Origin of the sequence: Mesorhizobium sp. WSM4983 (genome assembly GCF_029625765.1) — a bacterium.
Taxonomy (GTDB): Bacteria; Pseudomonadota; Alphaproteobacteria; order Rhizobiales; family Rhizobiaceae; genus Mesorhizobium.
Window position 1 is genome coordinate 171,140 of record NZ_JARTVM010000003.1, and the last position, 57,262, is coordinate 228,401.

At 64.2% G+C, this 57,262-nt stretch carries 51 protein-coding genes (2 of these 51 cut by a window edge); 33 read left to right on the top strand and 18 right to left on the bottom strand.

Annotated features, from left to right (window positions below):
- From P9254_RS11735 to P9254_RS11755, 5 genes are all read left to right on the top strand, one after another.
- Positions 1–478, top strand: the 3' portion of a protein-coding gene (locus P9254_RS11735; protein ID WP_278054875.1) for a WD40 repeat domain-containing protein. It extends 497 nt beyond the left edge of the window; only the last 478 of its 975 coding nucleotides appear in the window; the start codon falls outside the window, past its left edge; the stop codon is at positions 476–478.
- Between the two features lie 190 nt (positions 479–668).
- Positions 669–2,045 carry an aspartate aminotransferase family protein gene (locus P9254_RS11740; RefSeq protein WP_278054877.1) on the top strand — a complete coding sequence of 459 codons (1,377 nt, stop codon included), beginning with the start codon at positions 669–671 and terminating at the stop codon, positions 2,043–2,045.
- Positions 2,042–3,463, top strand: a complete 1,422-nt coding sequence (locus tag P9254_RS11745) for a glutamine synthetase family protein (RefSeq protein WP_442920308.1) — start codon at positions 2,042–2,044, stop codon at positions 3,461–3,463. Before P9254_RS11740 ends, P9254_RS11745 begins: the two co-directional genes overlap by 4 nt.
- An 89-nt stretch (positions 3,464–3,552) precedes the next feature.
- Positions 3,553–4,788: a putative DNA modification/repair radical SAM protein gene (locus P9254_RS11750; RefSeq protein WP_278054878.1), complete on the top strand. Its 1,236-nt coding sequence runs from the start codon at positions 3,553–3,555 to the stop codon at positions 4,786–4,788.
- Positions 4,789–4,790: 2 nt separating this feature from the next.
- Entirely contained in the window at positions 4,791–6,257 is a 1,467-nt protein-coding gene (locus P9254_RS11755) for a UdgX family uracil-DNA binding protein (RefSeq protein WP_278054879.1), read from the top strand.
- A gap of 292 nt (positions 6,258–6,549) precedes the next feature.
- Here P9254_RS11755 and P9254_RS11760 read toward each other — a convergent pair whose 3' ends face one another.
- The 4 genes from P9254_RS11760 to P9254_RS11775 all read right to left on the bottom strand — a co-directional run bounded on the left by P9254_RS11760 (position 6,550) and on the right by P9254_RS11775 (position 10,927).
- On the bottom strand, positions 6,550–7,809 hold the full coding sequence (locus tag P9254_RS11760; protein ID WP_278054881.1) for a glycerate kinase type-2 family protein: 1,260 nt from the start codon (positions 7,807–7,809) through the stop codon (positions 6,550–6,552).
- Positions 7,806–8,309, bottom strand: a complete 504-nt coding sequence (locus tag P9254_RS11765) for a heme-degrading domain-containing protein (RefSeq protein WP_067324128.1) — start codon at positions 8,307–8,309, stop codon at positions 7,806–7,808. Before P9254_RS11765 ends, P9254_RS11760 begins: the two co-directional genes overlap by 4 nt.
- 75 nt (positions 8,310–8,384) lie before the next feature.
- Positions 8,385–9,698, bottom strand: a complete 1,314-nt coding sequence (gene guaD / locus P9254_RS11770; RefSeq protein ID WP_278054882.1) for a guanine deaminase — start codon at positions 9,696–9,698, stop codon at positions 8,385–8,387.
- Positions 9,699–9,700: 2 nt separating this feature from the next.
- A complete protein-coding gene (locus tag P9254_RS11775) occupies positions 9,701–10,927 on the bottom strand; it encodes a urate hydroxylase PuuD (protein ID WP_066995941.1) in 1,227 nt (408 codons plus the stop codon).
- Between the two features lie 151 nt (positions 10,928–11,078).
- Between P9254_RS11775 and P9254_RS11780 the strand changes: the two genes are divergently transcribed.
- Positions 11,079–11,999, top strand: a complete 921-nt coding sequence (locus tag P9254_RS11780; protein WP_066995946.1) for a LysR family transcriptional regulator — start codon at positions 11,079–11,081, stop codon at positions 11,997–11,999.
- 36 nt (positions 12,000–12,035) lie between these two features.
- Here P9254_RS11780 and P9254_RS11785 read toward each other — a convergent pair whose 3' ends face one another.
- The gene (locus tag P9254_RS11785; protein ID WP_278054884.1) at positions 12,036–12,872 is read right to left on the bottom strand and encodes a PhzF family phenazine biosynthesis protein; all 837 of its coding nucleotides are present in this window, start codon (positions 12,870–12,872) and stop codon (positions 12,036–12,038) included.
- Between the two features lie 249 nt (positions 12,873–13,121).
- Between P9254_RS11785 and dps the strand changes: the two genes are divergently transcribed.
- The gene (gene dps, locus P9254_RS11790; protein ID WP_066995949.1) at positions 13,122–13,610 is read left to right on the top strand and encodes a DNA starvation/stationary phase protection protein Dps; all 489 of its coding nucleotides are present in this window, start codon (positions 13,122–13,124) and stop codon (positions 13,608–13,610) included.
- A 32-nt stretch (positions 13,611–13,642) separates the two neighbouring features.
- Here the strand turns inward: dps and xdhC are convergent, their stop codons facing one another.
- From xdhC to uraH, 4 genes are all read right to left on the bottom strand, one after another.
- Positions 13,643–14,638 (bottom strand): xanthine dehydrogenase accessory protein XdhC, encoded by a 996-nt coding sequence (xdhC, locus tag P9254_RS11795; RefSeq protein ID WP_278054886.1) that lies wholly within the window; start codon positions 14,636–14,638, stop codon positions 13,643–13,645.
- Between the two features lie 62 nt (positions 14,639–14,700).
- Positions 14,701–17,064, bottom strand: a complete 2,364-nt coding sequence (xdhB, locus tag P9254_RS11800; RefSeq protein WP_278054887.1) for a xanthine dehydrogenase molybdopterin binding subunit — start codon at positions 17,062–17,064, stop codon at positions 14,701–14,703.
- Complete coding sequence (gene xdhA, locus P9254_RS11805) at positions 17,064–18,542, bottom strand: xanthine dehydrogenase small subunit (protein ID WP_278054888.1); 1,479 nt, start codon at positions 18,540–18,542, stop codon at positions 17,064–17,066. Before xdhA ends, xdhB begins: the two co-directional genes overlap by 1 nt.
- A 3-nt stretch (positions 18,543–18,545) precedes the next feature.
- Positions 18,546–18,920 (bottom strand): hydroxyisourate hydrolase, encoded by a 375-nt coding sequence (gene uraH, locus P9254_RS11810; protein WP_095799152.1) that lies wholly within the window; start codon positions 18,918–18,920, stop codon positions 18,546–18,548.
- A gap of 176 nt (positions 18,921–19,096) precedes the next feature.
- Here uraH and puuE point away from each other — a divergent pair, with 176 nt between their 5' ends.
- The 13 genes from puuE (at position 19,097) to P9254_RS11875 (ending at position 33,621) form a co-directional block, all read left to right on the top strand.
- A complete protein-coding gene (gene puuE / locus P9254_RS11815) occupies positions 19,097–20,521 on the top strand; it encodes an allantoinase PuuE (protein ID WP_278054890.1) in 1,425 nt (474 codons plus the stop codon).
- 10 nt (positions 20,522–20,531) lie between these two features.
- A complete protein-coding gene (locus tag P9254_RS11820; RefSeq protein ID WP_067324113.1) occupies positions 20,532–21,392 on the top strand; it encodes a bifunctional allantoicase/(S)-ureidoglycine aminohydrolase in 861 nt (286 codons plus the stop codon).
- Positions 21,389–21,880, top strand: a complete 492-nt coding sequence (locus tag P9254_RS11825) for an ureidoglycolate lyase (protein WP_128371001.1) — start codon at positions 21,389–21,391, stop codon at positions 21,878–21,880. The genes P9254_RS11820 and P9254_RS11825 overlap by 4 nt, the downstream gene beginning before the upstream one ends.
- A gap of 19 nt (positions 21,881–21,899) precedes the next feature.
- The gene (locus P9254_RS11830; RefSeq protein WP_278054893.1) at positions 21,900–22,493 is read left to right on the top strand and encodes a nucleoside deaminase; all 594 of its coding nucleotides are present in this window, start codon (positions 21,900–21,902) and stop codon (positions 22,491–22,493) included.
- 83 nt (positions 22,494–22,576) lie between these two features.
- Positions 22,577–24,562 (top strand): CocE/NonD family hydrolase, encoded by a 1,986-nt coding sequence (locus P9254_RS11835; protein ID WP_278054894.1) that lies wholly within the window; start codon positions 22,577–22,579, stop codon positions 24,560–24,562.
- A gap of 149 nt (positions 24,563–24,711) precedes the next feature.
- Entirely contained in the window at positions 24,712–26,298 is a 1,587-nt protein-coding gene (locus P9254_RS11840) for an ABC transporter substrate-binding protein (RefSeq protein ID WP_067324106.1), read from the top strand.
- A 17-nt stretch (positions 26,299–26,315) separates the two neighbouring features.
- On the top strand, positions 26,316–27,275 hold the full coding sequence (locus P9254_RS11845) for an ABC transporter permease (protein WP_067324105.1): 960 nt from the start codon (positions 26,316–26,318) through the stop codon (positions 27,273–27,275).
- Between the two features lie 11 nt (positions 27,276–27,286).
- Entirely contained in the window at positions 27,287–28,114 is an 828-nt protein-coding gene (locus tag P9254_RS11850; RefSeq protein ID WP_278054896.1) for an ABC transporter permease, read from the top strand.
- Positions 28,114–29,769, top strand: a complete 1,656-nt coding sequence (locus P9254_RS11855) for an ABC transporter ATP-binding protein (protein WP_067324103.1) — start codon at positions 28,114–28,116, stop codon at positions 29,767–29,769. The genes P9254_RS11850 and P9254_RS11855 overlap by 1 nt, the downstream gene beginning before the upstream one ends.
- 87 nt (positions 29,770–29,856) lie before the next feature.
- Entirely contained in the window at positions 29,857–30,696 is an 840-nt protein-coding gene (locus P9254_RS11860; protein WP_127247834.1) for an alkaline phosphatase family protein, read from the top strand.
- Between the two features lie 273 nt (positions 30,697–30,969).
- Positions 30,970–31,536, top strand: coding sequence for a sigma-70 family RNA polymerase sigma factor (locus P9254_RS11865; RefSeq protein WP_278054897.1), 567 nt, complete (start codon positions 30,970–30,972; stop codon positions 31,534–31,536).
- Positions 31,533–32,201 (top strand): anti-sigma factor, encoded by a 669-nt coding sequence (locus tag P9254_RS11870; protein WP_128203017.1) that lies wholly within the window; start codon positions 31,533–31,535, stop codon positions 32,199–32,201. The genes P9254_RS11865 and P9254_RS11870 overlap by 4 nt, the downstream gene beginning before the upstream one ends.
- A complete protein-coding gene (locus P9254_RS11875) occupies positions 32,191–33,621 on the top strand; it encodes a S8 family serine peptidase (protein WP_278054900.1) in 1,431 nt (476 codons plus the stop codon). Before P9254_RS11870 ends, P9254_RS11875 begins: the two co-directional genes overlap by 11 nt.
- An 81-nt stretch (positions 33,622–33,702) precedes the next feature.
- Here P9254_RS11875 and P9254_RS11880 read toward each other — a convergent pair whose 3' ends face one another.
- Entirely contained in the window at positions 33,703–34,725 is a 1,023-nt protein-coding gene (locus tag P9254_RS11880) for a substrate-binding domain-containing protein (RefSeq protein ID WP_278054902.1), read from the bottom strand.
- Between the two features lie 361 nt (positions 34,726–35,086).
- Here P9254_RS11880 and P9254_RS11885 point away from each other — a divergent pair, with 361 nt between their 5' ends.
- From P9254_RS11885 to P9254_RS11905, 5 genes are all read left to right on the top strand, one after another.
- The gene (locus P9254_RS11885) at positions 35,087–36,442 is read left to right on the top strand and encodes an ABC transporter substrate-binding protein (protein WP_278054904.1); all 1,356 of its coding nucleotides are present in this window, start codon (positions 35,087–35,089) and stop codon (positions 36,440–36,442) included.
- 175 nt (positions 36,443–36,617) lie between these two features.
- A complete protein-coding gene (locus P9254_RS11890) occupies positions 36,618–37,631 on the top strand; it encodes a carbohydrate ABC transporter permease (protein ID WP_066996012.1) in 1,014 nt (337 codons plus the stop codon).
- Between the two features lies 1 nt (position 37,632).
- Positions 37,633–38,787 carry a carbohydrate ABC transporter permease gene (locus P9254_RS11895; protein ID WP_066996015.1) on the top strand — a complete coding sequence of 385 codons (1,155 nt, stop codon included), beginning with the start codon at positions 37,633–37,635 and terminating at the stop codon, positions 38,785–38,787.
- Between the two features lie 4 nt (positions 38,788–38,791).
- A complete protein-coding gene (bglA, locus tag P9254_RS11900) occupies positions 38,792–40,456 on the top strand; it encodes a beta-galactosidase BglA (RefSeq protein ID WP_278054906.1) in 1,665 nt (554 codons plus the stop codon).
- A gap of 32 nt (positions 40,457–40,488) precedes the next feature.
- Positions 40,489–41,601 carry an ABC transporter ATP-binding protein gene (locus P9254_RS11905; protein WP_066996021.1) on the top strand — a complete coding sequence of 371 codons (1,113 nt, stop codon included), beginning with the start codon at positions 40,489–40,491 and terminating at the stop codon, positions 41,599–41,601.
- Positions 41,602–41,705: 104 nt separating this feature from the next.
- Here P9254_RS11905 and P9254_RS11910 read toward each other — a convergent pair whose 3' ends face one another.
- The 6 genes from P9254_RS11910 to P9254_RS11935 all read right to left on the bottom strand — a co-directional run bounded on the left by P9254_RS11910 (position 41,706) and on the right by P9254_RS11935 (position 47,456).
- On the bottom strand, positions 41,706–41,936 hold the full coding sequence (locus P9254_RS11910) for a DUF680 domain-containing protein (RefSeq protein WP_066996024.1): 231 nt from the start codon (positions 41,934–41,936) through the stop codon (positions 41,706–41,708).
- 147 nt (positions 41,937–42,083) lie between these two features.
- On the bottom strand, positions 42,084–42,290 hold the full coding sequence (locus tag P9254_RS11915) for a DUF680 domain-containing protein (RefSeq protein ID WP_066996029.1): 207 nt from the start codon (positions 42,288–42,290) through the stop codon (positions 42,084–42,086).
- Between the two features lie 627 nt (positions 42,291–42,917).
- The gene (locus P9254_RS11920) at positions 42,918–44,462 is read right to left on the bottom strand and encodes a DegQ family serine endoprotease (RefSeq protein WP_095824378.1); all 1,545 of its coding nucleotides are present in this window, start codon (positions 44,460–44,462) and stop codon (positions 42,918–42,920) included.
- 191 nt (positions 44,463–44,653) lie between these two features.
- On the bottom strand, positions 44,654–45,400 hold the full coding sequence (locus tag P9254_RS11925) for an MBL fold metallo-hydrolase (protein WP_278054909.1): 747 nt from the start codon (positions 45,398–45,400) through the stop codon (positions 44,654–44,656).
- Entirely contained in the window at positions 45,400–46,566 is a 1,167-nt protein-coding gene (locus tag P9254_RS11930) for a diphosphate--fructose-6-phosphate 1-phosphotransferase (protein ID WP_278054910.1), read from the bottom strand. Before P9254_RS11930 ends, P9254_RS11925 begins: the two co-directional genes overlap by 1 nt.
- A gap of 122 nt (positions 46,567–46,688) precedes the next feature.
- On the bottom strand, positions 46,689–47,456 hold the full coding sequence (locus tag P9254_RS11935; protein ID WP_095799144.1) for a L,D-transpeptidase: 768 nt from the start codon (positions 47,454–47,456) through the stop codon (positions 46,689–46,691).
- 230 nt (positions 47,457–47,686) lie between these two features.
- Here P9254_RS11935 and P9254_RS11940 point away from each other — a divergent pair, with 230 nt between their 5' ends.
- From P9254_RS11940 to xylB, 3 genes are all read left to right on the top strand, one after another.
- Complete coding sequence (locus P9254_RS11940) at positions 47,687–48,310, top strand: LysE family translocator (protein WP_066996047.1); 624 nt, start codon at positions 47,687–47,689, stop codon at positions 48,308–48,310.
- A 111-nt stretch (positions 48,311–48,421) separates the two neighbouring features.
- Positions 48,422–49,747 (top strand): tetratricopeptide repeat protein, encoded by a 1,326-nt coding sequence (locus tag P9254_RS11945; protein WP_278054912.1) that lies wholly within the window; start codon positions 48,422–48,424, stop codon positions 49,745–49,747.
- 82 nt (positions 49,748–49,829) lie between these two features.
- A complete protein-coding gene (xylB, locus tag P9254_RS11950) occupies positions 49,830–51,284 on the top strand; it encodes a xylulokinase (RefSeq protein ID WP_278054913.1) in 1,455 nt (484 codons plus the stop codon).
- A gap of 197 nt (positions 51,285–51,481) precedes the next feature.
- Here xylB and P9254_RS11955 read toward each other — a convergent pair whose 3' ends face one another.
- Positions 51,482–51,844, bottom strand: coding sequence for a nuclear transport factor 2 family protein (locus P9254_RS11955; protein ID WP_095824430.1), 363 nt, complete (start codon positions 51,842–51,844; stop codon positions 51,482–51,484).
- Positions 51,845–51,955: 111 nt separating this feature from the next.
- On the opposite strand from P9254_RS11955, the gene xylA reads away from it, so the two are divergent.
- The 3 genes from xylA to P9254_RS11970 all read left to right on the top strand — a co-directional run bounded on the left by xylA (position 51,956) and on the right by P9254_RS11970 (position 54,542).
- Positions 51,956–53,281, top strand: coding sequence for a xylose isomerase (gene xylA, locus P9254_RS11960; RefSeq protein WP_278054914.1), 1,326 nt, complete (start codon positions 51,956–51,958; stop codon positions 53,279–53,281).
- A gap of 185 nt (positions 53,282–53,466) precedes the next feature.
- On the top strand, positions 53,467–53,670 hold the full coding sequence (locus tag P9254_RS11965) for a hypothetical protein (protein WP_066996194.1): 204 nt from the start codon (positions 53,467–53,469) through the stop codon (positions 53,668–53,670).
- 86 nt (positions 53,671–53,756) lie between these two features.
- The gene (locus P9254_RS11970) at positions 53,757–54,542 is read left to right on the top strand and encodes a TIGR01458 family HAD-type hydrolase (RefSeq protein WP_336619647.1); all 786 of its coding nucleotides are present in this window, start codon (positions 53,757–53,759) and stop codon (positions 54,540–54,542) included.
- A 60-nt stretch (positions 54,543–54,602) separates the two neighbouring features.
- On the opposite strand, the gene P9254_RS11975 is transcribed toward P9254_RS11970, so the two are convergent.
- Positions 54,603–55,583, bottom strand: coding sequence for a GlxA family transcriptional regulator (locus tag P9254_RS11975; protein ID WP_127243120.1), 981 nt, complete (start codon positions 55,581–55,583; stop codon positions 54,603–54,605).
- A gap of 128 nt (positions 55,584–55,711) precedes the next feature.
- Between P9254_RS11975 and P9254_RS11980 the strand changes: the two genes are divergently transcribed.
- Together P9254_RS11980 and P9254_RS11985 are read left to right on the top strand one after the other, a co-directional pair.
- Positions 55,712–56,629 (top strand): 3-keto-5-aminohexanoate cleavage protein, encoded by a 918-nt coding sequence (locus tag P9254_RS11980; protein WP_066996067.1) that lies wholly within the window; start codon positions 55,712–55,714, stop codon positions 56,627–56,629.
- Positions 56,630–56,725: 96 nt separating this feature from the next.
- A protein-coding gene (locus tag P9254_RS11985) for an HD domain-containing protein (RefSeq protein WP_066996070.1) crosses the window boundary here: on the top strand, positions 56,726–57,262 show its 5' portion. Its footprint extends 87 nt past the window's final position; only the first 537 of its 624 coding nucleotides appear in the window; the start codon lies at positions 56,726–56,728; the stop codon falls past the right edge of the window.

Here is a 57,262-nt window from a genome sequence, read left to right on the forward strand (position 1 = left end):
TACCGGGATCAGCTTTTCGCCGGACGGCGCTTTCCTGATTACCACCATGCAGGAAAACGCGCTGCATGGCTGGAAGCTGGCCGACGGCAAGCACATGCGCATGAGCGGCTATCCGGGCAAGGTCAAAAGCCTGTCCTGGAGCGTGAAGGGCAAATGGCTGGCGAGCTCCGGCGCGCCGGCGGCGATCGTGTGGCCTTTCGCCAGCAAGGACGGGCCGATGGGCAAGGCGCCGCTGGAGCTCGGCACGCGCGGCAATACCATGGTGACGTGCGTTGCCTGCCATCCCAGCCAGGAGGTCACCGCGATCGGCTATGAGGACGGCATGGTGATCGCGGCCCGCTTCGCCGACGCCAAGGAAGTGCTGCTGCGTCGTCCCGGCAAAGGCGCCATCACCTCGATGATGTGGGACAAGGAAGAGCGCCGCATCGTCTTCGGCAGCGCGGCCGGCGATTGCGGCGTGATCGACATCACGGCGTAAGGGATTAGGGGAATAGGGCGGCAATGGAATAGGGAAAGGAAAGCCTTCCTCCGCTGTCTTCCCAATGCCCTACTCCCTTAATCTCTTCATCCCTTAATCCCTACTGCCTGAGCCAACGCCCGCCCCCTGCGCGGCCAATTGCAGTTTTGCCGACCGGTTGGCAGAGTGCCGCGCGAGAAAGAGGGGCTTCATGCATTCAATCGACCGGACTTCCATCGGCGGCATCGCCGCCGCCCGCATAGCCGAGCTGCGCGAGGCCGAGGCGGCCGCCTTCCGCAAGGCGCGGCCGAAGTCCGAGGCCAAGGTTGGCAACGGCATGGCCGGCTTCCTCGGCGGCGTGCCGATGCATTGGATGACCGACTGGCCGACCCCATTTGCGATCCTGGTCGACAGCGCCAAGGGTGCCACGATTACCGATGTCGACGGCAACAAGCTCGACGATTTCTGCCTGGGCGACACCGGCTCGATGCTCGGCCATTCGCCGCCGCCGGTCGCCCGCGCCATCCGCCGGCAGGCAGCACGCGGCCTGACCTATATGCTGCCCAGCGAGGATGCGCTGGCGATCGGTCCGCTCTTGCAGCAGCGCTTCGGCCTGCCCTATTGGCAGATCGCCACCACCGCCACCGATGCCAACCGCTTCGCCTTGCGGGTCGCCCGCGCGGTGACGGGGCGCGAAAAGATCCTGGTCTTCAACGGCTGCTATCACGGCTCGGTCGACGAGACGATGGTGCGACTGATCGACGGCAAGCCGGTCAACCGGCCTGGGCTGGCAGGCGAGTTCCGCGATCTCACACGGGCAACCAAGGTTATCGAATTCAACGATATTGCAGCATTCGAAACGGCACTTGGCGACCGCGATATCGCCTGCGTGATCACCGAACCGGTGCTGACCAATTCCTGCATGGTGCTGCCGGAACCCGGCTTCCACGACGCGCTGCGGCGCCTCACCCGCGCCGCCGGCACGCTGCTTTTGATCGACGAGACGCACACCATTTCAACCGGGCCCGGCGGTTACACGCGAAAGCACGGGCTGGAGCCGGACCTGTTCGTGCTCGGCAAGCCGGTGGCCGGAGGCGTGCCGGCCAGCATCTGGGGCATGAGCGAGGAGGTCGCGACGCGCTACGGCACCTACAATCGCAGCAAGGAACCCGGCTATTCCGGCATGGGCACCACGCTGTCGGCCAACCCGCTGCAATTCGCGGCGATGCGGGCGACGCTCGAAGAGGTAATGACCGAGGAGGCCTATGCGCATATGGACCGGCTGGCGCGCCGCCTCGACGCGGGGCTCTCCGCCGTCATCGAGCGAAACAAGCTGCCTTGGCATGTCGCGCGCGTCGGCGCCCGCGTCGAGTTCATCTGCACGCCCGGGCCGCTCAAGAACGGCGGCGAGGCGGAGAAGGCACATGCGCCGGAACTCGAAGCCGCCGTCCATGTCGCGCTGGTCAATCGCGGCGTGCTGATCGCGCCGTTCCACAATATGATGCTGATCTCGCCGGCGACGACCGCGGCGCAGGTAAGCCGCCTGATCGCGGCTTTCGCCGCGGTTGCCGCCAGGCTTACGGCATGAGACAAGCGGCTATGGACAATCCGAGCACAGTTGCGACCTCCCCTTCGGGCTCGACGCCGGCCGAGGCGAAAGCGTTTCTCGCCGCCCATCCCGACATCGAGGCCTTCGACATCGTGCTCACCGACGCCAACGGCATCGGCCGCGGCAAGATCGTGCGCCGGCACGAGCTGATGAGCATTTTCGAGGGCGGAAGGCATATGCCGATCTCGATCCTCGGCCTCGACATCACCGGTGAGGATGTTCACGAGACCGGGCTGATCTGGGACACCGGCGACGGCGACCTCAGGGCATGGCCGGTTCCAGGCACGCTGGTGCCGCTGCACGGCACCAAGCTGCCGCGCGGCCAGGTGCTGATGGCGATGTATCGTCTCGACGGTCAGCCGATGACCTCCGATCCGCGGCTGGTGCTGGCAAGGCAAGTCGGGATCCTGGCGGCGCGCGGCCTGCATCCGGCCGGCGCCTTCGAACTGGAATTTTTTCTGCTTGCCAATGAGCGCGATGCCGACGGCAAGGTGCAGGCGGCGCGCGCGGTGCTCGACGGGCGCCGCTCGGGCAAAACGGAAGTCTATTCAGTCGACCACCTGCACGGCATGGAGCCGCTGTTTTCCGACATCTACGCCGCCGCCAGGGCGCAAGGCATTCCGGCCGAGACGGTGATTTCCGAATATGCGCCCGGACAGTACGAGCTGACGCTCAACTACCGCAAGGACGTGATGCGGGCGGCCGACGACCTGGTCATGCTGAAGCGGCTGGTGAGGGCGCAGGCGCGCCGGCACGGCGTCACCGCCTGCTTCATGGCCAAGCCGATCGAGGCCTATGCCGGTTCGGGCATGCATTTCCACGTCTCGCTGCAGGACGATGCCGGCCGCAACGTCTTCACCGAAGCTGCCGGCGAGAAATGGTCGCCAAGCCTGCTCAACGCGCTTGGCGGCCTGATCCACACCATGGCGGAATCGATGCTGGTGTTTGCGCCGCATGCCAATTCATGGCGGCGTTTCGTGGCGCAATCCTATGCGCCGGTGGCGCCGACCTGGGGCGTCAACAACCGCTCCGTGGCGTTGCGCGTGCCGGCGGGCGATGCGATGAACCGGCGTATCGAGCACCGGCCGTCCGGCGTCGACGCCAACCCTTATCTTGTGGCGGCGACGGTGCTGGCGGGCATCGTCAAGGGCCTCGACGAGGCCCTTGACCCCGGACCGGAAACGACCGGCAACGGTTACGAGCAGACAACGGAAGCCTCCACCATGCCGACCGATTGGCGCGCCGCGATCGAGGCGGCACGTGGCTCCGAATTCCTGAAATCGGCGCTCGGTCCCGACCTGCACCGGACCTTCGTGGCGATCAAGCAGGCGGAATATCTGCGCGTCGCACGCACCGTCAGCGAACTCGACTACCACCTCTACCTCCACGAGGTCTGAGGACTTGGCCTCGCAGACGGAGTGATCACGTTTCGCCGCGACACTCAAAAGTTATAGCCAGGCGACTTTCTGGAACATATCATGAACGCATGGCTGTGCTTTCCGTCCGCGAGAAACTGGCGATCCTGTCCGACGCCGCTAAATACGACGCCTCCTGCGCATCGTCCGGTTCGGCGAAACGCGATTCGCTGAAATCGGGCGGCATCGGTTCGACCGAGGGCTCGGGCATCTGCCATTCCTACGCGCCGGACGGGCGCTGCATTTCGCTGCTGAAGATCCTGCTCACCAATTTCTGCATTTACGACTGCAGCTATTGCATCAACCGGTCCTCCTCGAATGTGCGGCGAACCCGCTTCAGCGTCGACGAGGTGGTGCGGCTCACCATGGATTTTTATCGCCGCAACTACATCGAGGGTCTGTTCCTGTCCTCCGGCGTCATCCGCTCGCCGGACGAGACGATGGGCGAGATGGTCGAGGTGGCGCGACGGCTCAGGATCGAGGAGAAATTCGGCGGCTATATTCACCTCAAGACCATTCCCGAAGCGTCAGCCGAACTGATCGAAAAAGCAGGCCGTTATGCCGATCGCCTGTCGATCAATGTCGAGCTGCCGACCGACGAAGGGGTGAAGAAGCTGGCCCCGGAAAAGAAGCCGGAAACGATCCGGCTTTCCATGGCCAAGCTGCGCTGCAAGATCGAAGAGAAGGCCGAACCAACGTTGCAGAGCCGCAAACGCGAGCGCTTTGCGCCGGGCGGCCAGTCGACGCAGATGATTGTCGGCGCCGACAAAACGTCCGACGACGGCATCCTGCGCGCCAGCGCCCGGCTTTATGGCAGCTATCATCTGCGCCGCGTCTATTATTCCGCCTTCAGTCCGATCCCGGATTCGTCTGCGGCGCTGCCGTTGCAGAAGCCGCCCTTGATGCGCGAGCACCGGCTTTACCAGGCGGACTGGCTGATGCGCTTCTACGGCTTCTCGCAGCCTGAAATCCTGGCCGGCAGCAATGACGGCATGCTCGACCTTGCCATCGATCCCAAACTTGCCTGGGCGCTGCGCAACCGCGGCCGGTTCCCGGTCGACGTCAATCGCGCCGATCGGGAGGCGCTGCTGCGTGTGCCGGGGTTGGGCACCAAGGTGGTCGACAGGATTCTGCAGACGCGCCGCCATCGCCGGCTGCGTCTCGAAGATGTCGGACGGCTCTGCCAATCGGTCGCCAAGGTACGCCCCTTCATCACTGCGGAAGGCTGGTCACCAGGCGCGCTCACCGACAAGTCGGGCTTGCGCCAGATCATCACCCGATCTTGCGAGCAGCTTTCGCTGTTTTGACCATGACACGGACCCAGCTCAGCCTGGCATCTCATCTCGCCCGTCTCGAGAGCGAGACCGATTTCGCCGGTTGGCGCGATGCGGCGCGCCGGCTGGCCACGAATGATATTCCGCCGGAAGAGGTGGCTTGGCAGGTTGGCCACGACGATGATGATCGCGGCAACGATTTGCCGGCTTGCCGACAGGATGCGCGGCTTGTCGTCCCGCGCGAGTTCATCGAACGTGCAGAGACGGTCATCTGCCATTCGGACCCCGAGCGTTTCAACTTCCTCTATCGGTTGCTCTGGCGGTTGCGCGTCGACCCGAAGCTGCTGTCGATCGCTTCCGACCCGGATATCCGCAGGCTCGAGTCCATGGAAAAGGCGGTTCGGCGCGACATCCACAAGATGCGCGCCTTCGTGCGCTTCCGGAAGATCGGCGACGGCGCGGAGGAACGTTATGTCGCCTGGTTCGAGCCCGATCATTTCATCGTCGAGCGCAATGCCGATTTCTTTGTGCGCCGCTTCGCCGGCATGCGCTGGACGATTCTCACGCCGCACGCCTCGGCCGAGTGGGACGGCGAGCGGCTGGCGATCGGCCCAGGCGCCGACAAGCGCGACGCGCCGGCGGAAGACGACGCCGAGACGCTGTGGCGGACCTATTTCGAGAATATCTTCAACCCGGCCCGCCTCAAGGTGAAGGCGATGCAGAAGGAGATGCCGAAGAAATATTGGCGGAACCTTCCCGAGGCCTCGCTCATTCCAGACCTGATAGCAGGAGCGGACAGAGCCGCGACAGCCATGATCGCCCGGATGCCAACCTCCCCAGCGCCGCACCACGCCAAAGTGAAGGCAAAAAACTGGCCTTCGCCGGAGCCGGCGGATGTGGTGGAGCCCGAAAGTACGGATATTCCGGCATTACGCGAAGAGGCGAGCGGTTGCCGGCGTTGCCCGCTCTGGCGCGATGCCACGCAAACCGTGTTCGGCGAGGGACCGGAGAATGCCGACGTGGTGTTTGTCGGAGAGCAGCCCGGCGACCAAGAGGACCTTGCCGGCAAGCCGTTCGTCGGGCCCGCGGGCAAGGTGTTCGACAGCATTTTGGACCAGGCCGAGATCGACCGCCGCAAAGTGTATGTGACCAATGCGGTGAAGCATTTCAAGTTCGAGCCGCGCGGCAAGAGGCGGATACATTCAAAGCCCAATGCCGGCGAAATTCGTGCCTGCCGCTGGTGGCTCGACAAGGAACTCGACCTCATCAAGCCAAATCTTGCGGTGGCGCTCGGCGCGACAGCGGCGCAGTCGCTGCTCGGCAAGGCGGTGCCGATCACCAGGATGCGCGGCGACGTGATCCAGCGCGAGGACGGCTTGCGGGTCTTTGTCACCATCCATCCCTCCTTCATCCTGCGCATCCGCGAGCACGAGGACAAGGAGGCCGAGAAGGAGCGGTTTCTCACCGATATGAGGAAGGTGAAGCAGCTGATGGCTGCTTGACCGATCTGCGCGCCTGAACGGGACCTTGCGCGGACGGATGCTGTTGTACGAGTCGTGCGACTGGGGAGAATTGGGCGAGATGCCCGTCGCCTCGTCATCCACGGGCGAAGCAAGGAGCGGAGCGACGCGCGCGCAGACCCGAGGATCATTCCGTTACCTGCAGGCGTCGCAACGATGCACAATTCTGCTCCGCTGCATTCCATGCCCGAGGTCACGTAATGGATTCCAGGGTCTCCGCGACGGAGCTTCGCTCCTGCTTCGCCCTGGAATGACGACTTCAGCGTTTATTGCGCTACCGGACGAGTATCGCCCTTAGATCATTGACGTTGGTCCCGGTTGGACCGGGCACGAACAGATCGCCGACCGCGTTGAAGGCGGTCCAGGCATTGTTGCCGGCAAGCATGGCCTTGGCATCGACGCCTGCGGCACGCATGCGCGCCACGGTCGTGCCGTCGGCGAAGGCGCCGGCATTGTCCTCGGAGCCGTCGATGCCGTCGGTGTCCGCGGCCAAAGCATGGATGCCGCTGACCCCATCGATGCCAATGGCGAAGGCAAGCAGGAATTCGGAATTGCGGCCGCCCTTGCCTTTTGCCCGCAGCGTCACCGTCGTCTCGCCGCCGGACAGGATCAGCATCGGCTTCTCGAAAGGCCGGTTACGGGTCGCCACCTCGCGGGCTATCGCGGCATGCACGCCGCCGACCTCGCGCGCCTCGCCCTCGATCGAATCCGACAGGATGACGGCCTCGATGCCTTGCCGCTTCGCTGCGGCGGCCGCGGCTTCCAGCGAGACGCCGGCCGAGGCGATGAGATGGACTTCATTGCCGGCAAAGCGCGGATCGTCGGAGGGTGGCGCATCGGCTGCGGGAGACTGAACATGCGCCATGACCGCATCCGGCAGGCACATGCCGTAGGCGGCGATGGACGCCAGCGCATCCGCGCGGCTGCCGGTGTCGGGGACGGTCGGCCCCGAGGCCACCAGCGCCGGGTTGTCGCCGGGAATGTCGGAGATGACCAGCGATACGACCCGGGCCGGATGAGCGGCGCCGGCCAGCCGCCCGCCCTTTATGGTCGAGACGTGCTTGCGGATGGTGTTCATCGCCGCGATCGGCGCGCCGGAAGCGAGCAGCGCCTCGTTGACGGCGATCTCGTCGGCAAGAGTCAGGCCGGGAGCGGGCGACGGCAGCAGCGCCGAGCCGCCGCCCGAAATCAGCGCCACGACCAGATCGTCCGCGCTCAGTCCCCGCACCTTCTCCAACAGCCGACGCGAGGCTTCGAGGCCGGCGGCGTCCGGCACCGGGTGCGCCGCCTCGATGATCTCGATGCGCTCGCATCTGGCGCCATAGCCGTAGCGGGTCACGATCAGCCCATCGATCGGACCATCCCAGACCTTCTCGAAGGCCGCCGCCATCTGCGCCGAGCCCTTGCCGGCGCCGATAACGATGGTGCGGCCCTTCGGCTTTGCCGGCAAATGATTGCGGATCGTCTTTTCCGGATCGGCAGCGGCGACGGCGGCGTTGAAGATCGACGTAAGGAAAGTTTTTGGATCGGTCATTGCTCTTCCGGCGGCAACTTGAGCTTGCTCGCATCGACTCCGAGATGGGCGCAGAGCGCATCCACAACGACACCGTGGTCTTCTCGTTCGGGCAGACCGGAGACGGCGATGACGCCGATCACGCCTGCGCCCTTCACCGCGACGGGAAAGCCGCCGCCGGCCAGCACATAGTCGGCAATGTCGAGCGCTTCGCCGACCTTGAAGGTGCGGTCGGGTCGCTGCTGCTCCAGCACCATGCGATAGGTGCTTCTGAGATAGCGCTTGACGACATTGATCTTGCGCCGCGCCCAGTCGGGGTTGGAGGCGTTGGAGCCCGGCATAGCGGCATAGAATAGGGGACGGTCGAAGGTCCTAATATCGACGATAATCGGCAGGTTTTCGTTGAGCGCCCGCTCCCTGATCGCCGCGCCTATCTGGAAGGCCACGGCCTCGTCGAAGGCCGGAAAGACCAGCGTGGCTTCTTGTTTCTTGATCAGAGCGATGTCGTCGGCGGCAGCCATGGCGTTTCCCCTGTCAATGTCGACGCACGCTTTGGCCGATGGCTGACGCGGGGTCAAGCGACGAGCACGTTTAATCTATGCGACAATCGCGCTCTTGGCCGGCCGGCCCGCCACATAGACCTCGCTCACGGCGCGATCGTCGCCCAGCGTCTGTAGCAGGAAGAGCTCTTCCGCAAGGGTCTCCACCGTCTCCATCCTCAGCCGCATCGCCGGCGTGGCGTTGGCGTCGAGCACGACGATGTCGGCATCCGTGCCTTCTTCCAGCGTGCCGATTTTTTCGGCGACAGACAGCGCCTCGGCATTGCCGCGTGTCAGCTGCCAGAAGGACTGGAAGGGGTTCAGCTTCTCGCCATTCAGCGCGATGACTTTGTAGCCCTCATCCATGGTCCGCAGCATCGAATAGTTGGTGCCGCCGCCGACATCGCTGGCGGCAGCGATCCTGAGCGGCTTTTCGCGGCGGCGGTAGCGCTGGTAGTCGAACAGGCCGGAGCCGAGGAAGAGATTGGAGGTCGGGCAGAACACCGCAACCGAACCCGATTGCGACAGCGCATCGGCTTCGCGCTGGGATAGATGGATGCAGTGGCCGAAAAGGCTCTTTTTGCCCAGCAGGCCGTAATGCTCATAGACGTCAGTGTAGTCGCGCGACCAGGGGTAGAGCTCCTGGGTGAAGGCGATCTCGGCGTGGTTTTCCGACAGATGCGTCTGCATGTGCAGATCGGGATGCTCACGGCAGAGCGCGCCGGCCATCTCCATCTGCTCGGGCGAGGAGGTGATGGCGAAGCGCGGGGTGATGGCATAGAGCTGGCGGCCCTTGCCGTGCCATTCGGCAATCAGCGCCTTGCTGTCGTCATAGCCGGTCTGCGGCGTGTCGAGCACGCCCTCCGGCGCATTGCGGTCCATCATTACCTTGCCGGCGATGTTGAGCATATTGCGGTCGTGCGATTCGGCGAAGAAGGCTTCGGCCGACGATTTGTGCACCGAGCAATAGGCGACGACCGTCGTCGTGCCCTGGCGCAGCATCTCGTCGAGGAAGAGCCTGGCGATGCGGCGGCCATGCTGCGCGTTCGCGAATTTCGACTCCTCCGGAAAGGTGTATTTGTTCAGCCAGTCGAGCAGCTCGGCGCCGTAGGACGCGATGATCTGCATCTGCGGAACATGCACATGCGCATCAATGAAGCCCGGCAGGATGAGATGCGGGCGATGATCGATCGTCTCGACGCCGGCGCCGGCGCGCTTGGCGATCTCGGCATACGGACCGGCGGCAATGATCTTGTCGTCGTCGATCAGCAGCCCGCCATCCTCCTCGTACCGCCAGGCGGAATGGTCGTCGATTGCTTCGGGCCAGCGCAGGAAGGAGAGCGTGCGGCCGCGCAGGAGTTTCGAGGTCATGCTTACTTTCCGGCGCCTTCGAACCAGGCCACCAAAAGGGCCCGTTCCTGGTCGGTTATCTGAGTGACGTTGGCGGGCGGCATGGCATGCGCGCGGCCGGCCTGGAGGTAGATCTCCCGGGCATGCTCGGCGATGCGCGCGTCGGTGTCGAGCAACACGCCCTTCGGCGCATGGTAGATTCCTTCATAGGCCGGCTCTTCGGTATGGCACATCGAGCAACGGCCGAGCACGGTGTCGCGCACGGCCGGAAAATGCGCCGAGGCGATGTAGACCTGGGCAGCGGCGGATGCGGCGGAGGTCTTGGGCTCCGCTGTCAGCACCTTGGGCACGGTCGACAGCCAGATGACGATCATGAACAGCACGGCGGCACCCAGCCAGGTCCAGGTCGGGTTGCCCTTCCTCGCGTGCACGGTGTTGAAATAGTGCCGGATCAGCACGCCGATGATGAAGACCAGCGAGGCGATGACCCAGTTGAACTGCGTGCCGAAGGCCAGCGGGTAGTGGTTCGACAGCATCAGAAACAGCACCGGCAAGGTCAGGTAGTTGTTGTGCAGCGAGCGCTGCTTGGCAATCTTGCCGTATTTCGGGTCCGGCTTGCGGCCGGCGATCAGGTCGGCGACGACGATCTTCTGGTTGGGGATGATGACCATGAAGACATTGGCCGACATGATCGTGGCGGTGATGGCGCCGAGATGCAGGAAAGCGGCACGGCCGGTGAAGAGGTGGGTCAGCCCCCAGGCAATGAAGACCAGCACGCAGTAGAGCACCAGCATCAGGCCGGTATCGCTTTTGCCGAGCGGCGAGCGGCAGAGCAGGTCGTAGACGATCCAGCCGACGCCGATCGTTGCCAGCGACAAGAGGATGCCGACGGGCACCGAGATGTTGAGCACGTTGGGGTCGATCAGGAAGAGGTCGGCGCCGGCATAGTAGACCACGCAAAGCATGGCGAAGCCCGACAGCCAGGTGGCGTAGGATTCCCATTTGAACCAGGTCAGGTGCTCCGGCATCTCCGCCGGCGCCACCAGATATTTCTGGATGTGGTAGAAGCCGCCGCCATGCACCTGCCACTCCTCGCCGAAGGCGCCGGCGGGCAGGCCGGGACGCTGGCGCAGCCCGAGATCGAGGGCGACGAAATAGAAGGACGAGCCGATCCAGGCGATGCCGGTGATGACATGCAGCCAGCGGACGGCGAAGCTCAGCCAGTCCCAGAAAATCGCAAAATCCATCATCGAGTCGCCCCTGGGAAATCGTCCCTGCCGATCAGGCGACTTTACGGTCTGGAGCGCAAACGAAAAGAGGCGGGGCGCGCGATGACTTTCAAAATAAAATGGAAAATACTAGGCTCGTCCCACGCAGCCATTTGAGAGCCACGACCGTCGCATGGCCTATCTCGACAACATCGCCGTCTTCGTCCGCGTCGTCGAGCTCGGCAATCTGTCGGCGGCCGGGCGCGACATGCGCATCTCGCCGGCGGTCGCCTCCAACCGCATCAAGGAGTTGGAGAAGCATCTCGGTGTGCGGCTGTTCAACCGCACCACAAGGCAGCTGATGCCGACCGAGCACGGCACGGTGTTCTACACCGGCGCCAAGCAGGTGCTGGACGCGATCACCGAGGCGGAGGCCGCGGTCGCAGCACTTTCCGGCCAGCCGCGCGGCACGATCAAGGTGACGGCGCCGCTCGGCCTCGGCCGGCGGCTGATCGCCTCGGGCATTCCGGATTTCCACGATAAATACCCCGATATCGAGGTGCGGCTGAGACTCTCCGACCACAATGTCGACATCATGAAGGAAGGCATCGACGTCGCCTTCCGGCTTGGCATCATCGAGGATTCCAGCCTTCGGATGCGCGGCATCATGGAATGCGAGCGCGTGCTGGTGGCGGCGCCGAAATACCTCGAGGCGCGCGGCGAGCCGGTCGAGCCGCAGGAGCTGATCGGCAAGAAGCATGATTGCCTGATGCTGCGCTATTCCGGCACGCGCGAATATGTCTGGACGCTGCAGACGCCGAACGGTCCGCAGAAATTCGAGGTGCATGGACCATACGATACGGACGATGGCGATGTGCTGACAGGCTGGGCGCTGTCGGGTCGCGGCATCATCAACAAGCCGCGTTTCGAGGTCGAGCCGTTCATCCGCGACCAGCGGCTGAGAGTGATCCTGGCAAAGACGCCGCCGACGCCGGTCCAGTTCGCCGCCGTCTATCCGCACAAGAAGCTGCAGGATCCGAAGGTCCGCCTGCTGCTCGACTTCATGGCCGATCGCTGCCAGCGGCTGATCAAGGACATTCTTGCCGGCAAGTAGGCTGGCGGGCACGCGCCTTCGCGTGGGTGACCACACTCAGTCTTCGTCCATCAGGCGGGCCGTGCCGGATACCCGGATCGAGGTGCCGGGCGTGGGCGGAATATCGGCATGCAGCCGCGAGCGCATGCCCATATCCTCGCCCTGAACGATGTCGATCGCGCCGCCATGCGGCCAGCCAATGTCGCGCAGATAGCCGGCAAAGGCGGCGGCGGCAGCGCCGGTCGCCGGATCCTCATAGACGCCGCCGGAAGCGAAGGGATTGCGCGTGTGGAAGAGACGCGGCGTTTCGGCATAGGCGAGCAGGATCGTCACCAGTTCCTCGCGCCGCATCAGGGCCTGGCCCTGTTTCAGGTCATAGGCCATGGCGGCGAGCGCCCTGCGCGACTTCAGGGCCAGCACCAGATGGTCGGCGCCGCCATGGATCAGCGCGGGCGGAATGGCGGGATCGAGATCGCCCGGCTGATAACCGAACATGGCCAGGGTCTCGCCGGCCAGCTCCGACGGGGCCGGCCGGCTGCGCGTCGGCGGCGACTGCAGGGCGGCGGCAAAGTTGGCGCCGTCGCGAAACCCTTCGACGGTGATGGCGGCCTGGTTCAGGAGCAGCTTGAAAATTCCGTCGCCGAACCTTCTGACCAACGCCGCGCCCAGCGCGATGGTGGCGTGGCCGCAGAACGGCACTTCCGATTCGGGCGAAAAGTAGCGGACACGCCAGCCTTCCCCTTCACTTGCGGCAAAGGCGGTCTCGGAAAAGCCGACCTCTGCAGCGACGCGCTGCATGTCTGCGGCGTCGGGCAGAACCTCGCCAATCACCACGCCGGCCGGGTTGCCGCCGCTGTTGCCGTCCGAAAACGCCGCTATGCGCAAAACATCCATGTCGCTCGTCCCGTGTTCGTCATTCGTGTTCGTCAGGCGTGCAGAAAAACACGGTTCAATCCGGTTTGGGAAACGAAGAAAGCGACGAGCAGCTGTGAGCATCAGTCATACCTTCGCCAGCTGTGCGCCCCTCGATCCGATGCGGAACGAAACCCGCTCCGTCCCCGTTCTGGCGATTGGCGGCTGCACGGCCGCCCTTCGAGACCAGTCCCCAGCTTTCGCAGCGACCCAGCGCCACAGGAGCCGACCATGGACGCCATTGTCACCAAGAACGACCTCAAATCCGACGCCAAGAAGGAATCGATCGATCTTCTCAATGCCAGGCTTGCCGATGCCATCGACCTGGCGCTGGTCACCAAGCAGGCGCACTGGAACGTCAAGGGACCGCAGTTCATCGCCATCCATGAGATGCTCGACGAATTCCGCGAGGAGATCGACGGCCATGTCGACATCATCGCAGAACGCGCCGTGCAGCTCGGCGGCACCGCGCACGGCACCTCGCAGGACGTGTCGAGGGCAACGAAGCTCCAGCCCTATCCAACCGACATCCACAAGACCAAGGATCATCTGGCGGCGCTGATCGACCGTTATGCCACGGCTGCCAGGCTGGCGCGTGAGGCGATCGACGAGGCGGACGACGCCGGCGATGCCGACACCGCCGACATCTTTACCGCCTACTCGCGTTCGCTCGACAAATTGCTGTGGTTCCTCGAAGCGCATACGCAGGAAAAGGAATAGCCGGCTCAGCGTTCCTCCGATGGCCGGGTGAATCAGCCGGCCATCGCCTTTTCGGGCGCGGCCGAAGCCTGGGCCGCATGCGACACCAGCGCCGTCATGATTTCGGCGGCGGCGAGCGCGGCGATCACCGGCGGGCGCTTGTCCTTCACAGCATTGCCGCCGATCGGCGAGACGAGACGGTTGAACTGGGCCTCGCTGCCCTCGTCGGGCTTCAGGAACCAGTTCTTGAACGTCGCCTTCTTGGTCTTCGAGCCGATCATGCCGACATAGGCGGCGTCGTCGCGCTTCAGCGCCTCGGCGACGATCAGGAAATCGAGCGCATGGTCATGGGTGAGGATGACGAAGGCCGATCCCGCCCGGGCTTCGCGCACCACCGCTTCGGGCATCGGCGTCAGCCGCGTCTCAACCGTTTCCGGCATGCCTTCCAGCGCATCGGCCCGCGTCTCGACGACCTCCACACGAATGGGCAGCAGCCCCAACGACGCGGCCAGCGCCTGGCCGACATGGCCGCCGCCAAAGACATAGACATGCGGCAGATGCGCCTCCTCGGCCTCGGCCTTGGCTACCAGTTCCTGTTCGATCCTAGCGTCAACCAAGCGGATCAGAACCTCGACTCGGCCGCCGCAGCATTGGCCGATTTCAGGACCCAGTGGAACATCCAGGGTCGCGCAGGTTTCGTCGACCTCGATGCGGGCTTCCCTCCCCCTCCAGGGCAGGGTGGCGGCGGAGCCGCCAGGTTGGGTCACCGGGGCAGTGCTCGGCGCTCGCTTGCCTTCTGAGAGCACCCCCTCTGGCCGCTTCGCGGCCATCTCGCCCTCAAGGGAGGAGAAAAGCATCTGCCGCGCCTTGTCGATCGCCATGAATTCAAGCTGGCCGCCGCCGATGGTGCCGAAAATCGCCGATGGTGAGACGAGCATGAAGGCGCCGGCTTCGCGCGGGGTCGAGCCCTTGGTGGCCGCGACCTCGACGAGCGCGGCCCGGCCGGCCTGGCCGAGAAATGCCTTCAGGCTTTGCACTTTCGAGTTCATCGTCTGCATTTCCACCCAGGAAATATAGCGTTTCGCACCTCGAATTGCACGTTTTGGCCGGTTCAGGCCGGCTTTGCGGCTTCCCGCTTCAGCCTTTCGATCGCCATCAGCACCCGTTCCGGCGTCGCCGGGGCATCGAGGCGCGGGCAGATCCTGTGATCGGCGACACTCGCCACCGCGTCGGAGAGCGCATGCAGCACCGACATGCCGTGCGGCAGCGGCGGCTCGCCGACCGCCTTGGAGCGATGGATGGTCGGCTCGTAGGCCGACGACCAGTCGGTCAGCTTGACGTTGAAGATTTTTGGCCGGTCGGAAGCGAGCGGGATCTTGTAGGTCGACGGCGCATGCGTGCGCAGCCGGCCGCCGTTGTCCCACCAAAGCTCTTCCGTCGTCAGCCAGCCCATGCCCTGGATGAAGCCGCCCTCGACCTGGCCGAGGTCGATCGCGCTGTTCAGCGAGCGGCCGGCATCGTGCAGGATGTCGGTGCGCTCGACGACATATTCGCCCGTCAGCGTATCGACCGAGACTTCCGAGCAGGCCGCGCCATAGGCGTAGTAGTAGAAGGCATGGCCGCGGCCCTTGCTGCGGTCCCAATGGATCTTCGGCGTCTTGTAGAAGCCAGCCGCCGAGAGCTGGACGCGGTTCATGTAGGCTTGCTTGACCAGATCGTTGAAGGCGATTTCCTGGTTGCCGATGCGCACCCGGTTGGGTAGAAACACGACCTGGTCGATCGGCACCTGGTATTTTTCGGCCGCGAAATCGGTCAGCCGCTTGCGGATCTGCCGAGCGGCATCCTGCGCCGCCATGCCGTTGAGGTCGGCGCCGGAAGATGCCGCCGTCGGCGAGGTGTTCGGCACCTTGGCTGTGGTGGTGGCGGTGATCTTGACCCGGTCGAGATCGATCTGGAATTCCTCAGCAACGACCTGCGCCACCTTGAGATGCAAGCCCTGGCCCATTTCGGTGCCGCCATGGTTCATATGCACCGAGCCGTCGGCATAGACATGCACCAGGGCGCCGGCCTGGTTGGCCTCGGTCTTTGTGAAGGAAATGCCGAACTTGACCGGCGTCAGCGCCAGGCCGCGCTTGATAAAGCGGCTGTTGTTGTTGAAGGCGCTGATCTCGCGCCGTCGCCGCGCATAGTTGGCGCTTTCCTCCAACTCCGCGACGATGCGGTGGATGATGTTGTCCTCGACCTTCTGGTGATAGGGCGTGAGGCAGCGTTCGCCGATCGCATCCATCGGGTCATAAAAATTGAGCTTGCGGATTTCGAGCGGATCCTTGCCGACCGCGAAGGCCACTTCGTCGATGACGCGCTCCGCGCCGACCATGCCTTGCGGGCCACCAAAGCCGCGGAAAGCGGTGTTCGAGACCGTGTTGGTGAAAAGCGGCGCCGATTTCGCGTGCACCGCCGGATAGAAGTAAGCGTTGTCGCAATGGAAGAGCGCCCGGTCGCCGACCGGACCGGACAGGTCGGCGGAGAAGCCGCAGCGCAGGGCATAGGTGAAATCGACGCCGAGGATGTTGCCCACGTCGTCGAAGCCGACCTCGTAGTCGATGGCAAAATCATGCCGCTTGCCTGTGGCGGTCATGTCCTCGTCGCGGTCGAGCCTGATCTTCACCGCGCGCCCCAGCTTCTTGGCCGCGATGGCGGCTATGGCCGCGCATTGGTTGGCCTGCGTCTCCTTGCCGCCGAAGCCGCCGCCCATGCGGCGCACTTCCACCGTCACCGCATGGCTCGGCACGCCGAGCGCATGCGCAACCAGATGCTGCGTCTCGCTCGGCCCCTGCGTCGAGCAATAGACGATCACCTCGTCGTCCTCACCGGGGATCGCCAGCGAGACCTGGCCCTCGAGGTAGAAATGGTCCTGGCCGCCAAGCCACATGCGGTTCTTGATGCGGCGGGGTGCCGCCGCAATCGCCGCGGCCGCATCGCCGCGCTTCAGGATCAGCGGCGTGGTGACCTGCTTGTCCTTGACCGGGTCGAGGTCCCAGATGTCGATCACAGCCGGAAGCTCGTCATATTCGATCCTAGCCAGGCGTGCCGCGCGGCGCGCCGCCTCGCGTGTCTCAGCTACCACGGCGAAGATCGGCTGGCCGTAGAATAGCACCTTGTGCTCGGCGAGCACCGGATCGTCATGCATGTTGCTCGGCGAGACGTCGTTCTCGCCGGGCACGTCGGCACAGGTCAGCACATCGACGACGCCTGGCGCTGCGCGCACCGCCGACAGCTCGATGCTCTTCAGCATGCCGTGCGCGACCTTGGCGAGGCCAAGGCCGACATGCAGCGTGCCGGCAGGCTCAGGCATGTCGTCGATATAGACGGCGGCGCCGCTGACATGCTTGTGCGCGGAATCGTGCCGCTGCTCGGTGGCGACGCCGCCGACGATTTTTTCGGCCTTGAGGTTGGGAGTGGCGTGCTTGTTCATCAGGCCGCCTCGTTGCGGGTCACTTGAAACGGCGCCCTGGTGCCGGTGGTTTCGACATAAAAGCGCAGCAAAAGATTTCTCGCCGCCAGCGCCCGATACTCGGCCGTTGCACGCATATCGGTAATTGGCGTGAAGTCGCTGGCGTATTCGGCCATCGCGGACTCGACACTTGTTTCGCTCCAGACTTTGCCGATAAGGGCGGTTTCAACCGCGGTCGCCCGCTTCGGCGTCGGCGCCATGCCGCCATAGGCGATACGGATATCCGCCACGGTGCCGTCCTTGGCCTCGGTCAGATAGAAGGCGCCGAGGGTAGCGGTAATGTCCTCGTCGCGGCGCTTGGTGACCTTGTAGGCGGCAAATTTCGTGCCCTCTGCCGGAACGGGCACATGGACGGCCTCGACGAATTCGCCGGGCTGCCGATCCTGCTTGCCATAGGCAATGAAGAAGGTTTCGAGCGGGATCGTACGTCGGGCATTGCCCTTGCGGAGCGTGAGCTGCGCGCCGAGCGCGATCAGCGGCGGCGGCGTGTCGCCGATCGGAGAGCCGTTGGCGATGTTGCCGCCGATGGTGCCCATGTTGCGCACCTGCTCGCCGCCGATGCGGTCGACCAGCGGTCCCAAGGCCGGGATACGCCTGGAAAGCGTGGCGAAGGCTTCGCTGTAAGTCACGCCGGCGCCGATCGTAATCACGCCATCGGTCTCCGAGATCGTGCGCAAGCCGTCGAGGCCACCGATGAAGATAGCCGGCGAGATGTCGCGCATATGCTTGGTGACCCACAGCCCGACATCGGTTGAGCCGGCAACGATGGTGGCGCCAGGCTCCTTCTCGAGCGCCATGGCGAAATCGTCGACGCCAGCCGGCACGATCAGCCGCTCCTTACCCGAACCGACCTCGACCCTGGCGCCGTCGCGCAGCGCTCCCAGCCGTGCAGTGATATCCTTGCGCTCCACTGCCAGCGGGTCCTTCGCCGCCTTGCCGTAGCTTGATATGGCGCGCGCGGCGCGCATGATCGCCTCGTAGCCGGTACAGCGGCAGAGATTGCCCTGCAGCGCCTTTTCGATCGCCGCGTCGGCCGGGTTGGGCGTCTTCATCCACAGCGCATAGAGCGACATGACGAAGCCGGGCGTGCAGAAACCGCATTGCGAGCCATGGAAATCGACCATCGCCTGCTGCACGGGGTGAAGCTGTTCGCCATTGCCGCGCAGGTGCTCGACGGTGACGACATGGGTGCCGTCGAGCGAGCCCATGAAGCGGATGCAGGCATTGACGCTTTCATAGACCAGGCCCTCGACCGACAGTTTGCCGACCAGCACCGTGCAGGCGCCGCAATCGCCCTCGGCGCAGCCTTCCTTGGTGCCGCGCAGCGAGCGGTTCAACCGCAGCCAGTCGAGCAGGGTCGCGTCGGGGGCGATGTCGTTCAGCGCGACATCGGCGCCGTTCAGGATGAAACGTATCTGGTTGCGGGTCTTGTCGGCCATGTCTCAGCTCCCGCGATAGGTCGAGTAGCCGTAGGGCGAGATCAAGAGCGGCACATGATAATGCCGCTCCTCCGCCATGCCGAAGCGGATCGGCACGGTGTCGAGGAAAGCCGGCTGCGGCAGGCTGGCGCCCTGCCCGCGCAGATAATCGCCGGCAGCGAAGACCAGTTCGTACTCGCCGGTGCGGAAGTCGGCGCCGGCAAGCAGCGGCGCGTCGCAGCGGCCGTCGTCGTTGGTGGTGACGGTCTTCAAATGCGTGCGGGCCTGGCCTTCGAGGCGGAAAAGCCCGATCGAAAGGCCCTTTGCCGGCCTGCCGGTCGCGGTATCGAGGACATGGGTCGTCAGACGCCCGCCATCGGCTTTCGAAGTTTCTGCCACTGGCCGCCTCCCATCCCAAGTAGTCGAACGTTTTCAGGTCAATTGTGCGCCAATTAAAGGCGATGCATAAGCCCCGGTCGAGCGGAGTGCGGCAAAAAGCACTTTCAAAAATTTTCGGGGGAATGCACGAGCACTCCTTTCGATATCTTCATCTCAACATTCGGGCAGGAGCGATCATGCGTTACGAACGGGACATGCGCGGTTACGGAGCCAATCCGCCGGAGCCGAAATGGCCCGGCGACGCCTATGTCGCGGTGCAGTTCGTCGTCAATTACGAGGAAGGCGGCGAGAACTGCGTGCTGCACGGCGACAAGGCTTCCGAAGCCTTCCTATCCGAGATTGTCGGCGCCGCCCCCTGGCTCGGCCAGCGCCATTGGAACATGGAATCGATCTATGAATACGGCGCCCGCGCCGGCTTCTGGCGGCTATACCGGCTGTTCACGCAAGCTGAGGTGCCGGTGACCTGCTACGGCGTCGCCACGGCGCTGGCACGCTCCCCCGATCAGGTCGCGGCGATGCAGGAGGCCGGCTGGGAGATCGCCTCGCACGGGCTGAAATGGATCGACTACCGCGACCATAGCGCGGAGGACGAGCGACGCGACCTCGAAGAGACGATCCGTCTGCATTACGAAGTGACTGGCGCGCGGCCGACCGGCTGGTACACCGGCCGCACTTCGGTCAACACGGTGCGACTCGTCGCCGAGGAAGGCGGCTTCGATTACGTCTCCGACACCTATGACGACGAATTGCCCTACTGGTTCGACCGGGATGGTTTGGAGAAGCCGCAGCTCATCATCCCCTACACGCTCGACGCCAACGACATGCGCTTCGCCACGCCGCAGGGCTTCAATTCGGGCGACCAGTTCTTCGCCTATCTGAAGGACAGTTTCGACACGCTCTATGCGGAGGGCAAGGCGGGGCGGCCGCGCATGATGAACATCGGCCTGCATTGCCGGCTGGTTGGCCGTCCGGGCCGCGTGGCGGCGCTGAAGCGCTTCGTCGACTATGTGAAGTCGCATGACAGGGTGTGGCTGACCCGGCGCATCGATATCGCAAAACACTGGCGCGAGACGCACCCCTACCAGGCGCCGGCGCTGCGCCCGTCTCGGATGGAATTCGAGGAATTCGTGCATGCCTTCGGCGGGGTGTTCGAGCATTCGCCGTGGATCGCCGAGCGAGCCTACGAGCTGGAGCTCGGCCCGGCCCATGACAGCGCCGGCGGCCTGCACAACGCGCTCTGCCGCGTCTTCCGCGCGGCGACCGAGGCCGAGCGGCTTTCCGTGCTCAACGCCCATCCCGACCTTGCCGGCAAGCTGGCGGCGGCCAAGCGGCTGACGCCGGAATCAGCCAAAGAACAGGCCTCCGCCGGGCTCGACGCGCTGACCGACAAGGAGCGCGAGCTGTTCTCGAAGCTCAACGCCGCCTATGTCACGACCTTCGGCTTTCCCTTCATCATCGCGGTCAAGGGCAAGACGAAGGACCAGATCCTGGCGGAGTTCGAGGCTCGCATCGGCAACAGCCGCAGCAATGAATTCGACACCGCGTGCAAACAAGTCGAGCGCATCGCGCTGCTTCGGCTGAAAGACATGCTTCCAAAATAGGCTTCAACACATGGACAGGATGAACATGGCCGAGCGAACCTATTACGCGCCGCATGGCGGCCATCCCGGTCAGCACGAGCTGTTGACCGGCCGCGCCGTCTTCACCGAAGCCTATGCGGTGATCCCCAAGGGCGTGATGCAGGACATCGTCACCAGCCCGCTGCCGTTCTGGGACAAGACGAGGGCCTGGATCATCGCAAGACCGCTTTCGGGTTTCGCCGAGACCTTTTCGCAGTACATCGTCGAGGTCCTGCCCGGCGGCGGCAGCGACCGGCCTGAGCTCGACCCCGAAGCCGAGGGCGTGCTGTTCGTGGTCGAGGGCGAGCTTACGGTCTCGCTTGCCGGCAAGAACCATGTGCTTCGCCCAGGCGGCTTCGCCTTCCTCCCGCCGGGCAGCGGCTGGACGGTGCGCAATGAGAGCAGCGGTGCGGTCCGCTTCCACTGGGTCCGCAAGGCCTATGAGGCGGTCGACGGCCTCGACGTTCCGGAAGCCTTCTTCAGCAGCGACAAGGAGGTCGAGCCGAGCCCGATGCCCGGCACGGGAGGCCACTGGGCGACGACGCGCTTCGTCGACCCGGCCGACATGCGCCACGATATGCATGTCACCATCGTCACGCTCAAACCCGGCGCGGTCATCCCCTTCGCCGAGACCCATGTCATGGAGCATGGGCTCTATGTGCTCGAAGGCAAGGCAGTCTATCGCCTCAATCAGGACTGGGTCGAGGTCGAGGCCGGCGACTTCATGTGGCTGCGCGCCTTTTGCCCGCAGGCCTGCTACGCCGGCGGTCCCGGGAATTTCCGCTACCTGCTATACAAGGACGTCAACCGGCACGCCAAGCTTGGCGGCGCCCTTGGGGCTCGCGCGCGGTGACCCAAATCGTGGCCCAGCCGCTGACACGCGAAAACTTCGCGCCGTTTGGCGACGTGATCGATATGGGTGGCGAGAACCGCTACCCGATCAATGGCGGCAAGGCGATGCGCTACCACGATCTCGCCACTGCCGAGGCCACCGGACCGAATGCCAAGGTGCTGATCTCGATGGTGCGCGGCACCCCCTACGAGATGCCGCTGAAACTGACCATGGTCGAGCGCCATCCGCTCGGCAGCCAGGCCTTCATTCCGCTGTCGCCGCGGCCCTTTCTGGTTGTCGTCTGCCATGACACTCTGGACGGCCCAGGCGAGCCGCACGCCTTCATCACCGCGCCCGGGCAGGGCATCAACTACCGGCGCAACCTCTGGCACGGCGTGCTGACGCCGATCGGCGAGGAACAGGACTTCCTCATCGTCGACCGCGGCGGCGACGGCGCTAACCTCGAAGAGTGCCATTTCTCGCACCCTTACGAGATCCATCTTCCCTGAAAGCTGCCAGTTTTTCCCGATGACAGACATTTCGCTGATCGACCGCCTGCTCGACGTTATCGAGCACGATATCGTGCCGAAGACCGCTGAAGGCGTTGCCCATGGCAACAAGCTCTTCGGCGCCGCCATCCTGCGGAAAGACGACCGCTCGCTGGTGATTGCCGAAACCAACAACGAGATCGAAAATCCGCTCTGGCATGGCGAAATGCACTGCCTGAAGCGATTTTACGAAATGCCCAGGGCCCAGCGCGTCGACACCAGGGATGCGCTGTTCCTGGCCACGCACGAGCCCTGCTCGCTGTGCCTGTCGGCGATCACCTGGACCGGCTTCGACAATTTCTACTACCTCTTCAGCCACGAGGACTCGCGCGACAGCTTCGCCATCCCGCATGACCTGAAGATCCTGAAGGAGGTCTTCACACTCGATCCCGGCGGCTACAATGCCGAGAATGCCTATTGGAAGAGCTTTTCCATACGCCGGCTGGTGCGCGCTTTGCCCGAGGCGGAACGCAGGCGGCTGGAGGCGCGCATCGGCCAAATCTCCGCCCGTTATGACGAGCTCTCCGGTACATACCAGGCGAGCAAGGCCGACAACGACATTCCGCTGAACTGACGCTTTGAACTGACGCTTATTGACCAGCCGATTTCGCCGGCTGGCCCACGACGCCTCCCCGACGGTTCCATCATGTGCCTTGCATGAAAACCGTCACAGAATTCCCCCGCAAGGTCGTCGAATTTCCCGACATGGGCATCGTCATGCCGGATGGCTGCCGGCTGTCGGCGCGCATATGGATGCCTGAGGATGCCGGCGACAACCCGGTGCCGGCGGTCCTCGAGCATTTGCCCTACCGCAAGCGCGACGGCACCATCTTCCGCGATCAGCTGACGCATCCTTATTTCGCCGGACACGGCTATGCCTCGATCCGCATCGACATGCGCGGCAACGGCGATTCCGAAGGGCTGATGGACGACGAATATTCCGAGCAGGAATTGCAGGACGCCTGCGACGTCATCGCCTGGGCGGCCGCGCAGCCCTGGTGCAACGGCAATGTCGGCATGATGGGCATATCCTGGGGCGGCTTCAACTGCCTGCAGGTCGCGGCAAAGCAGCCGCCGGCGCTGAAGGCGGTGATCAGCCTGTGCTCGACCGTCGACCGCTATGCCGACGACATCCACTACAAGGGCGGCTGCCTGCTGCTCGAGAATTTCGGCTGGGCCTCGACGATGCTCTCCTACTCGTCGCGGCCGCCGGATCCGGAAATCGCCGGCGGCAACCGCTGGCGCGATCTGTGGCTGAGCCGTCTGGAGAACCAGCCTTTTCTCGCGCCACTATGGCTCAGCCACCAGCATCGCGATGCCTACTGGAAACGCGGCTCGATCTGCGAGGACTTTTCGGCCGTTAAGGCGGCAGTGCTGTCGATCGGCGGTTGGCATGACGGCTACCGCAACACGATCTCCAATCTCGTCACCAACATCCAGGCGCCGGTGAAGGGCATCGTCGGCCCCTGGATCCACAAATATCCGCATTACGCGGCACCCAATCCGGCCATCGGCTTCCTGCAGGAGGCGCTGCGCTGGTGGGACCGCTGGCTGAAGGGCGCGGCGACCGGCGTCGAGGCCGACCCGGACTACCGCGCCTATGTAATGGATAGCGTGCGTCCGGCCCGCTGGCATCCCGAACGGCCAGGCCGCTGGATTGCGGAACAGCAATGGCCCTCGCCCAACATCAAGATCAAGGCAACCGGGCTCATTCCCGAGGGCGTCGGGCCGGCAATCGTCGCCTCGCCGCAAAGTTGCGGGCTTGCCGGCGGCGAGTATTTTCCCTTCACCTTCGGTCCGGAACTGCCGGGCGACCAGCGCTCCGACGACGCGCTTTCGGTATGCTTCGACCAGGTCGAACTCGAGGAGGCGATCGACATCGTCGGCGCGCCTGAAGTCGAAGTACGGGTTGCCTCGGACCGCCGCCAGGCCAACCTCGCGGTGCGTCTCTGCGACGTGCATCCGGACGGCGCCTCGGAGCTGATCTCCTATGGCGTGCTCAACCTCACCCACCGCAACTCGCACGAGTTCCCGGAAGCGCTGGTGCCAGGCGAGACGGTCTCGGCACGCGTCGTGCTCGACCAGTGCGCCTATCGGGTGCCGGCCGGCCACCGGCTGCGGGTTGCCGTCTCGACCGCCTACTGGCCGATGATCTGGCCTTCGCCGGAGCCGGCGACGCTCGAACTGTCGGCCGCGACGCTCAAGCTGCCGCTGCGCCCGCCGGCGACGGCCGACGAGGTGTCGTTCCTCGAACCGGAAGGGGCTACGCCCTGGGCGACCGAGACGATCAGGCCGACCAATTCCGAGCGGCATATCCACCGCAACGAAAAGACCGGCGTCGTCACGCTTGCCGTAACGGACGATTTCGGCGAGGTGCGCGACCTGGAGCACGGGCTGGTCCACGGCAGCATGGTCAGGGAGACATGGGCGATCCAACCCGACGATCCCCTGTCGGCGACGGGCAGCACGCATTGGACGCAGACATTGTCGCGAAATGAATGGTCGGTGCGGACCGAGACCTTCGCCGAGATGCGCTCGGACGCGCAAGACTTCATCCTCAGCGCCAGAATCGAGGCCTATGAGGGCGAAAAACTGGTGTTCGAGCGCGATTTCAAACAGACGATTCCCCGCGCTCTCGTGTGAGCGCTGACAAGATTGGTCCAAATGCGACGCGCCATTTACGCCACGGCATGTCGCATTCGGTCTTGCTTACAGCTTTCCGTTGCGCTCATTATCCCTCACAAGAACAAGAACCGACCACATGGTCGTACCATCAGAGTGAGGAACCCATAATGACAAACGAACTCGACTATCTCAGCCGGCGCGTCGCTGCCGGAAAGCTCAGCCGCCGCGACTTCCTTGGCCGCGCCGCCGCGCTCGGCGTCACCGCGCCCTTCGCCAACTCGCTGCTTTCGAGCGCTGCCCGGGCTGCCGGCCCCGTCAAGGGCGGGACGCTGAAGGCCGGCCTAGTGGGCGGTGAATCCACCAACAGCCTCGACCCGGCCCTGATGATGACCCAGGTGCCCTTCGCCTTCGGCAAGTGCTGGGGCGAAATGATCGTCGAGCTGTCGCCCGACGGCAAGCTCGAGAACCGCATCGCCGAGGAAATCGGCTCTTCCGACGACGCCAAGGTCTGGACGCTCAAGATCCGCGACGGCATCGAATTCCACAACGGCAAGACGGTGACCGCCCAGGACGTGGCCGCCACGCTGGAGCGCCATTCGGACGAGAAGTCGAAGTCCGGCGCGCTCGGCTACATGAAGGGCATCGAGACCATCAAGGTCAACGGCAAGGAAGTGGTGCTGACCCTCAAAGAAGCCAACGCCGACCTTCCCTATCTGCTCAGCGACTATCACCTGATCGTCCAGCCGAATGGCGGCAAGGACAAACCCGACGCCGGCATCAGCGCCGGCCCTTACAAGGTCAAGGTCAACGAGCCCGGCGTGCGCCATGTCGGCGAACGCTTCGCCAACTACTGGCAGGGCGACAAGATGGGCCATGCCGACCAGGTCGAAGTCGTCGTCATCAACGACGCGACGGCGCGCACGGCGGCCCTGCAGGGCGGTCAGGTCAACATGATCAACCGCGTCGAGCCGAAGATCGTCGACCTGATCAAGCGCGTGCGGGGCGTCACCATCCGCAACCACTCCGGTCCCGGCCACTACGTGTTCATCATGCATTGCAACACGGCGCCGTTCGACAACAACGACCTCAGGATGGCGCTGAAGCTGGCGATCAACCGCGAAGAGATGCTGAACAAGGTGCTGCGCGGCTACGGCTCGCTCGGCAACGACTTCCCGATCAACGCCTCCTACCCGCTGTTCACAGAGATCGAGCAGCGCAAATACGATCCCGACAAGGCCAAGTTCCACTACAAGAAGTCGGGTCACGACGGCGCCGTGCTGCTCAGGACGTCGGACGTCGCCTTCCCCGGCGCGGTCGATGCCGCGCAGCTCTATCAGCAGAGCGCGGCCAAGGCCGGCATCAAGCTGGAAATCAAGCGCGAGCCCGGCGACGGCTACTGGAACGAAGTCTGGAACAAGCAGCCCTTCTGCGCTTCCTATTGGGGCGGCCGCTCGACGCAGGACCAAATGTACTCGACCGCCTACCTGTCGAGCGCCGACTGGAACGACACGCGGTTCAAGCGGCCGGATTTCGACAAGATGGTGCTGGCGGCGCGCGCCGAGCTCGACGAGGCCAAGCGCAAGCAGATGTACCATGACATGGCTGTGATGGTGCGTGACGAGGGCGGCTTGATCCTGCCGATGTTCAACCAGTTCATCGACGCAACTGGTCCCAAGGTCGGTGGCTGGGTGGACGATCCGCATCAGGAGCTGATGAATGGCTACGCCTTGGCGAAGTGCTGGATGGAAGCCTAAGGTCCGGCCTTGCGGAGATGTCCTCACCCGTCGTGAAACTGGTGGCCCAGCGCGTTGCGCTGGGCATCCTCCTTCTGCTGGCCGTTTCGGTCCTGATCTTCGCCGGCACGCAGATCCTGCCCGGCGACGTCGCCCAAGCCATCCTCGGACAATCGGCGACGCCGGAGTCGCTCGCCAATCTGCGCGAACAGCTCGGGCTCAATCAGCCTGCCTATATCCGCTACTTCCACTGGCTGGGCGGCGTGCTCACCGGCGATCTCGGCACTGCCATGTCGAGCGGCCAGGACATCGCGACATCGATCAAGGAACGGCTGTGGAACACCTTGTTCCTGGCCTTCTGGGCGGCAATCGTGGCCATTCCGCTGGCGATCACGCTTGGCCTGATCGCGGTGCGCTACCGCAATGGCTGGGTCGACAAGATGATCTCCGGCGTGGCGCTCGCCTCGACCTCGTTCCCCGAATTCTTCATCGGCTACCTGCTGGTCTTCTACTTCGCGGTCGAGCATCAATGGTTCCCAGCCATCTCGACCGTCTATGACGGAATGTCGTTAGGCGAGCGGTTGCAGGCGATCGCGCTGCCGGCGGCGGCGCTGACGCTGGTGGTGCTGGCCCACATGATGCGCATGACGCGAGCGGCGATCCTCAACGTCATGCAATCGGCCTATGTCGAGACGGCGGAGCTCAAGGGGCTCTCGGCTTTCGCGGTCATCCGCAAGCATGCCTTCCCGAACGCGATCGCGCCGATCATCAATGTCGTCATGCTGAACCTCGCCTATCTCGTGGTCGGCGTCGTCGTGGTCGAGGTGATTTTCGTCTATCCGGGCATGGGGCAATATCTCGTCGACCACGTCACCAAGCGCGACGTTCCCGTCGTCCAGGCGGTCGGCCTGATCTTTGCGGCCGTCTATATCGCCCTCAACATCATCGCGGACATTGCGGCAATCGTCGCCAATCCGCGGCTCAGGCATCCGAAGTAGGGGGCGCCGGTATGCTCGATATCAGACGCACTCCTGTCGCGGCGCTGATCGGCATTGTGCTGACGACGCTGTTCGTGCTGGCGGCGGTCTTGGCGCCATGGATCGCCCCGCACGGCAATGCCGAGATCGTCAGCGACGTCCCTTGGGAACCGATGTCATCGGTGCACCTGTTGGGCACCGACAATCTTGGCCGCGATCTCTTGTCCCGCATGATCTATGGCGCCCGCATCACGCTGTTCATCGCCGTGCTGGCCACCGCGCTGTCCTTTTCGCTCGGCGCCATTCTGGGCTTCACGGCGGCGGTGTTCGGCGGCTGGTTCGACACGATGCTGTCGCGCCTCGTCGACCTGCTGATGTCGATCCCGACGCTGATCATGGGCCTGGTCGTCCTGTCGGTGCTGCCGTCCAACCTGGTGACGCTGATCCTGGTGATGGGCATCCTCGATTCGACCCGCGTCTACCGCTTGTCGCGCGCGGTGGCGGTCGACATCAACGTCATGGACTATGTCGAGGCCGCGAAACTGCGCGGCGAAGGCAGCGGCTGGATCATTTTCCGCGAGATTCTGCCGAACGCGCTGTCGCCGCTGGTCTCGGAACTCGGCCTGCGCTTCATCTATGCGGTGCTTTTCCTGTCGACGCTCTCCTTCCTCGGCCTCGGAGTGCAGCCGCCGGACGCCGACTGGGGCGGCATGGTGAAGGAGAACAAGGACGGCATCGTCTTCGGCATCCCGGCGGCGCTCATCCCGGCGGCAGCGATCGCGGCTCTGGCGATCTCGGTCAATCTTGTCGCCGACTGGGTGCTCAACCGCACGACCAGCCTGAAGGGAGGGCGCGGGTGATGGCTGACAGCAAAGCAAATTCCGGCCGACTCCTCGACATCCGCAATCTGCGCATCGAGGCGACCGTCTACCCGCCCGGCGAGGCGCCGAAGACCATCACCCTTGTCCATGATGTCTCGCTGACGCTGGAGAAGGGCAAGGTGCTCGGCTTGATCGGCGAATCCGGCGCCGGCAAGTCGACGATCGGCCTGTCCTCCATGGGCTATGGCCGAGGCGGCGTGCGCATTACCGGCGGCGAGGTGATCCTCAACGGCCGCGATATACTGAAGGGCGGCAAGGAGGGCTTGCGCAAGCTGCGCGGCCGCGAAGTGTGCTATGTTGCCCAGTCGGCGGCGGCGGCCTTCAATCCGGCGCACCGGCTGATGGACCAGGTGGTGGAGGCGACGCTTCTGCACGGCACGGCAACCCGGGCCGAGGCCGAGAAGCGAGCCGTCGCGCTGTTCAAGAAGCTCAGCCTGCCCAATCCGGAAACGATCGGTGAGCGCTTCCCGCACCAGGTCTCCGGCGGCCAGTTGCAGCGCGTCATGACGGCGATGGCGCTTTGCTCCGAGCCCGACCTGATCGTCTTCGACGAGCCGACCACGGCGCTCGACGTGACGACGCAGATCGATGTGCTGGCGGCGATCAAGGACGCAATCCGCGATACCCATGTGGCGGCTTTATACATCACCCACGACCTCGCCGTGGTGGCGCAAGTAGCGGACGAGATCATGGTGCTGCGCCATGGCCGGCTGGTCGAATGGGGCGGTACCCGCCAGATCATCAAGGAGCCGCGCCAGGAATACACCAACGCGCTGGTCTCGGTGCATGAGATCGAGCACAACGAACAGCAGCCCGGCACCACACCAATGCTGTCGGTGAAGAACGTGACGGCCGCCTATGGCGGCGGTCTCGTCAAGGTGCTGAAGAACGTCTCGGTCGACATCTACCCGGGCCAGACGCTAGCCGTCGTCGGCGAGAGCGGTTCCGGCAAATCGACGCTGGCGCGCGCCATCACCGGCCTCCTGCCGCCCGAGCAGGGCAGCGTCTTCTTCGACGGCCGAACGCTTGGCAACAGGCTCGCCGACCGGCCGAAGGAGGATCTGCGCCAGCTGCAGATGATTTACCAGATGGCCGATGTCGCGATGAACCCGCGCCAGACCGTGGGAACGATCATCGGCCGGCCGCTCGAGTTCTATTTCGGCATAAGAGGCCGCGAGCGCGACAAGCGCGTCGCCGAGCTGCTCGACCAGATCGAGATGGGCAAGGGCTTCATCGACCGCTATCCGGCCGAGCTTTCCGGCGGCCAGAAGCAGCGCGTCTGCATCGCCCGTTCGCTCGCCGCCAAGCCGAAGCTGATCATCTGCGATGAGGTGACCTCGGCGCTCGATCCGCTGGTCGCCCACGGCATCCTCAAGCTGCTGCTCAACCTGCAGCAGATCGAGAAAGTGGCCTATCTCTTCATCACCCACGATCTCGCGACAGTGAAGTCGATCGCCGATTCGATCGCGGTCATGTATCGCGGCGAGGTCGTTCGCTACGGCTCCAAGAGCAAGGTGCTGGCGCCGCCCTTCGATGCCTATACCGACCTTCTCTTGTCCTCCGTCCCCGAAATGGAGATCGGCTGGCTGGAGAAGGCGATTGCCGGCCGGCGCATGGAAAGCGCCGGCAACTAAGCTGGCTAGCTCTTCGCTGCACTTCTCGGACTTGGCCGGACCGGTCAAGCCCGCCGATCTCTCCCGCCAGACCGCATGGAATTGCCCGTGGCGCTTAAATCCAAATTGCTGCTCATCATCCTTGACGGCGTGCCCTACCGGAACTGGCGCCGGCTCATGGGCAATCTCGAAGGCTGGGTACAGTCTGGTGAGGCGCAAGTTTGGAGAATGCGCTCCGTGCTGCCGTCAACATCGGCCTGCTGCTACGCCTCGATCCATACCGGGGTCACGCCGCAGGTTCATGGCATCCTCTCCAACGAGAACCGGTTCCGGGTCAGGCAGCCCGATATCTTCTCGGAGGTCAGCAAGGCCGGCGGCAGGACCGGGGCGGTGACGCATTCCTACTGGTCGGAATTCTTCCGCTCCTATCCATTCGATCTCGTCGAGGACATGGAATTCGACGAGCCTGGCGGGCCGATCACGCATGGCCGCTTCCACACCATGACCGGCTACAATCTCAAGAACCAGATGACGCCGAGCGATGTCGACCTTTTCGCGACATTGACCATGCTTACCCGCCGCCACGGCATCGACTACGGCATCCTGCACAGCTGCACGCTGGACTCGATGGGCCATCGCTTCGGCCACAACTGCCACGAGATGGATCATGCCTGCTACGCGATGGACGGTATGCTCGCCGCCTTCCTGCCCGGTTGGCGCGAAGCCGGCTATGAAGTCATCGTCACCGCCGATCACGGCCAGACCGACCGCGGCCATCACGGCGGGCATGACGACGAGATGCAGGATTTCGCCCTCTACTATTTCGGGCCGGCGAAGGGTCCAGAAGCCGACGCGCTGCTCGACCAGCTGCAGCTCGCGCCGACGGTGCTGAGCCGGCTCGGCGTGGAGGTGCCGGCGACAATGAAGGGGAAGGTGTTTTTGATTTAGCTCTCCCCCTTCTCCCCTTGTGGGAGAAGGTGTCGCCAAAGGCGACGGATGAGGGGTGTTCCAGTGAACGCCAACGCCTCACTCCGCTGGAACACCCCTCAACCGTCTCGGCGCTCCGCGCCGATCCACCTTCTCCCACAAGGGGAGAAGGGGGCGCCACCTCTGGCAACCTCTCAGCTCTTCGGTTAGCTTCCGAAAATTCCTTGGCGGAGGATGAACCTTTTTGGACCGACCAGCGACAGAGCCACGAGGAGCCAGGCGGCTCGACCGGCCATGAACGCGGCGACCGAAACCGATCGCGCGCTTGTAGACCGGGTCGCGAAGGGCGACCGGGCCGCCGTGCGGCTCCTGTTCATGCGTCACCACGCGCGGATCTACCGTTTCGTGGCGCGCCAGACGGGATCGGACATGATGGCCGACGATATCACCAACGAGGTCTTTCTCGAATTGTGGCGCCAGGCGCCGAGCTTCGAAGGCCGCTCCGAAGTCTCGACTTGGCTGCTCGGCATCGCCCGCTTCAAGGCACTGTCCTTGCTGCGCAAGAAGAAGGAAGACTGGATCGACGACGATGCCGCGGCGCAGGTTCCCGACGGCGCCGACACGCCGGAAGTGGTCACCATGAAGGAAGACAAGGCCGCCGCCTTGCGCCGCTTTGTCGATGCCTTGCCGGAGGAACACCGCACGGTGATCGACCTTGCCTATTACCATGGCCAGTCGGTGACCGAGATCGGCGAGGTGCTCAACATCCCGGTTGCCACTGTCAAGACCAGGATGTTCTACGCCCGCAAGAAACTCGGTGAGGCCCTCAAGGCGGCCGGTTACGACAGGGGGTGGCCATGAGCGCCGCTGAAAAGATGTCGCGCCGCGACGAGATGGAGACGTTGCTGCCGTTTTACCTCAACGGTTCGCTGGAAGGCGCAGAACTCGAAGCCGTCGAGGAATGGCTGGCCTCCGATCCTGCGGCGATGGCCGCGCTCGGCGAGGCGGAAGCCGAATTCTCCGGCACCGCCGCCGCCAACGAGGCGATCCGACCGCCGGCCGACGCGCTCTCCCGCTTTGCAAGGGCGCTCGACGCCGAGGCCGGTCCGGCGCGCACGCCCCCCGGCCAGTCATGGCTGGCGAAGGTCTTCGGCCGGGTCACGGCAATCCCGTCGGGTGTCGCTTGGGCGGCGGCCGCGGCGCTGCTTGCACTGGTCGTGGCGCAGTCTTTCGAGCGGCCGGGCGGCAAGCGCAACGACTTTGAAATCGCCGGCGCTCAGGATGATCTAGCAAACCTGCCCTTCGCCCTGGTCAAGTTCAAGCCGGATGCCAGGATGTCGGATATCGCCGCCTTCCTTGGGCAGAACGGGCTGAAGATCGCCGGCGGGCCGACCGCCGACGATGTGTTTCACGTGACAATCCCGGCCAGCACGGCGGCCGACTACGACAAGCTCGTCGGCCTTATTGCCGCCCAGCCTTTCGCGGAAGCTGTGGTGCAGGGAAGGAAACCGGTCGATGGCGGCTAAGGCGGTCGTTCTTCATGCGGCAATCCTCGCGGCGACATTTGTAGGCGCTCCCGCCGTTGCGCAGACCAACGATCCGAACCTCTCGCAAAAGCAGATCGACTGCCTCAGCCGCACGACGGCGGCCGGCGCTGACTGCGACAAGGACGGCGGCGGGCAATCCGGCGCGGGCAATGCCGTCGGCGGCGCCGTGTTCCTGCCGTCGCTGATCGTCGACCTGTTCCCGAATCCGCCTGCACGGCCGACGCCTGCGCCAACGCAGCCGGCGCCCCCAAAGAGCCCAACAAGCACAGCGGCGCCCGCTCCGCCGCCAAGCGGCCCCATCACACCGCCTACCGGGCTCAATCTCGCCGCGCCGCCGCGTGCGGTCAGTGGCGAGTTCGTGCCCGACGAGGTGCTGGTGACGGTCGCCGGCGATGCCGGCGCGGTGCAGCAGATCGCCACCACCTTGGGCCTTCAGGTGCGCTCGCAGCGCCAGTCGCGGCTGCTCGGCACAACGCTGGTGCGCTACGGCATTCCGGACGGACGGCCGGTCGGCGTCGTGCTGGCGCAGCTTGCCGCCGACGGGCGTACGCAGCGGCGTGAGCCCAACCACATCTATTCGCTGCAGCAGGCCGCCGGCATCGTGAACTATGCCTTCGAGCGCATCGCGCTCGATTCGAAACAGGCGAGCGGCGAGAACGTGCGCATTGCCGTCATCGACACCGGCATCGACGATACCAACCCAGCACTGAAAGGCGTGATCGCCGGCCAGTTCGACGCCATGCCGAACGTGCCGATCAAGAAGCGCGACCACGGCACCTCCGTCGACGGGCTGATCGCCGGCGTCGGCGCGCTGGAAGGCATCGCGCCGGGCGCCAAGATCTATCACGCACGGGCCTTCGAGGGCGGCAAGTCGAGTATGGATGTCATCCTGTCGGCGCTCGACTGGGCGGCGGAACAGGACGTGCGCATCATCAATATGAGCTTCGTCGGGCCGAAGAACGACCTCCTCGGCACCGCCTGCCGCAATGCGCGCGCGCTCGGCATGGTGCTGGTCGCAGCGGCCGGCAACAACGGGCCGAAAGCGCCTTACGGCTATCCGGCAGCCTTCGACGGGGTCATCGCGGTCACCGCGACCGACGCCAAGGACGGGCTGATGCCGCAAGCCAATCGCGGCGCCTATGTCTTCCTCTCGGCGCCGGGCGTTGAGATGGTTGCGCCGAGCGGCACCGGCTCGGACGTGGTGACCGGCACCTCCTTCGCCGCCGCGATCGTCTCAGGCGCGATCGCCAACCTGATCCATGCCGCGCCCGACCGCTCGGCCGATGAGATCGAGAATGCGCTGGCGGCCACGGCCAAGGATCTCGGCCCGAAGGGGCGGGACAATGACTTCGGCTATGGGCTGTTGGATATAAAAGCAGCTGGGGCTGCGAAGAAATAGGCTCCCGAAAATCTGTGGCGCCGGCAGGACAGAGGGGGGTGCGACGGAACTCAACGCGTCTCGTCTGTCGGAACACGATCCCTACACCGGCGCGCCGGCCACCGACCCCCGCACCACCAGATCGACCGGCCAGACCTCGCCGCGCGCGCCCTCTTCCAGCCCTGATATGCGCGCCGCCAACCGCTCGGCCACGCGCGCGCCGGCAAGGCGGATCGAGGAGCGGGTGGTCGAGAGCGGCACCGGGAAATTCTCCGGCCGCAGCCAGGGAAAGACGTCGTCATGGGCGACCAGCGACAGATCGCCCGGAATGGTCAGGCCGAGATCGCGCACGGCGCGGACGACGCCGAGCGCCATGATCAGACTGGAGCAGACGATCGCCGTCGGGGCTCCGCTTTCTTCGAGCAGGCGGCGGGCGGCGCGATAGCCATTTTCCTCGGTCATGGTCGTGGAACAGATGTGGCGCTCGCCCAGCGTCAGTCCGCTGGCCGCAAGCGCCCGGCGCACGCCGCGCTCGCGATGGATGGCGAAGGTCTCGCGGTCGTCGCCGTTGATCAGAGCCAGCCGCTTGTGGCCGAGCTGGACGAGAAGCCTGGCCGCTTCGTGGAAGGCGCCCTCGTTGTCGATATCGAGATAGGGATAGTCGAACTCAAAACCCTCGCTGCGGCCATGGACGATGAAGGGGATGCCCAGCGTGTTGACCAGCGCCAGCCGCCGGTCGGCCGGGCGTGGCGAGGAAATGTAGACGGCGTCGACCTGGCGGTTGGCGACGATGCGCCGATAGGTCGTCTCCTGGTCGTCGGCATCGGCCGGCGAGAGCACCAGATCGAGCTCGTGCGAGCGGGCATAGTCGCCGAGACCCGAAAGAAACTCGACGAAATGCGGATCGATGTCGACGGCGTTGCCCGTCGGCAGCACATAGCCGATCATTCCCGATTTGCCGGTGGCCAGCCGCCGCGCGCTGGGGTTCGGCCGGTAGCCGTGGCGCTTAGCGGCATCCATCACGCGACGCCGCGTCTCCTCGTTGACCTCCGGGTAGCCGTTCAGCGCCCGGCTTACCGTCGTCTGCGAAAGCGACAGCATGTGCGAGAGTTGCTTCAGGTTCATCGAGGCCTCCAGCCTCAAAGCGCTTTCAATTTGAATCGATCCGAGGATCGCTGGCACCGTCGTCGGAACGTCATGACCTTAGGGGCCGCCACAGGCAGTTTGAAGCCGAAATTGCTGCTGCAGCGCCAAAAAAGCTTGCTGCATTGCACTTTTTCCTTCACTCGCAGGCGGGTTTAAATCGATTAGCACGGCCGACCTCTTGACTTCCGCATGATTCAATGGCGAGGTCAGATTTAGCCAAAGCGCTTTGGAAGACTCTTCGAAAGGTTGCGGTTGCCTTCTCGCTGAGTCACAGTTCCGTGGGCGTCGGCGGACGAGATGGAGGTTTCGTCCGAACTGTCTCAACACTGGGAGGACTGCCATGAAGAAAATACTTCTCTTGGGTGCTGCGTTCGCTGCGCTCACCCTTGGCCTGCCGGCACATGCCGAACTGAAATTCAAGCCGGGCGAAGATTCGAAGTTTCATTGGGCGAATTACGACGATCTCAAAAAGGTCGACCTCAAGGGCGAAACGCTGACCATCTTCGGTCCGTGGCGCGGCGAGGACGAGACGCTCGTGCGTTCGGTGCTCGACTATTTCTCCGAGGCGACGGGAGCGGAGGTCAAATACTCCTCGTCCGAGAATTATGAGCAGCAGATCGTCATCGACACACAGGCCGGCAGCCCGCCCAACATCGCCATCCTGCCACAGCCGGGACTGATCCAGGATCTCGCTTCCAAGGGTGTGCTGACCCCGCTGGGCGACGACGTCGCCGCCTGGATCAAGGAAAATTATGCCGCCGGCGACTCCTGGGCCAAGCTCGGCACCTATACGGGCAAGGACGGCAAGCCGGGCTTCTATGCCTTTCCCTACAAGATCGACGTGAAAGGTCTGGTCTGGTACTCGCCAGATAATTTCGAGGAGGCAGGCTACAAAGTTCCGAAGACTCAGGAGGAACTGGCCGATCTCGAAAAGAAGATCATTGCCGACGGCGGCAAGCCCTGGTGCATCGGCCTGGGTTCGGGCGGCGCCACCGGCTGGCCGGCGACCGACTGGGTCGAGGACATCATGCTGCGCACCCAGCCGCCGGAAGTCTACGACAAATGGGTGAAGAACGAGATTCCCTTCACCGATCCGGCCGTGGTCAACGCCCTCGACATCTTCGGCAAGATCGCAACCGATGACAAGATGGTCGACGGCGGTGCCAAGGCAGTCGCGGCAACCGACTTCCGCGACAGCCCGAAGGGCCTCTTTACGGTGCCGCCGAAGTGCTACATGCACCATCAGGCATCGTTCATTCCTTCCTTCTTCCCGGAGAATGTGAAGCTCGGCCAGGATGCGGACTTCTTCCCCTACCCGCCCTACGCCTCGAAGCCGGAACTGGGCACGCCGCTGGAAGTGGCCGGAACGCTGGTGATGATCACCAAGGATTCCAAGGCTTCGCGTGAGTTCATCAAGTTCCTCGAGATGCCGCTCGCGCATGAATTGTGGATGGCGCAGAAGAGCTTCGTCACGCCCTTCAAGGGAGCCAACAAGGACGCCTATGGCAGCGACGCGCTGAAGAAGCAGGGCGAGATCCTGGTCGGGGCCACCACGGTGCGTTTCGACGGCTCGGACCTGATGCCCGGCAAGGTCGGCGCAGGCTCCTTCTGGACCGGCATGATCGACCTGGTCGGCGGCAAGTCCGCCCAGGACGTCGCCGCCGATATCCAGAAGAGCTGGGATGCCATCAAGTAAGCAGAGAGGCCGCCGCGCGCGACCCGAGACTTTCCTCATCCTCCTACTGGATCCGGGCTACGGCCCGGGTCCGACCGGCAACGCACGCCGGAAGCCTTCGCGTTCCGAATAACTGAAAGTCGGCGCATGCGGCTGCCAGCCTTGGCCGGCCGGTCATGCCCAGGGAGAGGGACCCATGGCGGCTCAGATTTTCTCGGCCATATTCGTCATCATCATCGGCGTCGGCGGCTGTGTCGCGTATTTCTGGGGCGCCAACAAGCTGCTCGATCTCATCTTTCCGTCGCGCGGCGTCTCCGGCAGCGCCGCCGTCGACAATCTGCGCCGGCAAGGGCTGGTGCGGCCATGGCTGTTCGTCGGGCCGGCGATGATCATCCTGACCATCTATCTGATCTATCCGGTGATCGAGACGCTGCGGCTCTCTTTTCTCGACCGCGGCGGCGAGCACTTCGTCGGCCTCGCCAACTACCAATGGGCGTTCAGCGACCAGGATTTCCGCAACTCGATTTTCAACAACATCCTATGGCTGGCGGTGGTGCCGGCGGCCTGCACCTTCCTCGGCCTGATCATCGCCGTGCTCACCGACAAGATCTGGTGGGGGACGATCGCCAAGAGCCTGATCTTCCTGCCGCTGGCGATCTCTTTCGTCGGCGCCAGCGTGATCTGGAAATTCATCTACGAGTATCGCGGCGAGGGGCAGGTGCAGATCGGCCTGCTCAACGCCATCATCCAGTATTTCGGCGGCCAGCCGCAGGTCTGGATATCGCTGCCGTTCTGGAACAATTTCTTCCTGATGGTGATCCTGATCTGGATCCAGACAGGGTTCGCCATGGTGATCCTGTCGTCGGCCTTGCGCGGCATTCCGGAAGAGACGCTGGAGGCGGCCGTGATCGACGGCGCCAACCCGTTCCAGATCTTCTGGAAGATCATGGTGCCGCAGATCTGGGGGACGATCGCAGTTGTCTGGACCACCATCACCATCCTGGTGCTGAAAGTGTTCGACATCGTGCTGACCATGACCAACGGCCAATGGAACAGCCAGGTGCTCGCCAATCTGATGTTCGACTGGATGTTCCGCGGCGGCGGCGATTTCGGCCGCGGTGCCACGATCGCCATCATCATCATGATCGCGGTCATCCCGATCATGGTCTGGAACATTCGCCAGGCCAACAAAGAGACGGGAGGACACTGAGATGGCTGCGACCCGCGGAAAGTCCTTCGTCGGCCGATTCGGCGTTCATCTCGCCGTGCTGGTCTTCGTCGTCATCTGGACCATCCCGACACTCGGCATCCTCGTGTCGTCGCTGCGCGACAAGGACCAGATCATCGCGTCGGGTTGGTGGAACTCCTTCTCAAGCTCCAGCCAGACCGAGGCTGGGCGTCTGCCGGCTGCGTCCGCACAAACCCAGAAGGACGGCAAATACGTCATCGAAGGCAACGTCTTCGGCGACGGCGCTAAGCGTGCGATCAGCGCCTTCGGCACCAAGGCGGCGGCGCCGACACAATACAAGGCCGGCACGGCTGCCGATCTCGGCGATGGGGTGTCGCTGCAGGTCAACGCCGACGGCACCTTCGTGCTGTCTTCGCCGAAGGCCTTCGAAGGCGATCGCGGCCAGCGCGTCTACTATGCATCCTCGGCGCCGCCGAAATTCACCACGGAAAACTACGAGAACGTGCTTCTGTCGCAAGGCATCGGCCGCTCCTTCATGAACTCGCTGACCGTGACCATTCCGGCGACAGTGATCCCGATTCTGATCGCCGCCTTCGCCGCCTATGCGTTGGCCTGGATGCGCTTTCCCGGACGGGCGCTGCTGATTGCGGTGATCATCGGCCTGTTGGTGGTGCCGCTGCAGATGTCGCTGATCCCGCTGCTCAAGCTCTACAACGGCGTCGGGACCTTCTTCGGCGTGCCGTCGAAAACCTATCTCGGCATCTGGCTGGCGCATACCGGCTTCGGCCTGCCCTTCGCCATCTACCTGCTCAGAAGCTATATCGCCGGCCTGCCGCGCGAGATCATGGAATCGGCACGGATCGACGGCGCCAGCGATTTCGAGATCTTCGTCAAGATCGTGCTGCCGCTGTCCTTCCCGGTGCTTGCCTCCTTCGCCATCTTTCAATTCCTGTGGGTGTGGAACGATCTGTTGGTGGCGATGGTTTTCCTCGGCACGGCGCCCGACCAGATCGTGCTGACGGCGCAACTCAACGCGCTGCTCGGCTCGAGAGGCGGCAATTGGGAAATCCTCACGACATCGGCCTTCATCACCATCATCGTGCCGCTGATCGTGTTCTTCTCACTGCAGCGCTATTTCGTCCGCGGGCTGCTTGCCGGCTCGGTGAAAGGAGGTTGAGACAATGCAATCGGCTTTGAAGACGAGTTCGAGACCGGACCCCGCCGTCGACCGCGACTGGTGGCGGGGCGCGGTGATCTACCAGATCTATCCACGCTCTTATCAGGACTCGAACGGCGACGGCATCGGCGACCTGCAAGGCATTGTCCGGCGGCTGCCCTACATCGCCTCGCTCGGCGTCGACGCCATCTGGATCTCGCCCTTCTTCAAATCGCCGATGAAGGATTTCGGCTACGACGTGTCGGACTATTGCGACGTCGATCCGATGTTCGGCACGCTGGCCGACTTCGACGCGCTGGTGGCGGAAGCCCATCGGTTGGGCCTCAAGGTGATGATCGACGAGGTGCTGTCGCACACCGCCGACATCCACCCTTGGTTCAAGGAAAGCCGCTCCAGCCGGACCAATCCGAAAGCCGACTGGTATGTGTGGGCGGACGCCAAGCCCGACGGCACGCCGCCCAACAACTGGCTGTCGATCTTCGGCGGCTCGGCCTGGCAATGGGATACAAGCCGCCAGCAATATTACATGCACAATTTCCTGGCCGAGCAGCCCGATCTCAACTTCCACAACGCCGAGGTCCAGGACGCGCTGCTCAACATCACCCGCTTCTGGCTGGAGCGCGGCGTCGACGGCTTTCGGCTCGACACCATCAATTTCTACTTCCACAGCCTGGGGCTGGAGGACAACCCGCCGCTGCCGCCGGAAGAGCGCAACGACCAGACGGCGCCGGCCGTGAACCCCTACAATTACCAGGACCATATCTACGACAAGAGCCGGCCGGAGAATCTCGGTTTCCTTGAGCGCTTCCGCGCGCTGCTCGACGAATATCCGGCGCAAGCCGCCGTCGGCGAGGTCGGCGATTCGCAGCGCGGGCTGGAAGTGGTGGCCGCCTACACCGCCGACGGCAAGCGCGTTCACATGTGCTATTCCTTCGACTTCCTGGCACCGGAAAAGATCAGCGCCGCCAAGGCGCGCGCGGTACTTGAGGCTTTCGGCCGGGTCGCCAGCGACGGCTGGTCGTGCTGGGCCTTCTCCAATCATGACGTGATGCGCGTGGCCTCGCGCTGGGCCGCCAACGAAGCGGACCCGAGCGCTTATCTCAAGGTGATCTCGGCGCTGTTGATGTCGCTGCGCGGCTCGGTCTGCATCTATCAGGGCGAAGAGCTCGGCCTCGGCGAGGCGGAACTCAAATTCGAGGACCTGCAAGACCCCTACGGCATCCGTTTCTGGCCGGAATTCAAGGGCCGCGACGGCTGCCGCACGCCGATGGTGTGGGATGCGGCGGCCAAGAATGGCGGCTTCTCGACCGCCAAGCCCTGGCTGCCGGTGCCCGGCAAGCATCTGGCGCAAGCCGTGAATGTGCAGCAGGGCGATCCGGGCTCGCTGCTCGAGCACTACCGGCGCTTTCTCGCCTTCCGGCGTCAGCATCCGGCGCTGGGCAAGGGCGCCATCGACTTCATCGAAAGCGATGGCGACACCGTCGCCTTCACGCGCTGCGAAGGCAACGAACGCATCGCCTGCGTCTTCAACCTCGGCAGCAAGCCGGCCGAAGTCGATCTCGGCAAAGGCGCGCTGCAGGCCTTGCCGGGACACGGCTTTTCGGGACAAGGTGGCACCGGGCCCATCCGCCTTGGCGGCTATGGTGCCTGGTTCGGGCGGATCGACTGAGTTGAGAACAGACAATCACTGGAGAGGAAACCATGGCCGATGTCACGCTGAACCAGGTGAAGAAATCATACGGCAACCTCAACATTCTCCACGGCATCGACCTCGACATCAAATCGGGCGAGTTCATCGTGTTCGTCGGGCCGTCGGGCTGCGGCAAGTCGACCTTGCTGAGGTCGATTGCCGGTCTTGAGGAAATCACCTCCGGCGTGCTCCAGATCGACGGCGAAGTTGTGAACGACGTGCCGCCTTCGAAGCGGGGCATCGCCATGGTGTTCCAGTCCTATGCGCTCTATCCGCATATGACCGTTTACGACAACATGGCCTTCTCGATGAAGATCGGTAAGGAAAGCAAGGCCGAGATAGACAAGCGCGTGCGCCAGGCGGCCGAGATCCTGCAGCTCACCAAGTATCTCGACCGCCTGCCCAAGGCGATGTCGGGCGGCCAGCGCCAGCGCGTCGCCATCGGCCGTGCCATCGTGCGCAATCCGAAGGTGTTCCTCTTCGACGAGCCGCTGTCGAATCTCGATGCGGCACTGCGCGTCGCCACCCGCATCGAGATCGCCAAGCTGAAAGAATCGATGCCGAACACGACGATGATCTACGTCACGCACGACCAGGTCGAGGCGATGACGCTGGCGGACCGCATCGTGGTGCTGAAGGAAGGCGTCGTCGAGCAGGTCGGCACGCCGATGGAGCTCTACAAGCGGCCCGGCAATCTCTTCGTCGCGCAGTTCATCGGATCGCCGGCCATGAACATATTGCCGGCGAAGATCGAGAAGGCCGGCAATCCGACCGTGGTCAGCCATGTCGGCGACCGCAAGGCGACGGTGCCGATCACAACGCCCGCTTCGGCGAACGGCGCGGCGGTGAGCTTCGGCGTGCGGCCCGAGGATCTCGCGATCGCGACCGGGACGGATTACCTGTTCGAAGGCAAGGTCGATTATATCGAGCAGCTCGGCGAGGTTCAGCTCGTCTATGTCGACATCGGCCGCGCCGATCTGCCGCTGGTGGCCAAACTGCCGGGAAATGTCGAGGTCAAGCGCGGCGAGACGCTGCGGCTCAATGCCGGCGCCGGGGATCTGCACATCTTCGACGCGGAGGGGCATTCCTTCACGCTGCATCGCGACGAGGCGAAGGCGGCCTGACGCGCGGTGCTGCCGTTTCGGCCAAGAGGCGCGAGACGGTCCGGCTAAAGAAAGAGCGGCGAGGTTTGCCTTCGCCGCTCTTTTTCGTCAACTGCTTGCGGCTGTTAGCGGCCGAACAGATTGCGGTCGCTGCCCTGCGGGGCCGACTTGTGCACGTCATTCGACGAGTTCAGCAGCTTGTAGACCGGCGAGTCGGTGCCCACCGACGAAGTGCGGGTCGTGTCGACGGCAGGGGCCTGCTGGCTGGCGCCAGCCGAGCCGTAATTGTCGCTGCCTGCGAAAGCTGCGCCGGAGAGGGCCAGAACGGCCGTTGCGGCAAGAACGATCTTCTTCATTTCAATACTCCTGAATTCTTAACCTGATGTCGTTTCCAAAACTGGGGTACACTTTTGGGCGACATGCCTTGGGGACGCGGCGGGTGAACCCACCGCCTGTCTCCTGTCGGCCATGGCCCCTGATGGATCATGGCCAGGTTCGGCAGTTTAGTTGTTGCCGAAGAGGTTGTGGTCCGCGCCCTGGGTGACGGGCTTCTGAGCGGCCGCTTCCGACCTGTGGGTCGAGGCCGTGCGAGAAGTGTCGACCGCGGCGGCCGGCTGATTGGCGGCGTTGGAACCGTAGTTGTCGCTACCAGCGAAGGCGCTGCCGGAAATGGCCAGAAGGGCGGCGGCAGTGAGAACAATCTTTTTCATTTTTGGTACTCCAGTATGTTTTTTTCGTCCGTCTAGCGGCGTGTCTTGGGAGTGAAAATCGCGTCGTTCGGACAGCCCCGATGTGGGTGAGCCGGCTGCCGGATTCCAATCACGAAGTTGTTTCGGCTGGCCCATGAATCCCCATCTTGAAATTGTACCAATCGCCCGCCACGATCGGTTTTTACACTGTTGAATCAGTTGGTTATCGCATTTATCCATTTGGCTCACCAAGTGTATACGCGCGCCGAGTGTTCACCCCGTCCTGCACGCACCGTCAACAGAAACGAACTGTTCGGTTCGATTTTAGAATCTCCTAATAGTCACTTTCCGATACCGCTTAACCATCTTGGACCTGCCGGGTCGATTCGGAAGCCTTGGCGTCCACGGGGTCAAAGGCGTCGGCAACTCTGGGCGCAGCGTCGTCTGAAGACCTTCTCTCCGATCTGGAAGGATCGCGCCGGCCGGGCGCCGAGCCTGCTCGCGCGTCAGCGTCAGCACCAGATCGAAGCCGTCGCGACGATCGTCCGGTTCAATCAACTCGTCGCGGAAGTCGACCTCGTTTGCGGGCAACCGAAATCTTGTCGGCGGAACCTGCCGAAGAGGCCGGCAGGCTCCTTGGAAGTTTTCTCAGCCGGCGGCGAAAGGCACGGCGACGAATATCTGCGCGTCGCCGCGATCGACCAGCAGCAGCACCGACTTCCTGCCGGACTTGCCGGCCTCGGCGATCGCCTGGTTCGCTTGCCTTGCGTTTTTCACCGGCGTGCGGTCGACGGCGACGATGACATCGCCGGGTTCAATGCCGGCCGCGGAGGCCGCCTTGTCCGGGTTGACGCGCTCGACCACGGCGCCGCGCTGGTTGTCGGCCAGGTTGAGCTGCTCCCGGATGTCCGGCGTGAGGTCCGTAAGGCCAAGGCCGAGCGAGGGCACGCGCAGGCCCTGTTCGGCCGATGGCTTGCCTCCTTCGCCGTTCGAGGCGGTCTTCTGGTCTTCGGCATTGCGGCCGACATCGGCCGAGATCTGCATCGCCTTGCCGTTGCGCCAGACATTCAGCGTTTCCTTGCTGCCGGGCGAGACGTCGGCGACGGCGCGCGACAGATCCTTGGGGTCCTTGATCTCCTGGCCGGCGAAGCCGGTGATGACGTCGCCGGTCTCGATGCCGGCCTTGGCCGCCGGCGAGCCCTCGGTGACCGCCGCGACCAGCGCGCCGCCCGGATGGTCGAGGCCGATGGCGCTGGCGACGTCCTGCGTGACCGGCTGGATCTGCACGCCAAGATAGCCGTATTCGATGTCACCGCCCTTCATAAGCTTGTCGACCACTTTTTGCGCCTGGTCCGAAGGAATGGCGAAGCCGACGCCGACGCTGCCGCCATTGGGCGAATAGATCGCCGTGTTGATGCCGACCACATCGCCCTTCACGTCGACAAGCGGGCCGCCGGAATTGCCGTGGTTGATCGGCGCGTCGATCTGGATGAAATCGTCGAACGGCCCGCTGTGCAGGTCGCGGCCGCGCGCCGAGACGATGCCGGCGGTGACCGTGGTGCCGATGCCGAACGGATTGCCGATCGCCAGCACCTGGTCGCCGGTCATCAGCTTGTCGGAATCGCCCCATTTGACGGTCGGCAGCGGCTTGCTCGCCTTGACCTTGAGCACCGCCAGATCGTTCTTTGCGTCGTGGCCGACGAGCTTGGCGGGAAGCTCGGTGCCGTCGTCGAGCGTCACCTTGATCGAGGTCGCGCCGTCGATGACGTGGTTGTTGGTGACGATGGTGCCATCGGACCCGACGATGAAGCCGGAGCCCAAAGCCTCCTGCCGCGGCGCCTGCTGCGGCGGCGTCTTGGGCATCGGGATGCCCTGGTCGCCGAAGAACTGCTGGAAATACTGGTCGAAGGGCGAATTGCCGTCGAAAGGCGAGCCGTCGTCCGTCGCGCCGGGCTGGGCTTTCATCACGGTCGTCACGGTCACGACTGCCGGCTTGGTGGTGGCGACAACCGGCGCGAACGAGCCGTTCGGGGCGGTAATGCCGGCGACCGGCGTCTGTGTCGTCGCGACCACGTTGCTCAGGCCGGCATTGCCGGGATTTTGCGCAAAGGAAACAACGACGGGGGAGATGATCAGCGCAGCGCCCAGCAGGGCCGCGACGCGATGTCTGCGAAGAATGCTAAATGGTGACATGGTCGTTTCTGTCCGGGCGAGAGTTGATCCGGCGCCGCGGACGGCTCTCTCCAAGGACGCGCCCGTCGGCGTGTCGACGGCCGGGATTGCCCGTCTCGCCATGCATGGCAGCCGGCCGGATCGACAGCCACGCATTTAGGGCGTGGAATGGTCCGAATTAGGGTTTTGGCGCGACCTTACAAAGATTTAATTCAGACAGCGCTCACGAAGCGCTCTCGGCGGCGTAGGTAGGAAGACGCGATCTCTCCCATCCTCGCGCGGCCGAAACTCGGGCCATGGCCGCCATGGCCGATGCGTATCGGCAGTTCGAGCAACCGCTGCATGGTGCGGCAATAGGCGGCGCGGTCCGAATCCGGCAGGTCGTCGATCAGCATGCCGTCATAGATGGCGTCGCCGGCGAAGAACAGGCCGTCGGCCTCATCGAACAGCGCGATCGAATCCGGCGAATGTCCGGGCAGATGCAGCACGCGGAACTTCCGGTCGCCGAGGTCGACGATGTCGCCCTCGTCGAGCATTCGCGTCAACGGTGCGGAAGGGATGCGATAGTCAGCCGCCTTCCAGCCGGGCGCCGGCAATTTGGACACCGCATCGTCGAGATTGTGGAACATGTTGGCGTAGGTGACGGCATCATCCATGCCATCGAACTCCCCCGCGCTGACCTTCGGCCCCATCCTCAGCGGGAATTCGTGCAGCGAGCCGACATGGTCGAGATGGATGTGGGTGGCGACGACGATCAGCGGCTTGCCGGCCGGGGTGTCGATCTCGGGCGCCAGCGGGCAGATGCCCATGCCGGTGTCGACCAGCAGGTCGGCGTCCCGGCCCTTGAAATGCCAAATATTGGCGCGCACGAAATCGTGCACGAATGGCTCGGTCAGCATCGTCGTTCTGGCATCGACAATGGATTTGCCGAACCAGTCGCCCACCACAAGGTCGCCCATCAGACGAACGGCTTTCCGACCTTGTATTTTTCCGGCACCAACCGTTTCAGATAGGCCATGCCGGCCTCGGACAACTGGTTGACGTCCGGCTTCATGAAATTGTCCGGCATGTGGCGGGTCTTGCCGGCCACCGCCTCGAGCGGCACCTTCTTCAGCACGGTCTTGGTGCCGTCATGTTGCAGCGCCACCGAGCCGCCACCCTCCTCGGCAACGGCGACGGCGAACGCGCCGGCTTCGAAGGCTTCCTTGGCGTCCACGGGGCTGATCGCCCCGACATAGCCGCGCGGCATATAGCCCAGGGCATCGACGCGCGCCCGCTTGCCTGGCAGGCCTTCCGCCAAAGCGCGTTCGAGCGCCGCCGGCAGATCGCTGCCCGACAATTTGACGTTGCCGTGCTGGTCGCGCTCGAGCTTTTCCGGCGGCACCAGGCTCTCGACCAACGCCTTGCCGTCGGCGGTGCTGACGCCTTCCGAGACGGCGACGATGCAGCGCTTGTGACGGTCGAGCGTCTTGCGGACATCATCGATGAAACGCTCGGCGGAGAAGGCGCGCTCCGGTACATAGACCAGATGCGGACCGCTATCCGGATCGAGTTGCCAGGCGGCGGCCGCGGCAGTCAGGAAGCCGGCGTGCCGGCCCATGACGATGCCGACATAAATGCCGGGCAACGCGCGGAAATCCAAATCGACCGACAGGAAAGCGCCGGCGACGAATTCGGCCGCCGAGATGAAGCCCGGCGTATGGTCGTTCTCCTCGAGATCGTTGTCGATGGTTTTCGGCGCATGCACGAAGGCCATCGCGCCGCCGGCGGCGTCGGTCAGGATCTGCTGGGTGCCCGAAGTGTCGTTGCCGCCGATATAGATGAAGGCATCGGCGCCGGCCTTCTTGAGGCCGTTGAGGATGACCTCGCAATAGGCCGCGTCTGGCTTGTCGCGGGTCGAGCCAAGGGCGGCGCTCGGGGTGCCGGCGATCAGCCGCAGCCGATCTTCGGGGATGGCTGAGAGGTCGACATAGTTGCCGTCGCGGATGCCGCGCACGCCATGGATGGAGCCCAGCACCTTGGCGCCGGGATGCCGCTTGCGGATCTCCAGCGTGGCGCCGACGACCGTCTGATTGATGACGGCGGTCGGGCCGCCGCCCTGCGCGATGACAAAGGTTCCGGCCATGATCGTTCTCTCCCGAGGCGAAGCTTTTCAGAGCACCTTCGCCTGTCTTGCGGCATCACGCAACGGGAGAAAGGAGGCGCATGATCCCGAAAAAATAGCGGCCGTGCTGACCGCCGAAAAAATCAGACGACGACGACTGGGTTCTTCTTCGATACCCTGTTGTAGAGGTCGATGATGTCTTGGTTGATCAGCCGCACGCAGCCCGACGACATCGCTTGGCCGATGGTCCACCATTCGGGCGAGCCGTGGATGCGGTAACCGGTGTCCTTGCCGTTCTGGTAGATGTAAAGCGCGCGGGCGCCCAGCGGATTGGTCAGGCCGCCGGGCTGGCCGCCCTGCCATTTCACCAGTTCCGGCTTGCGCTTGACCATCTCCGGCGGCGGCGTCCAGACCGGCCATTCCTTGCCGTACTGGATGTTGGCGCGGCCCGACCAGCGGAAGCCGTCCTTACCGATGCCGACGCCGTAGCGGATGGCGTCGCCGCCGGGCTGGACGAGATAAAGCATGCGCTCCTGCAAATGCACGACGATGGTGCCGGGCGCTTCGCCGGTCTTGTCGACGACGATTTGGCGACGGAACTCCGGCTTGACCTTCTGGTAGGGCACCGCCGGGACCTGGAAGCCGTTGTCGGTCAAGGCAGCATACATCACGTCGGGACCGGTGATGTTCTTGTCGACGCTGATCGCCGGTCGGATCGGCACCGATCCGGTGGTGGTGTCGTCGATCTGCAATTGCGGCAGGTCGAGCGTGTCGGTGGTGCTGCAGCCGGCCATGCCGAGCAGCGCCATGGCGCCCATGCCTGAAAGCACGGCGCGGCGGGAAAGCGGAACTTCGGTTTCGACGGTTTCGCCGCTCGAAGGCGGCGTCAGACTTTGCGGCAACTCGCGCATACACCAAACCCTACGCTGTCGGCGGGAAGCACGGTCCGGCCGAATGGCTGCAATTTTCGTCAGTCATGGTTGAAAAAGGGTGAAAGAACTTTGCCCGCACTTAACCCTGACAGGGCGTTGTCCGGGCCAGGTGCCAGGGCAGGCCGGCGCCGAAGATTTTCTCCAACGCCTCTTTACAATCTCGCGTACCCCAGGATTTATCCTGTTCTTTGCGCTCAAGGAGTAGGGAAATGTCCTTCGAAAACTGGGCTGCCTTTGCCGCTGCCTCCGCCATCCTCCTCGTCATCCCGGGCCCGACGATCCTCTTGGTCGTCTCCTATGCGCTCGGCCAGGGCTGGCGTACGGCGCTGCCGATGGCAGTCGGCGTCGCGCTCGGCGATTTCACCGCCATGACGCTTTCGATGCTCGGCATCGGCGCGCTGCTTGCGGCTTCGGCCACTGTGTTCACCGTGCTCAAGGTGATCGGCGCCGGCTACCTCATCTATCTCGGCATAAAACTGTTCCGCGCCGGCGGCGCGCTGAAGGCCGAACCGCGCACCGACGCCGTGTCGGCGGCAAGGATGATGGCGCATGCCTGGCTGGTCACGGCGCTCAACCCGAAGAGCATCACGTTCTTCGTCGCCTTCCTGCCGCAGTTTCTCGACCGGCATGCCGATTTCTGGACGCAGATGCTGATCTTCGAAGCGACCTTCCTGGCGCTCGCTTTCAGCAATGCCTTCGGCTATGCGCTGATTGCTTCGCGAGCGCGCGCCATCGTGCGCAACCCAAGGGCGATCCGTATCTTCAACCGCACCGGCGGGACATTGCTTGTCGGCGCCGGCATCGCCACGGTGGCGATGCGTTCGGGGAATTGAGGAGAAGTCCGGTTCGACACAGTCGAAGCCCTCGCCGGTTGGCGGGCCGACGGTCGATGTTCTAGGATTGCATCGGTCCGACCGGACGAATAGGCATCAAAGGACGCGGCTATGGCGCTGAAGGACGCATTCGGCCTGACGCACTCGGGCGCGACCGAAGCCGGGCTTTCGTCCTACGCCAGAGCCGTCCGTGAGCTGCAGTGCTTCATCGGCGACCCGGTCGGCTCCATCGATAGCGCGATCGCCGATGAGCCCAGCTTCGTGATGGCGCATGTGTTCAAGGGCTATCTGTTCGGCCTCGCCACCGAGCGGGAGGCGATGGCGATTGCGCAAACCTGCCATGCGGCGGCGCTGCCGCTCGCCGGCACCGCGCGCGAGCGCGCGCATGTCGCGGCGCTCGGCCATCTTGCCAGCGGCCGCTGGCATGACGCCGCCCGCATCCTCGAGGACGTCGCCATCGACAACCCGCTCGATGCGGTGGCGCTGCAGGTTGGCCACCAGATCGACTTCTTCATCGGCAATGCGCGCATGCTGCGCGACCGCATCGGTCGGGCGTTGCCGGCTTGGGAGAAGGACATGCCGGGCTACCATGCCGTTCTCGGCATGCAGGCTTTCGGGCTGGAGGAAATGGGCGACTATGCGCGCGCCGAAGCCTTCGGCCGGCAGGCCATCGAGATCGAGCCGCGCGACGGCTGGGCGCAGCACGCGGTCGCGCATGTCATGGAAATGCAAAGCCGGCAAAGGGAGGGCATCGCCTGGATGCGCGCCAATCCGGAGGCGTGGACGAAGGACAGCTTTCTCAAAATCCATAATTGGTGGCATCTGGCGCTGTTCCACTACGATCTCGGCGAGACAAACGAGGTGCTCCACCTCTATGACGGGCCGATCTACGGCGACCGCTCGACGCTGGCGCTCAACATGGTCGACGCCTCGGCGATCCTGTGGCGACTTTATCTCCACGGCGTCGATGTCGGCGACCGCTGGGCGGCGCTTGCGGCGAACTGGGCGCCAAAGGCGGCCGCCGGCAATTACGCCTTCAACGATGCCCATGCGATGATGGCCTTTGTCGGCGCCGGGCTGCACGCGCCGGCCCAGACCCTGCTCGAAGCGCAGCGCGAAGCAATGCGCGGCGATGACGATAACGCCGCATTCACGCGCGACGTCGGCCACCCTCTGACCTTGGCGATCAAAGCATTCGGCGAGGGCAACTACGGAGAAGTGGTGCGCCTGATCCGGCCAATCCGCTGGATCGCGCACCGCTTCGGCGGCAGCCATGCACAACGCGACGTGATCGACCTGATGCTGATCGAGGCGGCGCTGCGTGCCGGTGACAGCGCGCTGGCGCGGGCGCTGACCGCCGAGCGTCAGCTGGCGCGGCCGGACAGCCCGCTGTCGGCGCTGTTCTCGCGCCGCGCGGCCGATTTGTCAGAGAATTGACCGGAGGCGGATCTTGGCTTAAGAACTGGCCAAGCCAGATTTTTTCGAGACCCGAAAAAATTAATGGCATCGGGAGGAAATCATGTATCTCGGCCTCGACCTGGGCACCTCGGGCGTCAAGGCGCTCCTGATCGATGATCGCCAGACGGTCGTCGGGTCCGGCCACGGCTCGCTGGACGTCTCGCGGCCGCATGCCGGCTGGTCCGAACAGAATCCGGCGCACTGGATCGAAGCCTGCCAGACAGCGATTGCCGAGCTCAAGACTTCCCATCCCAAGGAGCTTGCAGCGGTCAAGGGTATCGGCCTCTCCGGCCAGATGCATGGCGCGACCCTGCTCGACGCCTCGGACAAGGTGCTGCGTCCCTGCATCCTTTGGAACGACACCCGCAGCCATGTCGAGGCAGCGGCGCTCGACGCCGACCCGCGTTTCCGCAAGCTCACCGGCAACATCGTCTTCCCGGGCTTCACGGCGCCGAAGCTGGTGTGGGTGAAGGACAACGAGCCCAGTGTTTTTGCCGCTGTCGCCAAGGTGCTCCTGCCCAAGGACTATCTGCGGCTCTGGCTGACCGGCGAGCATATTTCGGAGATGTCGGATTCGGCGGGCACATCCTGGCTCGACGTCGGCAAGCGGCAGTGGTCCTCCGAACTGCTCGCCGCGACAACGCTCGACGAGAAGCATATGCCGTCGCTGGTCGAAGGCACGGCGAAGGCCGGCGGCTTGCGCGGCGAGCTTGCCTCGAAATGGGGTATTGCTTCAGGCATTCCGGTCGCCGGCGGTGCCGGTGACAATGCGGCGTCGGCCTGCGGCATGGGCACCGTGGGCGCCGGCCACGCCTTCGTGTCGCTCGGCACGTCGGGGGTGCTGTTTGCCGCCAACGCCTCCTATCTGCCCAATCCGGAAAGCGCGGTGCACACCTTCTGCCATGCGCTGCCCAACACCTGGCACCAGATGGGGGTCATCCTGTCGGCCACCGATTCGCTCAACTGGCTGTCGGAGATCACCGGCAAAGGCGCCGGCGACCTGACCGGCGAGCTCGGCGACAAGCTCAAGGCGCCGACAGGCATCGCTTTCCTGCCTTATCTCTCCGGCGAACGCACGCCACATAATGATGCGGCCATTCGTGGTTCCTTCACCGGCCTCGCGCATCAATCGAGCCGCGCCGTGCTGACCCAGGCCGTGCTCGAAGGCGTGGCGTTTGCCTTCCGCGACAGCCTCGAGGCGCTGAAAACGGCCGGCACGACCCTGACCAGGGTGACGGCGATCGGCGGCGGCTCGCGCTCGCGCTACTGGCTGAAGGCGATCGCCACCGCGTTGCAGCTGCCGGTCGACATCCCGGCCGACGGCGATTTCGGCGCCGCCTTCGGCGCGGCGCGTCTCGGGCTGATCGCCGCGACCGGCGCCGATCCGCTTGCCGTTTGCACCGCGCCGGCGACCGATGCGACGATCGAACCGGATGCCGCGCTTGGTGGGGCGTATGCAGATGCTTATCAACGCTATCGTGCGCTCTATCCGGCGATCAGGGCGGTAACCGCGTGAGTATGCGCGAGGCACCCCCCTCTGCCCTGCCGGGCATCTCCCCCTCAAGGGGGGAGATTGGCAGCTTGGGCGCCTCGCTCCCTTTTGCAGCGTTGGAGATTGGCGAAATCCTAGATGAAAGCCGATCTCCCCGCTTGCGGGGGAGATGGCCGGCAGGCCACAGGGGGGTGCCTCGCGCCTCCCTTACCCGGTTAGCCTCACTGCGCCGGCACCTTGTCGAGGAAGCCGGTGACGCTCTTCAGGCGGCCGTTCTCGATGACGCAAATATCGGTGCCTTCGATGACGGATTCTGCGCCTTCAGGGCCCAGATTCCACGAGAAGCGGATGCGGTCGGCAAAACCGTCCGGCTCACCCTTCAGCGAGAAGCGGAAGCCGGCGAATTGCTGCTGCACGCCGTCGATCAGCGCGGCGAGGCCGTCGTGGCCGTCGCCTTGCATGATCGGGTCGCGATAGCTGACGTCGCTGGTGAAGGCGGCCTCGAGCAGGGTCTTGCGGCGCGCCGCATCGCTCTCGTTCCAGGCGGTGATGTAGTTGCGGGCGATCGTGTTGAGGTCGGTCATGGTCTTCATCCTTCATTGGATCGTTTCGACATGACCCTTTTGGACCCACGGAAGCGCCAAACCAATTACGCCTGAGGTAATCGGCGAAAGCAGTTGGAGAGGAAGGAAACCATGAGCAGCGGATTTTTCGGCAATATCAAGACCATCAAGTATGAAGGGCCGGATTCGACCAATCCACTGGCCTACCGATATTACAACCCGGACGAAGTGGTGGGTGGCAAGCGGCTGGAGGACCATCTGCGCTTTGCCGTCGCGTATTGGCATTCCTTCGCCTGGCAGGGCGGCGACCCGTTCGGCGGCCAAACCTTCGACCGCCCCTGGTTCGCCAGGCCCGGCGACATCGACACGATGGAACTGGCGAAACTGAAGGCCGACGTCGCCTTCGAGCTGTTCTCGCTGCTCGGCGTCCCCTATTTCTGCTTCCACGACGCCGACGTTCGCCCGGAAGGCAAGGATTTCTCCGAAAGCGCGGCGCGCCTCGACGAGATCGCCGATTATTTTTCGGCCAAGATGAACCAGACCGGCGTCAAGCTGCTCTGGGGCACGGCGAATCTTTTCTCGCATCGGCGCTTCATGGCGGGCGCCGCCACCAATCCCGATCCGGACGTGTTCGCCTATGCGGCGGCGACGGTGAAGAAATGCATCGACGTGACCAAGAAGCTGAAGGGCGAGAACTATGTGCTGTGGGGCGGGCGCGAAGGCTATGAGACGCTGCTCAACACCGACCTCGCGCGAGAGCAAGAGCAGGCCGGCCGCTTCCTCAACCTCGTCGTGGATTACAAGCACAAAATAGGTTTCGAGGGCACGATCCTGATCGAGCCGAAACCGCAGGAGCCGACCAAGCACCAGTACGACTACGATGTCGCCACCGTCTACGGCTTCCTGAAGCGGTTCGGGCTGGAGAAGGAGGTGAAGGTCAACATCGAGCAGGGCCATGCGATCCTTGCCGGCCACTCCTTCGAGCATGAGCTGGCCTTGGCCAACGCGCTCGGCATTTTCGGTTCGATCGACATGAACCGAAACGACTATCAGTCCGGCTGGGACACCGACCAGTTCCCCAACAATGTGCCGGAGATGGCTTTGGCCTATTACCAGATCCTGCAGGGTGGCGGCTTCAAGACCGGCGGCACCAATTTCGACGCCAAGCTGCGCCGCCAGTCGCTCGACCCGGAGGATCTGCTGATCGGCCATATCGGCGGCATGGACGCCTGCGCGCGCGGGCTCAAGGCGGCGGCCAGGATGATCGGAGACAAGGCGCTGTCGGGTCCGCTTAACGAACGCTATGCCGGCTGGAACACGGCCGAAGGCAAGGCGATGCTTTCCGGCAAGCGTACGCTGGAGGAGATCGCCGAACGCGTGGTGACGGAGAAGATCGAGCCGCAGCCGCGCTCCGGCCGGCAGGAGCTCCTTGAAAACATCGTCAACCGCTACGTCTGAGGCTTTCCTGCGGCGCCCGAATCGAGCGCCGCAGAGCTGAAATTGCATTCCATGCGGGGTGAACCTACACGACAAGGTTTTGCCCCGCGCTGCCTCTCAATCGCCGCGCTCTTGCCTTCAAACAGCCGTCACGAATCGCGTATATTGTCGACATGCGGCGGGAAGGAAAGAAGGAGGCGAAACGTATGCAGCACGAACGCGAAATCGACGCCCTGCTCTCTTCCGGCGAGGCTGGTTCGATCATCGATCGGCTGATGGCGCTGCCGCATCCGAAGGATGGCGCCGGCGAAGCAAATGAATGGGATCGCGCGGTCGCCGCGCGGTTGGAAACGGCGCTGGCCAAGAGCATGCGCTCGCGCATTGTGCGCGAAGGCCGCGACGCCGCCTGATTCTTCGGCCCCTGTGTCCGTGGGCCTATTTTCGGCAGTTTGACGAACGGAGACTGTTTCTCCATCCTGCACCGATGATACGCGCGGTGCTGCTCGATCTCGCGGGTGTCGTCTATGATGGCGACACCCCGATCGCAGGCGCTGTGGCTGCGGTCGAGCGTTTGCGCAAGGCCGGACTGCCGCTCCGCTTCGTCAGCAACACGACACGTTCGCCGCGCCATAAAATCATCGCGCAGCTCGCCGCAATGGGTGTCGAGGTGAGGGATGAAGAATTGCTGACGCCGGCGCGCGCTGCGCTCGAATGGCTGCGAGGGCATGACCGGCAGCCTCACCTGCTCGTCCATCCCAACCTCGAAGCAGAGTTTACCGGCCTGGAAGGCGGCAAGAGCCCCGCTGTCGTCGTCGGCGACGCCGGCGAGGCCTTCGACTATGCCGGCCTAAACCGAGCGTTCCGCGAACTTGTTGCCGGAGCCGATTTTCTGGCTCTCGCCGCCAATCGCAGCTTCAAGGATGCCGACGGTGAGCTCAGCCTCGATGCCGGCGCCTTCGTGGCAGCGCTCGAATTCGCCAGCGGCCGAAGCCCTATCGTGCTCGGCAAGCCGTCGCCGGACTTCTTCCTCGCGGCGCTTGACGATTTGAACTGCTCGGCAGCCGATGCAGTCATGGTCGGCGACGATGCGGAGAGCGACGTCGCCGGCGCGCTCAGCGCCGGGCTCGGCGCGGGGCTGCTGGTGCGGACCGGCAAGTACTGCCCAGGCGATGAAACGCGCTTCGATCCGCCTCCCACGGCGCTGGTCGACGACCTTGCGGCCGCTACCGACTGGATCCTCAAAGCGCGCCGCACAGAAGCGGATTCAGGCGACGCGCTTTGAATCCCTTGTTTTGATCTATGCCGCTTCCCAAAACCGCTGCGCGCTTTTGGCCGATCTGCATCAGCCGCGCCGCAGCCTGACCGGCGCTTCGCCGAACGCGCGGGAAAACGCCCTGGAAAACGCCGCGGCTGATGAAAAACCCGTACGCCCGGCAATGTCGGCCATGGCGATGCGCGTGTCGACCACCAGACGTCGGGCGGCGGCGAGCCGCAGCCGCAGATAATAGGCACCCGGCGTCTCGCCGATGGACTTGCGGAAGATGCTCTCGAGTGTTCGCGCCGTGACGCCGGCGCGCTTGGCCACGGCATCGATGGTCAGCGGCTCATCGACATGCGCTTCCATCAGCCGGATCGCCTGCGCCAGGCGCGGATCGTAGCCGTCGAGCCGGCCGAGCGAGACCAGCGGCTGGGCGTCGGTCGCCGCGCGCGTCTGATCGTAGATGAAGACGCTCGCCACATCGAGCGCGGCCGCCATGCCGAGCCGGGTGCGGACCAGATGCAGCATCAGGTCGAAGGTGGGCGAGGCACCGCCCGAGGTGAAGACCGGCCCGTCGATGACATAGCGGTCGGGGCGCACATCGACGCCCGGAAAGGCGGCGGAGAAATCCTCCATGTCTTCCCAATGCGTGGTGGCGCTGCGGCCTTCGAGCAGGCCGGCGCGCGCCACCAGCCAGGTGCCGGCCTCGACGCCGCCGCAGGCGCGGGCTGCACGCGCCGCGCGGCGCAACCCGGCCAGCAACGCCGACGTCGCATAGTTCTGCGTTCCGAAGCCGGCGACGACGACCAGCATGTCGGTCGCTTCGGCGGCATCGAAGCGGCCGCCGACGGCGACCGGCAAGCCGCAGGTCGTCACCGGCGCCTCCCCGGTGAGCGAGACCAGCTTGAAGTCGAACAAAGTCTCGCCGGAAATGCGGTTGGCGGCGCGCAGCGGGTCGACCGCCGAGGCCACGCACATGATCGACGAGCCCGAGAACACCAGAAACGTCACCTTGAGCGTTTCCCGCTCGGCGCGAAAGATCGTCGGTTTTTCGCTTTTAGTCATGGTGACTTCGTAAAATGCAAAACAGTTTCCGGCAAGTCGGTCATGCTTGGCCAGCTTCGGCGCAGGTCGTCATAGCAAAGCCGGTTTCCGGCTTCATCAATGGCTGATCGAATTTGGGAGGAAAGACGATGCCGCTCGCGATGAACCGTGAGGTTTTCATTACCTGTGCCGTGACCGGTTCGGGCGGGACGCAGGACCGCAGCCCGAACGTGCCGCGCTCGCCCAAGCAGATCGCCGATTCGGCGATCGAGGCCGCCAAGGCGGGTGCTGCGATCGTCCATTGCCATGTGCGCGACCCCGAAACCGGCAAGCCCAGGCGTGACGTCCATCTCTACCGTGAGGTCACCGAGCGCATCCGCGAGGCGAACGTGGACGTGGTGCTGAACCTCACCGCCGGCATGGGCGGCGACATGGTGTTCGGCTCGCCGGAAGCGCCGCTGCCGCTCAACGAGAAGGGCACCGACATGGGCGGCGCCACCAACCGCATGGAGCATGTGCGCCAGTGCCTGCCGGAGATCTGCACGCTTGATTGCGGCACGATGAACTTCGCCGAAGCCGACTATGTGATGACCAACACGCCCGGCATGCTGCGCGCCATGGGCGGCATGATGACGGCGCTCGGCGTGAAGCCCGAGATCGAGGCTTTCGATACCGGGCATCTGTGGTTCGCCAAGCAGCTGGTCGAGGAACAGGTGCTGAAGCCGGATGCGCTGGTGCAGCTGTGCATGGGTGTGCCTTGGGGCGCACCGGACGACCTCAACACCTTCATGGCGATGGTCAACAACGTGCCGTCGACCTGGAACTGGTCGGCCTTCTCGATCGGCCGCAACCAAATGGCCTATGTCGCGGCGGCGGTGCTGGCCGGCGGCAATGTCCGTGTCGGGCTGGAAGACAATCTGTGGCTGGACAAGGGCGTGCTGGCGACCAATGCGCAGCTCGTCGAGCGCGCGGTGAGCATCGTCTCCAATCTCGGTGCGCGCGTGCTCGGACCGGAGGAAGTGCGCAAGAAGCTCAACCTCACCAAGCGGGCTCCGATCGCGGCATGAGCATGACCCCGAAAAGTGGGGAACCGGTTTTTGCTTCGCTGACCTGCGGTTCGGAAAAGATCATGCTTAAACAACATTGAAAAGCGGGAGGTCGAGATGGCTACCGTCAAATTCACGGCGATGAAGGACGGCGACAAGGAAGACTATGAATTCCTGACCGCCCACGAGATCGACTATGCCGCCAGGACGGGGGATCGGCTGCTTTCCGCGCTGGTGCAGCTGGACGAAGGTTTGTCCGGCTACAAGATCACCCGGCTCGGCCATTCGCTGCAGGCGGCGACGCGCGCCTGGCGCGACGGCGCCGACACTGACTGGATCGTCTCCGCGCTGCTGCACGACATCGGCGACATATACGCGCCCTACAATCATGACGAATATGCCGCCACCATCCTGAAGCCGTTCGTGCGCGAGCAATGCACCTGGGTTGTCGAAAAGCACGGCGACTTCCAGCGCCTCTATTACGCGCATCATTTGGGCGGCAACCAGCATGCCCGCGACCGCTTCGCCGGCCATCTCTATTTCGACGATTGCGACCGGTTCTGCGAGCGCTGGGACCAGTCGAGCTTCGATCCCGACTACGAGACGCTGCCGATCGAGTTCTTCCGGCCCCTCGTGCTCGAAGTCTTCGCGCGC

Coding starts and splice junctions, on each gene's coding strand:
- P9254_RS11930 (WP_278054910.1), bottom strand. CDS start 46,566: ATGGCCGGAACCTTTGTCATCGCGCAGGGCGGCGGCCCGACCGCCGTC.
- P9254_RS11835 (WP_278054894.1), top strand. CDS start 22,577: ATGAAAACCGTCACAGAATTCCCCCGCAAGGTCGTCGAATTTCCCGAC.
- P9254_RS11750 (WP_278054878.1), top strand. CDS start 3,553: ATGGCTGTGCTTTCCGTCCGCGAGAAACTGGCGATCCTGTCCGACGCC.
- P9254_RS11755 (WP_278054879.1), top strand. CDS start 4,791: ATGACACGGACCCAGCTCAGCCTGGCATCTCATCTCGCCCGTCTCGAG.
- P9254_RS11760 (WP_278054881.1), bottom strand. CDS start 7,809: ATGACCGATCCAAAAACTTTCCTTACGTCGATCTTCAACGCCGCCGTC.
- bglA (WP_278054906.1), top strand. CDS start 38,792: ATGCAATCGGCTTTGAAGACGAGTTCGAGACCGGACCCCGCCGTCGAC.
- xdhB (WP_278054887.1), bottom strand. CDS start 17,064: ATGAACAAGCACGCCACTCCCAACCTCAAGGCCGAAAAAATCGTCGGC.
- P9254_RS11765 (WP_067324128.1), bottom strand. CDS start 8,309: ATGGCTGCCGCCGACGACATCGCTCTGATCAAGAAACAAGAAGCCACG.
- P9254_RS11920 (WP_095824378.1), bottom strand. CDS start 44,462: ATGTCACCATTTAGCATTCTTCGCAGACATCGCGTCGCGGCCCTGCTG.
- P9254_RS11775 (WP_066995941.1), bottom strand. CDS start 10,927: ATGATGGATTTTGCGATTTTCTGGGACTGGCTGAGCTTCGCCGTCCGC.
- xdhA (WP_278054888.1), bottom strand. CDS start 18,542: ATGGCCGACAAGACCCGCAACCAGATACGTTTCATCCTGAACGGCGCC.
- P9254_RS11865 (WP_278054897.1), top strand. CDS start 30,970: ATGAACGCGGCGACCGAAACCGATCGCGCGCTTGTAGACCGGGTCGCG.
- P9254_RS11780 (WP_066995946.1), top strand. CDS start 11,079: ATGGCCTATCTCGACAACATCGCCGTCTTCGTCCGCGTCGTCGAGCTC.
- P9254_RS11955 (WP_095824430.1), bottom strand. CDS start 51,844: ATGACCGACCTCAACACGATCGCCCGCAACTACATCACCGCCTGGAAC.
- P9254_RS11975 (WP_127243120.1), bottom strand. CDS start 55,583: ATGACTAAAAGCGAAAAACCGACGATCTTTCGCGCCGAGCGGGAAACG.
- P9254_RS11745 (WP_442920308.1), top strand. CDS start 2,042: ATGAGACAAGCGGCTATGGACAATCCGAGCACAGTTGCGACCTCCCCT.
- P9254_RS11880 (WP_278054902.1), bottom strand. CDS start 34,725: ATGAACCTGAAGCAACTCTCGCACATGCTGTCGCTTTCGCAGACGACG.
- xdhC (WP_278054886.1), bottom strand. CDS start 14,638: ATGAACTCGAAAGTGCAAAGCCTGAAGGCATTTCTCGGCCAGGCCGGC.
- xylB (WP_278054913.1), top strand. CDS start 49,830: ATGTATCTCGGCCTCGACCTGGGCACCTCGGGCGTCAAGGCGCTCCTG.
- P9254_RS11820 (WP_067324113.1), top strand. CDS start 20,532: ATGGACAGGATGAACATGGCCGAGCGAACCTATTACGCGCCGCATGGC.
- dps (WP_066995949.1), top strand. CDS start 13,122: ATGGACGCCATTGTCACCAAGAACGACCTCAAATCCGACGCCAAGAAG.
- P9254_RS11905 (WP_066996021.1), top strand. CDS start 40,489: ATGGCCGATGTCACGCTGAACCAGGTGAAGAAATCATACGGCAACCTC.
- P9254_RS11980 (WP_066996067.1), top strand. CDS start 55,712: ATGCCGCTCGCGATGAACCGTGAGGTTTTCATTACCTGTGCCGTGACC.
- P9254_RS11935 (WP_095799144.1), bottom strand. CDS start 47,456: ATGCGCGAGTTGCCGCAAAGTCTGACGCCGCCTTCGAGCGGCGAAACC.
- P9254_RS11855 (WP_067324103.1), top strand. CDS start 28,114: ATGGCTGACAGCAAAGCAAATTCCGGCCGACTCCTCGACATCCGCAAT.
- P9254_RS11870 (WP_128203017.1), top strand. CDS start 31,533: ATGAGCGCCGCTGAAAAGATGTCGCGCCGCGACGAGATGGAGACGTTG.
- P9254_RS11890 (WP_066996012.1), top strand. CDS start 36,618: ATGGCGGCTCAGATTTTCTCGGCCATATTCGTCATCATCATCGGCGTC.
- P9254_RS11945 (WP_278054912.1), top strand. CDS start 48,422: ATGGCGCTGAAGGACGCATTCGGCCTGACGCACTCGGGCGCGACCGAA.
- P9254_RS11785 (WP_278054884.1), bottom strand. CDS start 12,872: ATGGATGTTTTGCGCATAGCGGCGTTTTCGGACGGCAACAGCGGCGGC.
- xylA (WP_278054914.1), top strand. CDS start 51,956: ATGAGCAGCGGATTTTTCGGCAATATCAAGACCATCAAGTATGAAGGG.
- P9254_RS11965 (WP_066996194.1), top strand. CDS start 53,467: ATGCAGCACGAACGCGAAATCGACGCCCTGCTCTCTTCCGGCGAGGCT.
- P9254_RS11915 (WP_066996029.1), bottom strand. CDS start 42,290: ATGAAAAAGATTGTTCTCACTGCCGCCGCCCTTCTGGCCATTTCCGGC.
- P9254_RS11830 (WP_278054893.1), top strand. CDS start 21,900: ATGACAGACATTTCGCTGATCGACCGCCTGCTCGACGTTATCGAGCAC.
- P9254_RS11840 (WP_067324106.1), top strand. CDS start 24,712: ATGACAAACGAACTCGACTATCTCAGCCGGCGCGTCGCTGCCGGAAAG.
- puuE (WP_278054890.1), top strand. CDS start 19,097: ATGCGTTACGAACGGGACATGCGCGGTTACGGAGCCAATCCGCCGGAG.
- P9254_RS11850 (WP_278054896.1), top strand. CDS start 27,287: ATGCTCGATATCAGACGCACTCCTGTCGCGGCGCTGATCGGCATTGTG.
- P9254_RS11940 (WP_066996047.1), top strand. CDS start 47,687: ATGTCCTTCGAAAACTGGGCTGCCTTTGCCGCTGCCTCCGCCATCCTC.
- guaD (WP_278054882.1), bottom strand. CDS start 9,698: ATGACCTCGAAACTCCTGCGCGGCCGCACGCTCTCCTTCCTGCGCTGG.
- P9254_RS11875 (WP_278054900.1), top strand. CDS start 32,191: ATGGCGGCTAAGGCGGTCGTTCTTCATGCGGCAATCCTCGCGGCGACA.
- P9254_RS11910 (WP_066996024.1), bottom strand. CDS start 41,936: ATGAAGAAGATCGTTCTTGCCGCAACGGCCGTTCTGGCCCTCTCCGGC.
- P9254_RS11885 (WP_278054904.1), top strand. CDS start 35,087: ATGAAGAAAATACTTCTCTTGGGTGCTGCGTTCGCTGCGCTCACCCTT.
- P9254_RS11925 (WP_278054909.1), bottom strand. CDS start 45,400: ATGGGCGACCTTGTGGTGGGCGACTGGTTCGGCAAATCCATTGTCGAT.
- P9254_RS11845 (WP_067324105.1), top strand. CDS start 26,316: ATGTCCTCACCCGTCGTGAAACTGGTGGCCCAGCGCGTTGCGCTGGGC.
- P9254_RS11895 (WP_066996015.1), top strand. CDS start 37,633: ATGGCTGCGACCCGCGGAAAGTCCTTCGTCGGCCGATTCGGCGTTCAT.
- P9254_RS11740 (WP_278054877.1), top strand. CDS start 669: ATGCATTCAATCGACCGGACTTCCATCGGCGGCATCGCCGCCGCCCGC.